The sequence below is a fragment of the Cupriavidus gilardii genome (assembly GCF_013314895.1).
Classification (GTDB): domain Bacteria; phylum Pseudomonadota; class Gammaproteobacteria; order Burkholderiales; family Burkholderiaceae; genus Cupriavidus; species Cupriavidus gilardii_C.
In genome coordinates, this window is sequence record NZ_JABTYE010000004.1 from 172,622 (window position 1) to 228,626 (window position 56,005).

Below are 56,005 nucleotides of genomic sequence, written 5' to 3' on the forward strand. Positions count from 1 at the left end.
GGTTGTAGATGTTCGAAGGCACGCCAGGCGTCTGGTTCGCCGAATAGAAATTCCCGGCCTCCTGCTCCAGCCGCGTGGCGCTGAACGTGACGGTATGACCGACATCCCAGGTCGCGAAGCTGGCCCGCGCCCCGACCTCGGCCGTCCGCGTCTTGCTGTAGGCGTCGTACCAGGCGTTGTTGACGTCGAAATTGCCCTGCGCGTTGAGACGGCCCGAAGGGAAGTCCTGATAGGTCGATCCCTCGTGATAGCCGGCCGCGCCCCATACCATCAGGTTCGGCGCCAGGTCGTATTCGACCCGGCTCATCACCGCGGTGTCGTGCAGGTTCAGCTTGGTGCCGGGGTAGAAATTCCGGTGACCCGACGGCGCCTCCGGAATCGACGTGACGCCGGCCTGAAAGCCGATCTGCGGCCGGAAGTTGTCGATGCCCTCGTGCTGCGTATAGGCATCGAGCGACCAGCGCAGCTTGCGGCCGCGATAGTCGAGCCCGATCGCGCCGACCGTCTGTTCGGCGCGGCCGTCGTCAAGCGTGGTCTTGCCATTCTGGTAGGCGCCGTTGACGCGCACGCCCCATTCCTTGTTCTCGCCGAAACGGCGGCCGACATCCGCCTGCACGCCGAGCTGCGATTTGCTCTGGAACGTGCCGGTCAGCCGGGTCAGCGGTTCGTCGCCGGCACGCTTGGTCACGATATTGATGGCGCCGCCGATGCTGCCGTTCGGGCCAATGCCGTACATCAGCGTGCCCGGCCCCTTGAGGACCTCGACGCGTTCCATCATCACGGTCGGCATCCGATTGGCCGAGGCCATGCCGTAGAGGCCGTTCAAGCCCACGTCGCCGCTCGCCACGGTATAGCCGCGGATCTGGAAGTCTTCGCCGAAGCCGCCGCTCGAGGTCAGCGTACGCACCGATGCTTCATTGACGACCACGTCGGCCAGCGTGCGCGCCTGCGTGTCCTGCAGCATCTCGGCCGTGTAATTGGTGGTGCTGAACGGCACGTCCATCACGTCGGCCGTGCCCAGCACGCCCAGGCCACCGCCACGGGCGACCTGGCCGCCGGCATAGGAAGCCGGCAGACCGCCGTCATTGGCGGCCGCCACCACGGTGGCGGTGGGCAGCGTCGTGACGCCGTCTGCGGCATCCGGGGATCTTGGCGCGGCATTGACGACGTAGGTGCCGTTCGGCTGCTCGACGGCCGCCAGCCCGGAGCCGGCCAGCAGCGTATCGAGCCCGCGGCGTACCGTGTAGCTGCCCTTCAGGCCGCCGCTGCTGCGGCCGGCGGTCAGTTCCGGCTTGAACGACAGCATGATGCCGGCCTCGCGGCCGAAGCGGCTGAGCGCATCTTCCAGCGTACCGGCAGGGATGTCGTAGGTGCGTGTCGCCGCCGGCTGCGCGTGGGCGACGGGGACAAGCAGCGCAGGCGCGGCGAGGGCGGCGCCGAACGCAATATGCCGCGCCGCCCGCGCCAGCAGCTTGCGTCGAAATCGGTAAGTTGGCTGGCGCTCGGGCGCCGCGACGTGGCCAAGAGGGTGACCCATGATCTGACCTTTCTGTAGGAGGGAAGTTGGTGTGCTCACCTCCCATGACCCGCGAAAAATCAAAACGGATCAGCTTTCGGCGATTATTTTTTCCGGCATCCGGAAATGGAGCTCCAGGATCGGAGCCCCGGGATCGCGGCTCCGAGGTGCGGGCTCAGGACTGCGGCGGATCGCGGGTAATACGAATCTCCCTTCGCCCCCACAACCGCGTCACCACTTCGGTGCGCACTTCCAGCGTCGTGCTCAACGCGCTCAACACCTTGCCGATGTCGTCGAGCGGGAAGGAGCCGGACACGCGTACGCCGCCAAGCGCCGGGTCGCACGACAGCGAGTCCTGGCTGTAGCGCCCGAGTTCGGCGATGAAATCGTCCAGCCGCATGCTGCGGGCGACGATGAAGCCTTCTGCCCAGGCCGCGCCGGCTGTTCCGGCCGGGGCGGGGGCGGTGATGCTGTGCGCGGTATAGCTGGCGCGGTAGCCGGCGGGCAGCACGATCGAGCGGCCGGCATTGCCATGGGGGCGGATTTCGACCTTCCCTTCGAGCACGCTGACGTCGGTATCGTCGCCGCGCTGACGCACGACATACCGCGTCCCCAGCGCCTGCGCGGTGCCCTGCGCCGTTTCGACCAGAAAGGGCCGCGGCGTCGGCGCATCGTCCTTCGCAGTGGCAATCAGGATCTCGCCGGCGAGCAGCTTCACGCGCCGTTCGGTCGGGCCGAAGTCGATGTCGACCGCGCTGGCAGTGTTCAACCAGAGCTGCGTGCCGTCCGCCAGCACCAGCGAGCGGCGCTCGCCCACCGCGGTGCGATAGTCCGCGGCCCATTGGCGCCACGGCGAATGGTCGCGCGCGGTCCACGCCAATCCTCCGGCGAACAGCGACACCGCCAGCACCTTGATTGCCCGCCGGCGTTTGGGGGAACGGGGCGGGGCGAGGGCGGCCCGCGCAATTTCGGAGGTCAGCGGCGACGCCAGCGGCTGCAGCCTGCCCCTGACCGATTCGATCCGCTGCCAGGCCCGCTCGTGGTCGGGATGCTCGGCACGCCAGCGCCGCCATGCGTCGACGACCTCGGGCGCGGCGCCTCCTCCCTGCAAGCCCTGCAGTTCCAGCAGCCATTCGAGCGCGCGCTCGGCCACGTCCGGCGGAATGACGGCGGCATCGGCGGTGGCTTGGTACCAGTGGGAGGCCAAGGCGATGTCAACCTGCAAAGGACAGGTCGGCGAAGAAGCATCGCTGCAGCGCCTTGACGATATAGCGCTTGACCGTCGGGACCGAAATGCCCAGCGTGCCGGCCACCTGGGCATGGGTCAGGCCATCGAGCTGCGACAGCAGGAAGGCCTCCTTGACGATCGTCGGCAAACCATCGAGCAGGCAGTCGAGTTCGAACAGCGTCTCGAGCAGGATCGCCCGCTCCTCCGGCGACAGTTCGACCGGGCAGGGCGTCTGCGCGAGGGCTTCCAGATAGGCGCGTTCGAGCTTTTCCCGGCGCCAGTGGTTGGACACCAGCCGCTGTGCGACGGTGGTCAGGTACGCGCGCGGCTCGTCCAGCCGGTTCGGCACGCGCTCGCTGTTGAGCAGCCGGACGAAGGTGTCGTGGGCCAGGTCGCCCGCCTGCTCTGCGCTGCCCAGGCGCCGATGCAGCCATCCCTTGAGCCATAGATGGTGGTCGCAATACAGCGACTCGATGCTCGAAGGGTGAAGGCAGCCCGGCGTACTCATGTTCCAGCAGGTGGATCCGCTCGACTGCCGCTCCGGTGGGGCGTAGGCGGCATGCCTGAGCAGAATGCGAAAAGATGTAAATAGTAATCATTATTAATAACAGAGTTAAACAAAATCTGTCAAGGCGGCTGGATAGCGAAGGGGCGCCAATCGGACGGCAACGGAACGGAATCGACCGCGCGCACGCCCGCACACTGGCTGCCACATTTCTGCCATGCCGCCGCCATAGTCGGCCGCGACAATGTTCGGCTTCTCCCCCAGCAAAGGAGCAGACCCGTGTCCCCACTCCGATTCACGTTGACCAGGCTGGCGGCCCTGGCGACGGTTGCCGTGCTGGCTGCCTGCGGTTCCGATGACGACGGCGGCGGCGGCAACCCGGGCCCGGGCGGGCCATCGGGTGCGGTCACGCCCGGCACCAGGGCCACGCTCGCCTTGCTGGAAACCGCCGATCTGCACAGCAACGTGCGCAGCTACGACTATTTCAAGCTGGCCGAAGACCAGACCATGGGCTTCGAGCGCGTATCCACGCTGATCAAGCAGGCGCGCGCGGAATTCCCCAACACGCTGCTGCTGGACAACGGCGACACCATCCAGGGCACCGCACTGGCCGACTATCAGGCCCAGGTCAATCCGCTGCCCTGCAGCGACACGCTGGCGATGTACAAGGTGATGAACGCCGCGAAGTTCGATGGCGGCGGCATCGGCAATCACGAGTTCAATTACGGCCTGCCGTTTCTGAACCAGGTTACCGGCAGCCGCTTCGATGTCGACGGTCTGCCCGAGCCGGCCGCGCAGACCGCCTGCGCCGGGCCGACGTTCCCGCAGGTGCTGGCCAATGTCTACAGCGTCAAGACCAAGGCCCCGCTGTTCCAGCCTTATACGATCATCACCAAACAGCTGACCGCCGCCACGCCCGACGGCAAGACCGTCACCGCGCCGGTCAAGGTCGGCATCATCGGCTTCGCGCCGCCGGCCATCATGACCTGGGACAAGCGCTGGCTCGACGGCAAGGTCTACACGGTGGGCGCCAGGGAAGCCGCCGAGCAGTACATCCCTGAAATGCGCGCGAAAGGCGCCGACCTGGTGGTGGTGATTTCGCACGGCGGGCTGGATGGCTCGCCTTACTCGCCGACCATGGAGAATGCGAGCTGGCATCTGTCCCGGGTACCGGGCGTCGACGCCATGCTGATCGGGCATTCGCACCAGATCTTTCCCGACGCCAACAGCACCGCGGCGCAGTTCAATCTGCCCGGCGTCGACAAGGCCAAGGGCCTGGTCAACGGCGTGCCGACGGTGATGGCCAATTACTGGGGCAAGCACCTGGGCGTCATCAAGCTGGAGCTGGCCCATGACGGCACCCGCTGGACGGTCGACAAGAATGCGACCACCGTGCAGGCGCGCTCGATCCAGAAGGCGGACAAGACCTATGTCGAGGCCGACCCCAGCGTCGCCGCCGCGATCGAGGCCGAGCATCAGGCCACCATCGCCTACGTCAAGACGCCGATCGGCACCACCGATTACCGCATGAGCAGCTACTTCGCCGACGTGGGCGATCCCGGCGCGATCCAGATCGTCAATCAGGCGCAGGCCGCCTACGTCAAGGACTACATCGCCGCCAACCTGCCGGATCTGGCCGCGCTGCCGGTGCTGTCCGTGTCGGCGCCGTTCAAGAGCGGCTTTGGCGGGGGCAGCGACTACACCGACGTGCAGGCCGGCAATGTCGCGATCAACAACGCGGCCGATCTCTATCTGTATCCGAACACGGTCTACGCGGTGAAGGTCAACGGCGACGAACTGAAGGCCTGGCTCGAAACGGCGGCCCGGCGCTTCAACCAGATCAGCACCACGGACACCACGGAACAGCAGCTGATCGGCAGCTTCCCGGGCTACAACTTCGACATGTTCACCACCCCGGACCTGCGCTACGAAATCGACGTGACGCAGCCCGTCGGCAGCCGCATCAAGAACCTGACCTATCTCGGCGCGCCAGTGACCGCGAGCCAGCAGTTCATCGTCGCGACCAACAACTACCGGGCCAGCGGCGGCGGCAACTTCCCGGGGCTCGACGGCAGCAAGACGGTCTATGCCTCGCCCGATGCCAACCGCGACGTGCTGATCTCCTACATCAAGAAGATCGGCACCATCACGCGCGCCGCCAACGGTTCGGCGCGCAGCTGGCGCTTCACCAGGGTGGCGACCGCCGGCAAGGTGGTGTTCAGTTCCGCGCCGGGGCAGTTGCCGCAGGCGCAGGCGGCCGGGCTGACCAATATCACGCTGGAGAGCGCCGACGACGGCTCCGGCAAGAACCTGTCCAAATATGCGATCGATCTCAACAGCTGATTCGCTCGCGACGGGCAAGCCGTTCGCCTGGCGCCGCCTGCATCCGATGCCGGCGATCGCGACGGCGGCGGTCCTGCTGGCCGCGGCCTGCGTCGGCGGTGCAGCGGTCTGGCGCCATCAGCTTGCCCATCAGGACCAAGCCCGCCGCACGCAGCTCGTCCAATGGCAGACGCTGGCCACGGCGGCTGGCGACCCTGCCGCGCTCGCCGCGTTGCACGCCGCGGCAGAGCGCGGCGAGGTAGCCGCGCAGACCGCGTTGGGGGAAACGCTGTGGTCGCGCCCTGACGCGGCCCAGCGTGAACAGGCCCGCGCGTGGCTGCATCGGGCGGCGGGGAAGGGCGACGCGCGTGCTCATTTCGTGCTCGGCAAGGCCGCTTTCCTCGGCAGTACGGGAGAGATCGGCAGGGCGCACCTCGCCCGCGCGGCCGTGCTGGAGAAGCCCGACTACGCCGCGGCATGGCGGCATCTGCCGGTTGCCGCGCAGGCCGGCCATGTCGGTGCCGCCTACTACCTCGGCCTGCTGCATCGCGGCGGTTACGGCGCCGAACCGAACCCGGTCGAAGCGGCGCGCTGGTTCACGGTGGCGGCCGAGGGCGGGGTGCCGCAGGCCATGTTCATGCTGGCCAATGCCTATCGCGAAGGCAGTGGTGTGGCGCGCGACGAAGCAAAGGCGGTGGCATGGTACGAAGCGGCCGCCGAGCGCGAGCATCCCGAATCGATCCAGGCGCTGGCGATGGCCTACCGCGACGGCGAACTAGGGCTGGATCGGGACGAGCGCAACTTCCGCTTCCATCTGGTCGAGACGGCGCACGCACTCAAGCATCCGGCGCTGAAGCCCTGACCGGCAGGCGCCGGGCTCCGGGCCGGGATCGCGGCGGCGCTATCCCCGGCCCACCGCCGGCATCGCCTTGCATTTGAGCAGCACACGCGTCAGCGCCTGGATATTCGCCTCGGCGGCATCCTTGCGCCAGATCAGCCGCGTGACCATGCGGCCCGATTTGGCGGGCAGCGGATGAAGGCTCAGGCGGGCCCGCTCGCTGTAGATGCCGACGATGCTGCGCGGCACCAGTGCGACGCCCATGCCGACCACCACGCAGCCGAGGATCAGGTGGTAGGAGCCGACTTCGACGACGCGCCGCGGCGTGGTCCGCGCGCGGGCGAACCAGTCCTCCAGACACCGGCGATGCGGACAGCCGCGCGGAAACGCCAGGATGGTCTTCGAGGGAATGTCCCGGGGCGAGGCAATGAGCGGATGGTCCGCCGCGGCAACGATGACCAGCTCCTCCTCGTAGATCGGCATCGCGTTCAAGCGCTTGTCCGACACCGGATCGGTGGTCAACGCCGCGTCGAGCCTGCCGCGTATGACGAGTTCGGCCAGCTCCGCCGGGTCGCCGGAGGACAGTTCCAGCGCCACGTCCGGATACATCTCGTGGAACAGGCCGAGCGGCTGGGGCAGGCGCACCGCCGCCGTGCTTTCCATTGCCCCGAGCCGCAGCGCGCCGCTGGGCCGATCGTTGCGGGTCGCCTCGGCCGCTTCGTCGGCCAGATCGAGCAGCCGCTCCGCATAGTCCATCAGCACCTTGCCCGCCGGCGACAGTTCCAGCTTGCGTCCATCGCGGCGGAACAGCGTCACGCCGAGCTTCTCCTCCAGCTGCTGGATGCGGACGGTGATGCTCGACTGCGCCCGATGCAGCGATTCCGCCGCCTTGTTGATCCCGCCCGCCTGCACGACGGCGGCGAACGTCTTCAGGTCGGACAATTCCAGCATATCGATTTCTCCGAATGATCCGTTCTGGACAATTCATTTTACGCGATGGAATGACAGCCCTACAGTGTCGGTAACGGTCTTGCGCTCGCGGCGGGTGCAAGACGCTTCCAACCGATCGACGAGGCTCGCCTGCATGACCCTATCGCGTCCCGGAATCCCGAACGGCATGGCCGCGGCGGTGGCCGGCGTTTCCGCCAATGTCATTTTTGGCGCATCGTCGCTGTACTGGCGCCTGCTGGCCAGCATCGCGCCGACCACCCTGGTCAGTTATCGCATCCTGATTTCGCTGGCGACGCTGCTTGCCATCCTGTGGCTGACGGGGCGGCTGCGTGCACTGCGCACCAGGCTCGCGCCGCGCGTCCTCGCCTTGCATGTCGCCGCGTCGTCCCTGGTGGTGGTGAACTGGGGCATCTTCATCTGGAGTTCGATTCACGGCCATGTCGTCGAAACCGGTCTGGGTTATCTGACAGCGCCATGCATCTCGATCGCGGCCGGGCTGATCGTCTTTCGCGAGAAGGTCGACAAGGTCGTCGCAGCGGCGCTGCTGGTGATTGCGGCGGCGATCGCGTTGCTGTTATTGCGCAGCGGCGAACTGCATCACGGGCTGTATCTGACGGCTGCGTTCAGTTGGGGCGGCTATGCGTGCCTGAAGAAGTTCACGCCGCTGGACGCGGTCAGCGGCCTGCTGATGGAGACGGTGTTCCTGTCGATCGGCTGCGGCCTGGCCCTGATGTTCTCGGACATGACGCTGGCCTTGCCGGCCGACATGTCGACGCTGCATGTGGCCGCGCTGGCCATGGCCGGGCTGGTGTCCGCGATCCCGCTGATGTTGTTCTCGTATGCGGCCAACCATCTGTCGCTGTCGATGAGCGGCCTGCTGCAGTTCGTTCTGCCTACCACCCAGTTCGTCGTGGCGACGTTGGTCTACCGGCAGCCGGTGTCTGCCAATACCGTGACCGCGCTCGCGCTGATCTGGCTGGCACTGATGGCGATCGCGGTGCGGCCACTGGTGTCGCCACGCGGCGGCGCGAGCGCGGGGCGCCTGCGATAGCCGTTGCCGGGTGGGCGCCCCGGTTGTCGACTTCCGACTTCTACTTCTGATACGCCGGCACGACGAAGCCCGCAAAACGCTGCTGCGTCACGGCCTTGAACGAGGCCGAACGGTAGGCGTCCCGGATATCGGCAACGAAGGGCTTGTTCAGGTCGCTCGTCTTGACGGCGACAAGGTTCATGTAATAGTCGGGGATCTTTTCCAGCGCCAGCGCCGACGTCAGCTTCAGGCCGGAGGCCAGCGCGAAATTGCCATTGACGAAGGCATAGTCGACATCGTCGAGCGAGCGGGGCAGCTGGGCGGCTTCGAGCTGCACCAGCTTCAGCTTGTGCGGATTGCCGGCAATGTCGCGCTCCGAAGCGCGGACGGCGTCCGTGCCGGGTTTGAGCGTGACCCAGCCGATCTGCTGCAGGATCGCGATGGCCCGCGCCAGATTGGTCGGGTCGTTCGGCAGCGAGACGGTGGCACCCGGTTTCACGTCGCTCAGCGCCTTGTGCTTGCGGCTGTAAATGCCGATCGGCGCCGTCGGCACCTGCACCACCTCCGACAACTGCAGCTTGCGATCGGACGAGAACGTCTTCAGGTAGACCGAATGCTGGAAGGCATTGGCATCGAGCGCGCCATCGGCGAGCGCCAGGTTGGGCTGCACGTAATCGCTGAATTCGACGATCGTCACCTTGTAACCCTGCTTTTCCAGGACGGGCTTGATGCCGTAGCGGATCTGGTCGGCATAGGGGCCGGCGGTCGCACCGAAGCGGATTTCCTTCTTGTCAGGGTCCGCCGCGCCGACGGATTGCATGGCGCCGAAGGCCAGCAGCAAGGTGGTCAGTATCCGGACTCGGCTTGCGACTCGCATCGAATTCTCCCGTTGGTTCTCGTTTCTGTTCTGGCGCGGCGCCAATGCGCCGCGCAACTTGCCGGCCCATTGTAGGGACGGACGAGACGGGAGCGAAGCTGCAAATTGTCATGCGCATATGCGGCAAAGGCATATGCGCCGGGACGGGTTGGATGCCGGGCTCGGCTTACCGCGCCATCACCTTGTCCGGCGTCATCGGCGTCGTCCGCAGCCGCCTTCCGGTGGCATGGAAGATCGCGTTGCTGATCGCGGCCGCCACGCCGACGATGCCGATCTCGCCGACGCCCTTGGCGCCGATGCGGCTGACGATGCGATCGTCCTCTTCGATGAAGACGACGTCGATATCACGGATGTCGGCGTTGGCCGCGACGTGGTATTCGGCGATGTCATGGTTCATGAAGCGGCCCAGCGCATGGTCGGCATGGGTTTCCTCGTGCAGCGCCTGGCTGAGGCCCCACACCACGCCGCCGATCACCTGGCTGCGCGCGGTCAGCGGATTGACGATGCGGCCGGCCGCCACCGCGCTGACCACGCGCATCACGCGCACCAGGCCCAGCGCCTCGTCGACGCGCACCTCGCAGAACACCGCAGAATGCACCGCGCGCACCGTTTTCTTCTGTTCGGCCAGGTTGGGCACCAGCAAATAGCGCACGCCCAGTTGCGCCTTGCCTTGGGACGACAGAAGCGCCGTCAGCGGCAGCGCCACGGCGGGATCGGCGCGCAGGCAAATCATGCCGTCCCGAAACGCCACCTGTTCGAATGTGCAGCCCTGGAAGCCGCTGTTGCGCAGGCCCCGGGCCAGGCGCCACAGCTGGCGCTGCAGGCGCTCGCAGGCGCCATCGACCGCAGAGCCGACCGTTGCCACATGCGAGGAGCCGCCCTCGATCGGGGCGAACGGCAACTCCGAATCGCCCAGCCGGAACACCACGCGGTCGAGCGGCAGGCCCATCGCCGACGCCGCGATCTGCGTCATCACGGTATAGGTGCCGGTGCCGATGTCGCTGGCCGCGCTGGCGACTTCGAGCATGCCGTCGGCATGGAGCGTGGCGCTGGCCCGTGCGGCCATCTGCATCGCGTCCCAGGTGCCGGTGGCCATGCCCCAGCCGATCAGTTCATGGCCGTCCCGCATCGAACGCGGCTCCGGCGGACGCTGGTCCCAGCCAAAGCGCCGGGCCCCTTCGTCATAGCATTCGCGCAGCGACTTGGTGGAGAAGGCCAGGCCCTTGTTGCCGTCGCGCTCGGCGTAATTGGCGAGCCGCAGCGCCAGCGGGTCCATGCCGACCGCGTACGACAGTTCATCCATCGCCACTTCCAGCGCATGCACGCCGTGGGCGGCACCGGGCGCGCGCATGTCCATCGGCGTGTAGTGGTCCAGGTCGACGAGCCGGTATTCGAGGCGGACGTTTTCGCTGGCGTAGAGCTGTCCGGACCAGTTCGCAACCACCTCGACGTAGTCTTCGTTGCGCGATGTCTCCGCCGCGACCTCGTGGATCACGGCCTTCAACCGGCCGTCGGTATCGGCTGCCAGCCGGACGCGTTGCCACGTTTCCGGGCGATGCCCGAAGGTGAACATCTGCTGGCGCGTCAACATCACGCGCACCGAGCGCTGCAGCTTCAGCGCCGCCATCACGGCAATCAGCAGCTGATATTGGGGACGCAGGCCCGACCCGAAGGCGCCGCCGACGAACTGGTTGCGTACCACCACCTTGCGCCTGGGCAGGCCGAACACGCGCGACACCATCCATCGGCAGTTCTGCGAGCCCTGGGTCTTGTCGTGGATCAGCAGATGACCGCGGCTGTCCCGGATCACGGTGCTGGCGTGCATCTCCATCGGGTTGTGGTGCTCGACCCCGGCGTAGTACTCGGCATCGATCCTGAACGGTGCGGCGTCGAAGGCCGCATCGGCGTCGCCCTTCGGCTTGGGCGGCGGCGAATAGCCGGCTTTCAGCGATGAGGGCTCGTGGCTGTGCTGCCGATTCGCCAGCAGATCGGTCTCGTGCGGCGCGGCTTCGTACTGGACCTGCACCAGCATCGCGGCGTAGCGCGCCAGCTCGAAGGTCTCGGCGACGACCAGCGCCACCGGCTGGCCGCTGTAGTGGATTTCGTCGTCATACAGCGGCCGGAACGGCGAGCCGGCCGGGGCCGTCATGTCCTTGTAGAACAGGCGCAGCGATCTGACCTTGGGACGGTTTTGATGCGTGATCACATCGAGCACGCCGGGCACCGCCAAGGCCCGGCTTGCATCGATCGACACGATGCGGCCTCGCGCTACGGTGCTGTTGACCACCACGCCATAGGCCAGGTCCGGTGCCGGATGCTCGGCCGCATAGCGGGCGTGGCCGGTCACCTTGGCGACGCCGTCGACGCGGGGCGTCGGCGTGCCGATCGCGCACTGGCCGGAGCCGGGCACCGCCACCGGCTGCTGATTCTCGTCGATCGGTTCGAGCACGGTCTTGGTCATGCCAGCGTCTCCTCGCGGTAGGCGTCCTGACCGGTGTTGGTCAGGATGCCGGCCGCGGCCATTTCGAGGGCCCGCACGATGGCGCGCTCGGCCAGCGGGATCTTGAAGCCGTTGTTGGCGCCTGTGTCCGCCAGGCTTTCCGGCAGCGCCGGACCGCCCCAGGCGCGCGCTTCGCGCAGCACGAAGCGGGCCGCTTCGGCGAAGGCCTCGACGCCTACGGGCTTGCCCACCAGCAGGGCTTCAGCCTCCGTGTCGCGCCAAGGCTTGTGGGCGACGCCGCCCAGCGCGAGCCGCGCGGCACGAATACGTCCGTCGGCCTCGAGATCCAGCGCCGCTGCGACCGACACCAGCGCAAACGCGTAAGAGGCGCGCTCGCGCACCTTCAGATAGCAGCTGTGGGCGGCAAAGGCGTCCGCCGGCGGCAGCGACAGATGCGTGATGATCTCGTCCCGCGCCAGCGTGGTATCGACATCCGGCCGGTCTCCGGGCAGGCGATGAAATTCGCCGAACGGAATTTCCCGCGTGCCGTTCACCGATTCGACATGGACCGTCGCATCCAGCGCGGCCAGCGCCACGCACATGTCGGAAGGGTGGGTGGCAATGCAGTGCTCGCTGGCCCCCAGGATGGCGTGCTGGCGGGCCAGCCCCGTTGCGGCCGGGCACCCTGTGCCCGGCGCGCGCTTGTTGCACGGCACACCGGCATCGTAAAAGTAGTAGCAGCGCGTGCGCTGCAGCAGATTGCCGCCGTTGGTCGCCATATTGCGGATCTGCGGCGAGGCGCCGGCAAGGATGGCGGCGCGCAGCAGAGGATAGCGCTCGCGCACCAGCGGGTGCTCGGCGGTGTCGGCATTGCGCGCCATTGCGCCCAGATGGAGGCTACCGTCGGGCTGGGCCTCGATCTCGGCCAGCGGCAGCAGCCCGAGATCGACCAGCGCAACGGGCCGCATCACATTGACTTTCATCAGGTCGACCAGATTGGTGCCGCCGGCCAGGCACCGTCCGGTGGCATTGCCGGATGCGCCCTCGGCGGCCTGATGCAGCAGCGCAAGCGCCGCGGGCACGGTATCGGCGCGTTCATAGCGGAACGGGTTCATGGCGTCGGCTCCGATAGCTGCGATGGTTGCGATGGTTGCGATGGTTGCGATGGTTGCGATGGCTGCGATGGCTGCGATGAGGGCGTTGCGGCGGGGGTCGCCCCGTTGCGTTCGCCTCTGCCTGCCGCTTCGCCTTGCTGCGCGCCTCGGCCATCCAGCACGACGCGCGACACGGCCTCGACGATCTGCGGATACGCGCCGCAGCGGCACAGATTGCCGCTCATCCGTTCGCGGATCTCCAGCACGTTGCGCGGCGGCGTTTCGTTCATCAGCCCGGCGGCCGAGCACAGTTGGCCGGGCGTGCAATAGCCGCACTGGAAGGCATCGCATTGGATGAACGCCTGCTGCAGCGGATGCAGGCCGCGCTCGTCGCCGGACAGCCGGGCCAGTCCTTCCACGGTCGTGATGTCGGCCTGGTCGTAGGCCACGGCAAGCGCTAGGCAGGCGTTGATGCGGCGGCCGTCCGCAAGAATCGTGCAGGCGCCGCACTGGCCATGGTCGCAACCCTTCTTGGTACCGGTCAGGTCCAGCTGCTCGCGCAGCAGGTCAAGCAGCGTGACCCACGGCTCGACGCTCAGCGTGTAGTCGGCTCCGTTGATGCGAAGCCGCACCGGCAGGCGCGGGGGCAGGGCGCGGGGCGCCGTCGGTTCCGGGGAGGCGGTGATCGGTTTTGGCTCGGGTGCCAGCATGTCGGTCCTCCGTGGTTCGCCATCAGGGCCCCGACCGAAGCGGAGCGCTCTGGGCGCCCACGCAAAGGCTGCGCCAATGTGGCGGAAGCGGTTGGAAGCCGCCGGGGCGGCACCGGATCGGAGAAAACGTGCGTCGTGCTACATCCGCGAGCGGCATGCAGGCCCGAGCGTACGGCGCGGCGATGCAATCTTGACCGTAGCGGCTGGTAAAAAGCGCCAAAGGCAAGAACGTGGCGCTACGCGCCAGTCGCATATCGACATGCGAACTGGTTCGTTCCGCCGCACGCGTGGCCCCATTACCCTTGACGTCCATTCAGGATGGCGATGCCACGCCCGGCCCCAACCACCATGCAGCAGACAGACCGGATCATTCATTGGGTGCTCGACAGCCTCGAACTCGAGACGACGGTATTCCACGTCGGCCAGTATTGCGGCAGCTGGCGGGCATCCATCGCGGGGCGCTCGCGCGCCGGCTATCACCTGGTTCTGCATGGCGATTGCTGGCTGCACGTGCAGGGCACGGACTCGCCGGTGCACCTGCGTGCCGGCGATGCGGTGTTCTTTCTGCGCGACGTGCCGCATCATCTCGGCTCCGCGGCGCATGCCGATGCCTGCCGGCCTGGCTCTGCCATGCAGCGGCTCGGCGACCCGGAGCCCGGCGCCACCGGGCTCGCATGCGGCTTCTTCGATTTCCGCAGTGGCCTGGCCGAAACCCTGCTCGCCCCGCTGCCCGACTATGTCGTGCTGCCGGCCGCGGACAGCGCTTGTCATGCCGCGCATCGGCTGTTCGACCTGATCCATGCGGAAGCTCGCCTGAGCGAGGCGGCGCCTTCGCCGTTGCTGGTACGGCTGGTGGAACTGCTGTTCTTCTACGTGATCCGCGACATGGCGAAGTCGGACAGCGTGGCGACGGGTCTGTGGCCGGTGCTGCGCAGCGCCGAGTTCTCGTCGCTGGTGCTGGCCCTGATCGCACATCCGGAAAGACCGTGGTCGCTCGAACGAATGGCGAGCCAGGTTCACATGTCGCGGGCGACCTTCTGCAAGCGCTTTGCCGCGGCTTGCGGGCAATCGCCGGCCGCCTTCCTGCTGATACTGCGGATGAAGATCGCCTGCCGGCTGCTCGATGAGCGCGCGAGCATCGCCCAGGCGGCGGAGCGCGTGGGCTATCGCTCCGAAACGGCGTTCGCCAAGGCGTTCAGGAAGGCAACCGGCATGCAGCCCGGGGCATGGCGGCGCCGTGCGGAAGCACCCGCGCATGCCGCTTGAGGGCCGACCGGCTCGGATCGAGACGAAACAGCAGCAAATATCGACGGACGCGCATGGCGCGCCAAGGTCTCGCACCGCAGACTTGCCGCATGTTCGATTGATGCCTGTCCTGCCATGAGCCGACTTCCCCTGCAGACCCTGGACACCGCACCGGCGGCGAGCCGTTCCTTCGTCGCGCGTGCGATCGCCAGCAACGGCTATCTGCCGAATCTGATCGCCGCGCTGTCGAATGCGCCGGCCGCGCTCGAGACCTATCTGACCGTATCGGAGATCAACAGCCGCAGCTCGCTGACCCTGGCCGAGCGCGAGGTAGTCCAGCTCACCGCGGCATCCACGCATGGCTGCGCATTCTGCGTGGCCGGGCATACGGCGGTCGCGCTCAGAAAGGCGAAGCTTTCCCCCGAGCAGGTCGAAGCGCTGCGCAGTCGGTCGCAGGTGGGCGACGGCCGGCTCGATGCACTGGCGGCATTCACACGGGCCGTGATCCGCGAGCGTGGCGCGGTTGCCGACTCGGCGCTGCAGGAATTCGTGGCGGCGGGGTTCGACCCCGCCCAGGCGCTGGACGTGGTGTTGGGCGTCAGTTTGGCGACGCTCTGCAACTTCGCCAACAACCTGGCGCAGTCTCCGTTGAATCCCGAGCTCGAGCCGTACCGCTGGTCGCCCGCCGCGGCCTGACCGGTAAAGAGGCTTTGCCCATGACCATTTCCAGCGCGCATTCCTGCCGCCCTCCATCCACGCCCGGCTCCGCACTTGCGCCCGCCGTCGCCGCCTGGCTGGACGCACACGCCGCCGCGCTCGATGAGGGCGGGGCGCAAGGCGCCATTGCCGGCGGCCAGCTGCTCTCCCGATTGGCCGCCTCCGGTTTGTTCCGCACCGGCGTGCCGCTCGAGCAGGGCGGCAATGGCGGTCCCACGTCGGACGCCATTCGCGCCGTCGCCGACGTGGCGGCGCATTCGCAGGCGGCGGCCTTCGTGCTGTGGGCACAGCGCGTATTCATCGACTATCTGCTGGTGTCGCCCAACCGCGCACTGCGCGCGGCCTGGCTGCCGGCGCTGCTGGAGGGAACCGTGGCCGGCGCCACTGGGCTGTCCAATGCGATGAAGTTCCTGGGCGGCATCGAGTCGCTGCAGGTGCGCATCGCCAGCGTGGGCGGCGGCTATGCCGTCGATGGCGTCGTGCCATGGGCGACCAATCTCGTGCCGGGCAATTTCATCGTCGCGGTTGCGGTCGAGCATGCCGAAGCCGGGCGGCCGGCCGTGCTGGCGATGCCGGCCAATGCGACCGGCGTGCAGCGCAGCGGCGATCTGGATCTGATCGGCCTGCGCGGCACCCATACGGCCTCTGTGTACTTCGAACGCGCGGCGTCGGGACCAGGGTGGCTGCTGCACGAGGACGCGCACGACTATTTGCCGCGCGTGCGGCCGGCGTTTCTTGGCATGCAGTGCGGGCTGTCGCTGGGGCTGGCACGCGCCAGCCTGCTGGCGGCACGGTCTCGTGAGGGCGCCGCGCGTTCGGTGCTGGCCGAGGATATCGACGACCTCGATACGCGGCTGCGGCAGGCGTCGGAGGCGTTGCTGGCCGGCGTCGACCATGGTTCGTTTCTGGTGGCACCGCGCCGGCTGTTTGCGCTGCGCATCGAACTGGTCGAGATCGCGACACAGGCCGTGCAGCTCGAAGTGCAGGCGCGCGGGGGCGCCGGCTATCTGAATGGCCGGCACGACGGCCTGCCGCGCCGCTGGCGTGAGGCGGCCTTTCTGCCGATCGTGACACCGAGCCTGGTGCAGCTGCGCACCGAACTGGCTCGGGCCGGGCGGAACGCGGCATGACGGCTCCGGTGCTGCGTGCGAACGATGTGGCGCTGAGCTATGGCGATCGCGCCGGTCGCGCGGTGTTCGAGCACGTCGATCTGGAGCTGCGCGCCGGCGAGGTCGTGTCCGTGGTCGGCCCGAGCGGTGCCGGCAAGTCCAGTCTGCTGAGGGTGCTGGCCGGGCTCCAGCCGGCCACCGCAGGCGTGGTGGAGATGAACGGGCGGCCATTGCGCGGCGTCGATCCTGGCATCGCCGTGGCGTTCCAGGATCCGTGTCTGCTGCCGTGGCTGTCGGTCGAGCAGAACGCTGCCTTCGGACTCGATTTCCGGCGGCAACCCGCACGCAGCCGGGCAGAACGGCGGGCGCTCGTTCGGAGAACGCTCGAAGCGGTGGGGCTCGCCCACGTGCGTCACCTGTACCCCGCGCAGTTGTCCGGCGGCATGGCGCAGCGCGTGGCCCTGGCGCGCTGCATGGCCCGGCAGCCCAAGGTGCTGTTGCTCGATGAACCATTCGGCGCGCTCGATGAGGTGACCCGCGCCGACATGCAGGCGTTGTTGCGCGGCATCGTGCGGACGCACCGGCCGGCGACGCTGCTGATCACGCACGATCTTGACGAGGCCCTGCTGTTGTCGGACCGCATCGTGCTGTTGGGAGGCCGGGCGGGCACGACGGCGACGATCGCACACATGTGGCAACCGGACCGGTCATTGGGGCCGGAGCCGGACCTCGACGCCGTTGACCGCATGCGCGTCGACATCGTCCGGCACCTTCGCCAGCTTTCCGGTCGCCGTGCGGGCCGCACGGCGACTGCTCTCCATCCCGATACCGACGAGGAATTCCATGTGCCAGTTACCGATGTCGCGGCGTGAATGGCTCAAGCTGTCCGCGCTGTTCACGGCGGGCGGTGCGCTGCCGCTGCTGAACGGGCTGAACGCACGCGCGGCCCAGGAGCCCGATGCGCCGGTGCGGATCGGCTATCTGCCGATCACCGATGCCACGCCGCTGCTGGTGGCGCACCGCAATGGCTACTTCGAACAGCAGGGCATTCGCGCGGAAAAGCCCACGATGCTCCGAAGCTGGGCGCAACTGGTCGAGGCGTTCATATCCGGCCAGGTCAACGTGGTGCATCTTCTGTCGCCGATGACCGTCTGGGCGCGCTTCGGCAGCCAGGTGCCGGCCAAGGTCGTGGCCTGGAATCATGTGGGAGGATCGGGCCTGACGGTGGCGCCGCAGGTCAATACGCTGCACGACCTCGGCGGCAAGACCGTCGCCATCCCGTTCTGGTACTCGATTCATAACGTCGTGCTGCAGGCCATGCTGAAGCAGGCGGGGCTGACGCCGGTCGCGCGCAAGAGCGCGGCCATTGCGGCGCAGGAGGTCAACCTGGTAGTCATGGCGCCATCCGATATGCCGCCCGCGCTGGCATCGCGGCAGATCGAGGGCTACATCGTCGCCGAGCCGTTCAACGCGGCCGCCGAAACGCTGGGTATCGGCAAGATCCTGCGCTTTACCGGCGACGTCTGGCGCAACCATGCCTGCTGCGTGGTGTTCATGCACCAGCATGATCTGGATCGGCGGCCCGAATGGTCGCAGAAGGTCGTCAATGCCGTGGTCAAGGCGCAGCGTTGGACGCAGGACCATCGTGCCGAAGCGGCGCAACTGCTGTCCAAGGATGGACCGAACCGCTATACGCCGCATTCGCTGGAGGCGCTGCGCAAGGTGCTGGCGCCCGATCCGTCCGAGCGCGGACGCTATCTCGCCAGCGGTGCCATTCTCCATGCTGCCTGGAACGACAGGCGCATCGATTTCCAGCCGTATCCTTACCCGAGCTACACCGAGGAGCTGGTGCGCCGGCTGAAGGGCACGCTGATCGAAGGCAACAGCGGCTTCCTGGCATCGCTCGATCCGCAGCGTGCGGCGCGCGAGCTCGTCGACGACCGCTTCGTGCGCAACAGCATCGCGGCGGTCGGCGGCCTGAAGGCGTTCGGTATCGCCGATGGATTTACCCGGCAGGAAGAGATTGTCGCGTGACCGCCCGGGGAATGACACAACGCGCGGCCGCCGTGCCGCTGGCCCTGACCGGTCTCGCGGTGCTCGGGGCGGTGTGGTGGGCGGCCACGGCAGAGGGCGGCGTTCTGGCCCAGCGATTCGCCCCGCAGGCGACGCTCGCCAGTCTGGCGCTGCTGCTGCAGCAGCCCGACTTCCTGCTTCATCTGTGGGTCAGCCTGCGCCGCGTGCTTGCGGGGCTCGGCATGGCGCTGATCGTCGGCGTACCGGTGGGCTTGCTGGTGGGCGCGGCCCGGTCGGTCGATACCGCCTTGTCGCCGGCATTCCAGTTCCTGCGGATGATTTCGCCACTGTCGTGGATGCCCGTGGTGGTGATGGTCTTTGGCGTGGGCGATCGCTCGGTGCTGTTCCTGCTGGCCTTTGCCGGGGTCTGGCCGATCGTGCTGAACACTGCCGCGGGCGTGCGCTCGCTCGATGCGCGCTGGCTGATGCTGGCGCGCAGCCTCGCTGCCACGCCCACGGAAATGCTGACGCGCGTGATCGTGCCCGGCGTGGTCGGCCACGCCCTGACCGGGCTGCGCCTGGCCATCGGCGTCGTCTGGATTGTGCTGGTACCCGCGGAGATGCTCGGCGTCAATGCGGGCCTGGGCTATTTCATCCTCGACACGCGCGACCGTCTGGCGTACTCGGAACTGCTGGCCACCGTGATCGTGATCGGCGCCGTGGGCATGCTGCTCGACAGTGCAGCACGGCGCCTTCTTCGCTGGTGGAGGCCCGGTTAGAAAGCCGGCAGAATCGCTCCCTTGAACTGCCTGGCGAGGAAATCGCGGACTTCCTGCGACTGGTACGAGGCGACCAGATCCTTGACCCATGGCTTGCCGCGGTCCTGCTCGCGGACGGCAATCAGGTTGGCGTAGGGGCCCTTGAGGTCTTCGATCGCGATCGCATCGCGCGTCGGCGTGAGACCGGCCTTGACCGCGTAATCGGTATTGATGGCCGCGGCCGCCAGATCGTCGAGCGAGCGCGGCAGAATCGCCGAATCGAGCTCGACGATCTTCAGCTTCTTCGGATTCGATGCGATGTCGAGCGGCGTGGCGTTCTTGCCGTTCTCGCCGGCGCCCGGCTTCAGCGTCAGCACGCCTTGCGACTGCAGCAGCTTCAGCGCGCGATTGCCGTTCGACGGGTCGTTCTGGATGCCGACCTTCGCGCCTTCCGGCAGGTCCTTCAGCGACTTGAACTTGCGCGAGTAGAAGCCCATCGGGGCCACGTAGGTGAGGCCGACATTGACGATCTTGTAGCGGCGCGCCTGGATCTGGCTGTCCAGGAACGGCTGGTGCTGGAAGCCATTGGCGTCGAGGTCGCCGGCGTCCAGCGCGGCGTTCGGCTGCGCATAGTCGTTGAATTCGACGATCCTGATGTCCAGACCCTTGCGCTTGGCGACGGTGCGCACCACTTCCCAGATCTGCGCGTCCGGGCCGCTCATGGTGCCGAGCCGGATGGTCTGGTCGGCAGCAAAGGCGGGGACGGTGGTCCCGGTGCCGATGGCGGCGATGGCGGTGGCGGCGATCAGCCTGAACAGATGACGGCGTTGCATGACGAATCCTTGTTCCAGTTCCTCTTATCGTTGATGGGCATGTCGCGGCCGGAAACGATGCGGGACGGTAGCCTGTGCAACGTCGGCCGCGGCCCTATGCCGCATGGACAGCCGGCTCATTGTATGGAGCGCGGCTTGAGGAACGAAGTAGAGAATTGTCATGCGCATATGCGGGCAAGGCATATGGAAAGCGCGGCGCAGATCAGCGATGGATCTGCACGCTACGCCCTCATTTCAATTGCTGAACCCGGATCATGTTCCCGGCGGGATCGCGCACGCCGAAATCGCGCACGCCATACGGCTGGTCGGTCGGCTCCTGGACGATCTCGACGTCCAGTGCCTGCAGACGCCGAAAGACGCCATCCAGATCCCTGGCTCCCAACAGCAGCATCGCGAAGGTCCCCTTGGCCATCATCTCGGCGATGGTGCGCTTCTCCTCGTCGGTGACGCCCGGCGTGGCGTTGGGCGGGTACAGCACGATGGAGGTCTCCGGCTTGTCCTTCGGGCCGACCGTGATCCAGCGATGGTCGCCGAAGGCGACGTCCTTGCGGACCTCGAAGTCGAGCGCGTCGCGATAGAACGCCAGCGAAACCTCCGGATCGGAATGGGGCAGAAAGGTCGAGTGAATGGTGATGTCCAAGTTCAGTCTCCGTGGTGGGTCGACAGGCGCCGGCCGCCGCCCTCGCGGCGTGGTCCGAAGCCATGGCGCGCAGTCTAGACGGGCTCCTTCGCCGGCGCTTCTCGATTCCTGATCGGTCGCGTCACCTGCCTGGCGACGCAGGACGGGATGCCGTCCGCCTCGCCGGCGCAATCGCGCCGGTAAATGCTCGGCGGCACGCCGACCAGTTCGGCGAACCGCGTGCTGAAGGTGCCCAGCGACGAGCAGCCGACCGCGAAGCAGACTTCGGTCACGCTCAGGTCGCCGCGGCGCAGCAACGCCATCGCCCGCTCGATGCGGCGGGTCATCAGGTAGGAATAGACGGACTCCCCGTACGCCAGTCGGAACTGTCGACTCAGGTGGCCTGCCGACATGTGGACGCCCCGGGCGAGCGCCTCGACGTCGAGCGGCTCGGCGTAGTCGCGATCGATGCGGTCGCGCACGCGACGCAGGCGGGCGAGGTCACGGAGGGTGGGGTCGGGTGTGGCCGCGGGCATCCGGCTATCGTGCCATGCTCGGCTCGCATGCTCAACCCGGCGTCGGCCGGATGCTCGCGCGCCCGAATTGGCGCGCAAGCGCCGATCGCCCACACTTCAGGGATCAACGCGACCGGAGTCGGGACATGGCCAAGTCAGCTGCCGTCGGATCGTTGCACCGCCGATTGAGCCTTTCTCTGGGCGGTCTTGCGCTCCTTGTGGGCTTTCTTGGGGCGTTCGGCGCGTGGATCGTCGTCCATCAGGTGGCCAGCGAGTTCAACGAGGACTTGCGGCAGGCTGCCGCCGCCATTCGCGCGGCACCGCCCGGCATGCCGGCGCCGTCCCACGGCAAGGCTGCGCCGGCGCCTCCGCCTGTGCTGGTGCAGACCTGGGGGCCCGAAGACGGCGTCCGCCCGGGACACACCAACGCGCCGTGGGTCATGCTTCCACGGGCTCCGCTGGGCTTTTCCGACGTGGAAGCGCACGGCACCGTCTGGGACGTGTTTGCGCTGCAGGCCGGCGATGCCTACGTGCAGATCGCGCAGCCGCGATCGGTTCGCCAGGCCAATGCGTGGCGGGTGGCGACATGGGCGGCGATACCGGTCATCGTGCTGTTGCCGGTGCTGGTGTGGGCGATCCGAGTCGGCGTCAGGGAGGCGCTGCGGCCATTGAGCGTCATTGGCGAGCGCGTGGCCCAGGCCGACCTCAATCATCTGGAGCCGGTGGATACCAGCACCGCGCCCGAGGAACTGCGACCCTTTCTCGAATCGGTCAACCGGATGATGGTCCGGCTGTCCGGATTGATCGATACGGAGCGCACCTTTATCGCGAACGCCGCGCATGAACTGCGTTCGCCGCTGACCGCCCTTCAACTGCAGGTGGAGAATCTGGTCCATGCGCCGCGCGACAATGTCGACGAGCAGCTGGAAGAGCTGCGCCGCGGCATCCGGCGCACCGGGGCTCTGATCACCAGGTTGCTCGAACTGGCCCGCGCGGAAATCGGCACGCCCGGCGCCCCGGACAATGTGGCGGTGGGCGATGTCGTCACCGATGTCGTGACCGACTTGCTGCCGCTCGCCGTCGATCGAGGCGTCGACCTGGGTGTGGAGAGGCTCGACAACGTGCAGCTCGCCGCTGCCGAGACGGATCTGCGCATGCTGATCAAGAACCTGGTGGACAATGCCATCCGCTATGGAGGCCGGGGAGGGCGGGTGGACCTGAGCGTGCGCCGCGACGGCGGCGATGTCGTGATCGAAGTGGCCGACACCGGGCCGGGCATTCCCGAGGCCGCCCGGGCGCGGGTGTTCGAGCGCTTCTATCGCGGCGGCGCGACCGACGAAGAGGGCAGCGGCCTGGGGCTCGCCATCGTGCAGACGATTGCGGGCAACCTTGGCGGTCGCATCGATTTGAAGGGACGCGCAGATGGCCGAACGGGGCTCGTGGCGAAGGTGGTATTGCCGCTGCGGACCCGCACTGCCGCATGACGATGCGCGGCCGCTTCCACCTGAGCTCGTTCGTACCGGAAGGCCAGCCTTTCTCGGAACGGCTGTGCGATAAGGTGCGGCACGCCGGAATGGCGCGGAGAAGATCGCCGCGCTATGCCGGCAGAAGGCCAGCGTTTCGATAGCCTTCGATCAACGCGTCATAGACCAAGATATCGGCGCGGCTTCTCGCAATCAGCTGAGCGCCCGCGATGGCCGCGAAGATCGCACGAGCTCGCAGTTCGCTTTCTTCGGAAGTCACCACGCCGGCGTCGACGAGAACCTTGCTCAGCCACGCGATATTGACGTCGGCAAAGGCTTTGACCTCCGTCTTCACCACGTCGGGAAGATCGTCCGATTCGGCGGCCATGAAGCTGCACAGGCAAATGCGATTGCCACGCTCGAGCGCCTTGCGAAACAGTTGGGGATAGCGATGCAGGCATTGAAACGGATCCTGCGAATCGGCTAGCAAGGCATCCAGAACGGTCGCTGTGTCCTGCCAATAACGCCTCGCTACCGCCGCGCCAAGATCCGCCTTGCTATCGAAGTGGTGGTAAATGCTGGCGGCCTTGATGCCGACCGCTGCCGCCAGATCGCGGAAATTCAGGCCGCTGTAGCCGTGCGCCTGCGCAATGCCGGTGGCGGCCGCCAGGATTCGCTCCCTGGAGCCGGGCGTCTGGCTTTCGCTCTCGTCTTTTGTCATGGCTTCGGCCTCTATCCACGGAACCCACGGAAATCGCGTCTTGACGCTCCCGATTATACGCTCTATGGTTAACCTAACGATTGTTAGGTAGACAGATGCGCCAATGTGGTTCGACCCTCCGATCGGACCGTCCAATCCACCGTGGAGATATGAAATAGTGCCTTCCCATATCGGCAGTCCCGACGCCGTCGACATGCCCGCGATGAAGATCCATGACTTTCCGACAGGGCCGTATCCGACGCGGGTCCGAATCGCCCTGGCTGAAAAAAGCCTTCAATCGCGCGTGGAATTCGTGATGGTGGATCTATATAAGGGCGAGCACAAAAAGCCCGAATTCATTGCCAGCAAGAACTACTCGGGCACGTTGCCGGTGCTCGAACTCGACGACGGCACCTGCATTGCCGAATGCACCGCCATCACCGAATACCTGGACGCCCTCGATGGCGACCCCATACTGACGGGCAGGACCCCGCGTGAAAAGGGCGTAATCCACATGATGAACAAGCGCGCCGAATTGGAACTGCTCGACGCGATCAGTCTCTATTTCCATCACGGCACGCCCGGCCTGGGAGCGGATGTCGAAATCTATCAAAACGCGGAATGGGGCTTGCGCCAGCGCGACAAAGCACTGAAGGGCATGCATTACTTCGACTCGGTGTTGAAGGGACAGCCCTATGTTGCCGGCGAGGCATTCTCGATGGCCGATATCGCGGTGATCGGCGGTTTGATCTTTGCCGCGATCGTCAAGCTGCCGGTGCCTGGCGAGTGCGAGGCCCTTCGGGCCTGGTACGCAAGAATGCTGCAGCGCCCGAGTGTAAGAAACCAGCCGGCGTTCGCCGCCCTGTCCCCCGCGTCGGCTTGAATATCGCCTCCATGGCGGCGGGGGCGTTGCGCTCGCACCTGCCGCGAGAGTGTGCGACAGTGGCGGAGCCCGACAACGGCATCCGTTTCATCCGATAGATCCGGTTCTGCAATGTGGACGGCTGGCGTTGTATGCGCGGCATTGAATGGCAGATTCCAACGCTCCAGGAGACACGACATGCTGAGCAAGAACACGATCTGTTTGTGGTACGACAAGGACGCGCTCGACGCCGCCACCTTCTATGCGGAAACATTTCCCGACAGCGCGGTCGGCGCCATCCATCACGCCCCCGGCGACTATCCGACCGGCAAGCAGGGCGATGTCCTGATGGTCGAGTTCACCGTCATCGGCATTCCTTGCCTCGGGCTGAACGGCGGCCCGGACGTCAAACACAACGAGGCATTCTCGTTTCTGATCTCCACGGACGACCAGGCGGAAACCGACCGCTTGTGGAATGCGATCGTCGGCAATGGCGGACAGGAAGTCGAATGCGGCTGGTGCCGGGACCGATGGGGAGTGTCATGGCAGATCAGCCCGCGTGCGCTGACCGACGCGGTAACCGGGCCCGACCGCGCGGCGGCCAAGCGCGTATTCGACGCGATGATGTCCATGAAGAAGATCGACATCGCGGCGATCGAAGCGGCACGGCTCGGCGGCCACAACGCTTGATGTTGACGGTGCCGCCCTCCGGCTGCAATTCCGCCTGTACTGACCTTGTGACGATGCCGAACCCAGCCGCTGCCCCGCACGCCGAATCCGTTGCCCCCCTGTCCGGCAACGAACCGCTCTTCATCGTGTTCAACGGCGGCTCCGGCAATGACGACGCGGCCGAGACCCGTAACAGGATGGAGGCACGACTGAGCGAGGCAGGGCGCGCCTATACCATCTTCGCGGTGGACCGGCCCGGACAATTGCCGCAGATCGCCGAGATGGCCGTCGAACGCGCAAGACAGGCCAATGGCGTCGTGGTGGCAGCGGGCGGCGACGGTACCTTGAACGCCGTTGCCGCTGCCGTTTTGCCGACGGGGCTGCCTTTCGGCATTCTGCCGCGCGGCACCTTCAATTACTTCGGCCGGACCTACGGCATCTCGCGGGAAACCGAAGAGGCGGTGGCGAGCCTGCTCGATGCCCGCATCGAACCGGTGCAAGTGGGCCTGCTGGATGGGCGGCCATTTCTGGTCAATGCCAGCCTGGGGCTGTACCCACAACTGCTGGAAGACCGCGAGGTTTACAAAAAGATGCTCGGCCGGCGGCGCTGGGTGGCGCTGCTGTCGGCGCTGATCACGCTGGCTCGCGCACCGGCGCAGCTGACGCTCGAGCTGCTGTCCCACGGCCAACAGCAGGTACTCCGTACACCGACGCTCGTGGTGGGCAATAACAGCTTGCAGCTGGAGCAGATCGGCATACCCGAAGTCGCCCATCTGGAAGACAACCGTCTGGTCGCAATGATCGCGAAGCCGGTCGGCACGCTCGCGCTGTATGGTTTGCTGTTGATGGGGGCGATCGGCCGGCTTGGCGATACCTCCCGAGTCATCAGCTTCAGCTTCGAAACGCTGACGGTGCGCGTTCGCGGACGCCGGCGCATCAAGGTGGCGATGGATGGCGAGATTCACTGGGCCCGCACGCCTCTGCACTTTGCTGTCTCGCCAAAGCGTTTGCAGCTGCTGATTCCACGAGACAAGAGCCGGTTGGACCGTTCATGAGAGTAAGCCGCGTCTTGCACCTGTCCGATACGCATTTTGGTACCGAGGTAGAGCCAGTCGTCGATGCCGTCCTGGAGTTGGCGCGCAGCTTGATGCCGGATGTCGTCGTTCTCTCGGGCGATATTACCCAGCGAGCGAGAAGCGGACAATTTGCCGCGGCACGAGCGTTTCTCTCGAGGCTTGGGCTGCCGACGCTGGCGATACCGGGCAATCACGATATTCCGCTGTTCAATGTCGCGGCCCGGATCTTGAATCCGTATGGCGGCTATCGTCGCGCGATCGGTATGGCGCTCGAGCCGGTCTTCAGCAATGACCGTGTCCTTGCCATCGGCGTGAACACCACCAGGCCGTCGCGGCACAAGAACGGGGAAGTGTCGCGCGAGCAGATCGATCGCGTCTGCGCGCAGCTGCGTCAGGCCCATCCGCACCAGCTGCGTATCGTCGTGGTGCATCAACCGGTGCGCGCCGTCGTCGAGTCGGATACGAGGAATCTGTTGATCGGGCGTGAATCGGCCGTCCCGGCGTGGGTCGATGCCGGCATGGATATCGTGCTGGGCGGACATATCCACCTTCCGTATGTCGCGCCGCTGCCGACCCGCTCGGCGCGTCGCGCCTGGGCGGTGCAGGCCGGCACCGCGGTCTCGCACCGGGTGCGCGGCTCCATTCCGAATTCCGTCAATGTCATCGAACACCACGCCGAAGACGGGCACGTCAGCTGTCGCGTTCAGCGCTGGGATTACGACGCGGGCGGCAAGGCCTTCGCCGTCGTGGACAACGCGGTTCTCGAACTGAGCCGATAGCGAGCCGGCGTCGGCGTCGGCAAAAAGAGCGGGGCAGCCTTTCGCCGTTCCTTGCGGTCAATCCGCCTGAATTCCGGCTTCTTTCACAACCTTTCCCCACTTGGCGAGGTCGGATTTGATCAGCGCCGCATACTGCTGCGGCGTGCCGCCTTGAATCTCGATCCCGGCCGCCTCCAGTTTGGCGCGCACCTCCGGCTGTTTCAGGATGGCGTTGATCTCGGTGTTCAACTTGACAACGACTTCCTTCGGCGTGCCGGCCGGCGCCAGAAAACCCCCGTTGGTGTTCGCGTCATAGCCATTCAGCCCTTGCTCCTGCGCGGTTGGCACCTGGGGCAGGGCCTTGGAGCGGGTCTTTGACGATACAGCCACGGCGCGCACATTGCCCGACGCGGCCTGTTCCTTGATGGCGCTGACCGTATCGATGTAGAGCGCGGTGCGGCCGGCAATCAGGTCGGGATGCGCGGCGGAAGACCCCTTGTAAGGCACCAGCATCATCGGCGCTCCGCTGACCATGCGGAACATCTCCGCGGCCATTTCCTGCGCGCTGCCGCGGCCCGAGGTTGCAACCTTCGCCTCGTCCGGATGGCTCTTCATCCAGCCGACCAGCTCGGGCAGGGTCTTGACCGGCAGCTTCGGGTAGATCGCAAACACCAGCGGAATCTCGTGCGTATAGACGATCGGCTCGAAGCTCTTTTCCGGATCCCAACCGAGATTCTTGAACAGGTATTTGTTGATGTTGTGGCTGCCGCCGACAATGCCGATCGTATAGCCGTCGGGCTTGGCATTCGCCAGCACCGCGGTGCCCAGGTTGTTGGATGCGCCGGGGCGGTTCTCGACGATAAACGGCTGCCCGAGCCTGACGGACAGCTTCTCGCCAACAACACGGGCGATCAGGTCGATGCCGCCGCCGGCTGGCGCGGGAACGATGATCGTGACCGGCCGGGCAGGGTAGTTTTGCGCGGCGGCCGGGCCCGTGCCGATCAGCAGGGCAGCGGGGACGGCAAGGGTGGCGTTGAGCAGCGTGGCGAATCGCATCGTTGTCTCCTTCGTGTTTCTGGTTTTCCGGTTTTCCGGTTTTCTGGTCTTCCAACCGACTGGCGCCGACCCTGGCCGGCGTCCGGCAAGGCGCCGACGGGACAAGGCCGTCAGCCGCGCCCCACGAACGGCATGTTGGTCGCCATCACGGTCATGTTCAGCACGTTGGTGTCCAGCGGCAGCGATGCCATGTGGCGGACGGCGTCGGCCACATGGCGCGCCTCCATCATCGGTTCGGGCGCGACGGTACCGTTGGCCTGCAGTACACCGCGGGTCATCCGTTCCGAGAGCTCTGTCAATGCATTGCCGATGTCGATCTGGCCGGCGGCGATGTGGAAGGCGCGGCCATCGAGCGCCAGCGCCTTGGTCAGCCCGGTGATGGCGTGCTTGCTGGCGGTGTAGGGCGCGGTAAAAGGGCGCGGCGTGTGGGCCGAAATGGAGCCGTTGTTGATGATGCGGCCGCCCTGCGGCGACTGGCGGCGCATCAGGCCAAACGCCGCCCGCGCGCACAGGTAGGCGCCGTTGAGGTTCGTATTGATGACGTCGAACCAGGCTTGCAGCGGCAGTTCGTCCATCGGCACCGCCGGCGCATTGATGCCGGCATTGTTGAACAGCAGATCAAGCCGGCCAAACTCGCGCTCGATCGCGTCGAACAGCGCCTGCACGCTGTGGGGATCCGTCACGTCGGCGGGCATCGCGACGGCGTGACGGTCGCACGCCGCGGCTTCGGCCGCCAGCGCCTGCAGGGGTTCCGCGCGGCGCCCGGCCAGCACCACGGTCCAGCCGTCTTCGAGCAGCGCGAGCGCGGACAAGCGGCCGACGCCGCTGCCCGCGCCGGTGACAAGCGCGATTTTCGATATGGGGTTCAAGTTGGTCTCCTCCAGCGTGTCGTTGTGAAAGGGGAAGTGTCGAGCGGCGGATGACCGCACAGTCAGGTGGTCAGACTCATCTCAGGCCGCTTGCCCGCCAGCGCCTGCGCCACGCTGTCGAGCACCATCCGCGCCATCGCCGCGCGGGTTTCCCAGGTCGCGCTGGCGCGGTGAGCCTGAAGCGTCGTGCGGTCCGACTGCCGCAGCGTCACAGGCACGCGCGGCTCGTCGACGAACACGTCCAGTCCCGCGCCCGCGATGCTGCCATTGGCAATCGCCGCCTCGAGATCGGGCTCATTGACCAGCCGGCCGCGCGCGACATTGACCAGAAAGCCACGCGGCCCGAGGGCGTCCAGCACCGCCGCATCGACGATGCCTTCGGCCTTGTCCGCCGCCGCGCACAGCACCAGCGCATCGCTGACGCGCGCCAGGTCGACCAGATTCGGGATGAACTCGTAGGGCAGGTCGCTCATCGGCGCGAGGTCGATATAGCGGATCGGGCAGCCGAACGCCGCCGCCCGAATCGCCACGGCACGACCGACGCGGCCCATGCCCACGATACCGACCCGCATTCCGCTGAAGCGGCGCGCCAGCGGAATGGCGCTCGGTTGCGGGTGCAATTCCCACTGGCCGTCGCGCACGAAGCGATCGCCCGCGCAGATATTCCGGCACGAAGCGATCAGCAGACCGATCGCCAGATCGGCGACGTCTTCGGTCAGCGCACCGAGCGTGGCGGTGACCGGCAGGCCGCGACTGCGGCAATAGGCGAGATCGACCGCATCGGTTCCCACGCCGTTGATCGCCACGACTTTCAACGCCGGCAATTGCTCCAGCATCGCCCGGGAAATGCCCGTATGGCCGCCGGTGATCACCGCCTCGATGGACGATCCGCGTTCGCGCAGCCATGCGGCCGGGTCCTCGATCTCGAACAACTTGTGGACCTCGTAGAGCGCGGCGAGCTCTTCGTTGGCGGCCGGAATCAGGATGGGGTTGAGTTGCAGAATGTTGGGCTTCATGGCTTTCCGAGGGAACGTTGCACAGGCTGTTGCACAGGCGCTTGCATCGTATAAAGTGTTGATTCGCTATGCAATATTGATATATAAAATCAACATAAAGTCAGCCAAACGGCAGCCATGGGAACCTGGATATCGATGAACGAAGCGTGCAGCCGTCTTGGTGTGCGGCCGCAGACGATCTATGCCTACGTCAGCCGCGGCAAGGTCGAGGTGATGTCCGACCCGGCGGACACCCGGCGCAGCCTCTATCGGGCCGAAGACATCGCCGCGCTGGCCAGGCGCAAGCAGGCAGGCCGCAAGCACGAGACGCTGGCCGCGAACACGCTGTTCGGCGCCGAACCGAGCATTCCGACTGCGATTTCGACCTTCGTGCGCGAGCGGCTGTACTACCGCGGACAGGACGCGGTCGCGTTGGCCGCCACGGCGACGATCGAAGAGGTGGCGCGGCTGTTGTGGGATGCCGAACAGCCGGTGGACTTCTCGTCGACGGCGCGCGCGGGCAAGCCGGGGCGCGTCGCAGCATTCAGGACGCTGGCCACGCTCGCGGCTACCGGGCACTCGACCCACGGCCGGATGACACACGTGCTGCATCTCGAAGCCCAAAGCCTGGTCGGCAAGCTGGCCAACGCATTCGGCGCACAACCGGGACAACATCCGCTGCACCTGCGCTTTGCGCAAGGCTGGAAGCAACCGCCGAAGGCCGGGGAGCTGCTGCGTACCGCGATGGTGCTGCTGGTCGACCACGAGCTGACCAGCAGCGCCTTTGCCGCGCGCATTGCCGCGTCCACCGGTGCATCCTTGCCGGCCTGCCTGCTTGCCGGCCTCACGACCTTGTCAGGCCCCTTGCACGGCGACGCGTCTGGCCGTGTACGCGCACTGTTCAACGAAGCCGAGCGGCAGGGCGAGGATCAGGTGATCGCGCATTACCTGTCCACCGGCATGCCGTTGCCCGGGTTCGGGCACCACCTCTATCCCGAAGGCGACCCGCGCGCTGCCGCGCTGCTTGCCATGTTCGAACCGCCGAAGACGATCGCGCGGCTGATCGGCAAGGCCTCCGGCCTGACCGGACTGCAGCCGAATCTCGACGTCGCGCTTGCCGCGTTGGTGGCACATTGCGGGCTCCCTGACGACGCGGCGTTCGCGATGTTCGCCACGGCGCGCAGCATCGGCCTGCTGGCCCACAGCCTCGAACAGTTGGGTGTGGGGCAGGTGATCCGTCCGCGTGGGCGCTATGTCGGCGTGATGCCGGCTGGCGCGAGCGCCCGTTGAGGAGCCGGCGCCCGCGCGCCGGGCATGCGCTCAGTCGATCAGCTTGCCGTTCGCATCGAAGAAGGGATACGCCGGCCCATGGTCGCCGATCGCAGCGGCATGCGTGACCAAGCCATGGGTGGGATGCCACCAGTGCAGCAGATAGCCCGGCGGTTCCATCCGAAAGCGCGACGGCGCCTGCGGGTCAAGGTCCAGCGCCACCTGATGCGCCGGGCCGGGCGCGGTGATGGCGATGGTGCCGCCGAAGCGCCGGGTGATATGCCGATGCAGATGGCCGCACAGCACGCGCTCCACCTGCGGATGGCGCCGCACCACGGCCTCCAGCAGCGCCGCGTCCTGCAGGCCCTGCTGGTCCATGTGGCCGATGCCGGTGTGGAAGGGCGGGTGGTGCAGCATCAGCAGGGTGGGGCGTTCGGGCGCCGAAGCCAGCGCGGCCTCCAGCCAGGGCAGCGCATCGGGATCCACGCGTCCGCCGCTTTGGCCGGGAACGGTGCAGTCGAAGGCGATCAGCGTCAGCGGCCCCGCATCGATACGGTAGTGGATCGGCGCGTCGCCATCGCCCGCATCGAACAGATAGGTATGATCGGCGAACACGCGGCGCAGCGCGGCCCGGCTGTCGTGATTGCCCGGCAGCAGCCGCACCGGTATGGGCAAGGCCTCCAGTATGCCGCGCAGGAAGCGATATTCCTCCTCGCTGCCGAAGTCGACCAGATCGCCCGTCACCACCGCGATGTCGGGACGCTGCGGCAGCGCAAGCAGCGTGTCGATGCAACGGCGCAGCGCCTCGGCGGTATCGACGCGCCGATAGGAGAGTTTGCCGCCGGCCTTGATATGCAGGTCGGTCAACTGGGCGACGAGATAAGGATTCGGCATCAGGCAGCGCTCCCGGCCGGAACCGTCAGCAGATGGCTGGTGTCGATGCGCAGCCCGACACGGTCGCCGGCCACCCAGCGATCGCGCCGCGCGGTATCCAGCACGATCGGCGCGGGCGCGCCCACATCGACCAGCAGGCGGGTCGCATGGCCGAGGAACAGTGCGGTGACGACGCTGCCGGTGACATGGACGTCGGACGCATTCGGTGCCTCCGTCAGCGAGACGTCCTCGGGCCGGAACATCAGCTCGGCCCGCGACACCTCGATGTGTTCGGACTGACGCGGCAGCGCGCCGCCCGGCACGCGCCACACCGTGCGATCGGCGTCTGCCGGCAGGCGGTTCATCGTGCCGATGAAGTCCGCGACGAACGCATTGGCCGGATGCCGGTAAATGTCCTGCGGCGTACCGCTTTGCGCGATGCGCCCCTTGTCCATCACGATGATGCGATCCCCCAGTGCCATCGCCTCCGCCTGGTCATGCGTGACATAGACCGTGGTAATGCGCAGACCGCGCAGCAGTCGATTGATGTCGGCGCGCAGCGCGTCGCGCAGCTTCGCATCCAGCGCCGTCAGCGGTTCGTCCAGCAGCAGCACGCGCGGCTGCACCGCGATGGCGCGCGCCAGTGCCACACGCTGGCGCTGGCCGCCGGATAGCTGATCGACGCGCCGATTGGCGAAGGCACCGAGCTGCATCATCGCCAGCATGTCGTCCACGCGCCGCTGTCGGGTCGGTGCATCGACCTTGCGCACGCGCAGGCCATAGCCGATGTTCTCGGCCACCGTCATGTTCGGGAACAACGCATAGTTCTGGAACACCATGCCGACGCCCCGCTGCTCGATCGGCAAGTGCGTAACCGTGGCGCCGCCGAACAGCACCTCGCCGCCGTCATCGGGAAATTCCAGGCCGGCAATCATGCGCAGCGTGGTGGTTTTGCCGCAGCCGGACGGGCCGAGCAGCACGACGGTTTCGCCGGCGCCGATGTCCAGGTCCAGCGGTTCGAGCGCACGCGTGCCGTCCGGGAACGTTTTGCCGCAGTGGCGCAGCGCGATGGGGGTGGGCTCATGCATGGCGAGGGGCCTCGGTCTGGGTCTGGGTCTGGGTCTGTGGCGCGATGTCGGCGCCAACCGGCGCGCTGGGAGATGCAATGAAGGACCCGGCATGCGGTACGGGCGTGTCCTGCACCGGATGCCGTTGGGCGCGGGCGCCCAGTGCGGACACCATCTGCATCACCACCAGCAGCGGAATGATCATCAGGAAAAACACGATGGTGTAGGCGGAGCCGATTTCCAGCCGCATCGAGGCATAGCTGTCGGCCAGGCCCACCGGCAGCGTCTGCGTGGTCGGCGTATGCAGCATCCACGTCAGGTTGAACTCGCCCACCGACAGCGTGACGACCATCAACGCGCCGGCCAGGATGCCCTGCCGGCAATTGGGCAGCACCACGGTGAAGAAGCGTTGCATGCGGGTGGCACCCAGGCTGGCGGCGGCATCTTCCAGCGTGCGGATATCGATCGCGGACATGATGGCCAGCACGGAACGCACCATGAAGGGCAGGGTGAACAGGACATGGCCGATCAGGATGAAGACCCAGCTGGTGCGCAGCCAGGACAGGCTGCCATACAGCAGGATCAGGCCAAGCGCAGTCGCCAGTCCGGGGATCGCCACCGGCAGCATCAGCAGCTCCTCGATGACGCGCGTCCAGCGGCTGCGGCGCAGCGCCATGTAGTAGGCTGCCGGAACGCCGAGCACCAGGGTGCAGGCCAGGCAGGCCAGCGCAATCCATAGCGAAAGGAAGATGGTATTGCGGTACAGCCCCCACACTTCCTCGACCCAGCGCGTGGTGAGTCCGCTCTGCAGGCCGACGAAGATATTGTTGGTGAGGCCGGCCAGCACAGACAGCGCCACCGGCACCGTCATGAACGCGCAGACAGCGAGCGTCAGGGCCAGTTGCGCCCAGTAGGCCTCGCCTCGTCGGGTGGTCTTCATGCTTGCGCTCCTAGGCGGTGGCCGCCACCGCGTTGCCGGACAGATGGCGCGCCAACGCGAGCAGGGCCCATGTCACGGCGCCGAGCAGAATGGACAGCGCCGCAGCCATGCCGAAGTTGGCGTAGTTGGTGAACTCGTTGTAGATGGTCAGCGGCAGCACGTCGAGCTGCGTGGCCAGCGTGAACGCCGTGCCGAACGCACCCATGCTGGTGGCAAAGCAGATCGCGCCGCTCGAGATCATGGCCGGCATCAGCGCCGGCAGCATGACGTCGCGCACCACGCGCCAGCGACTGGCGCCCAGCGAGCGGGCCGCTTCCTCCAGCGAGGTGTCGAGCTTTTCCACCGCCGCCATCACGGTCAGGATCACGCGCGGAATCGAGAAGTACAGATAGCCGACGAACAATCCCGTCATGCCATAAGCGAAGGTCCAGCGCTCGCCGGCGAGTACATCGCCGATCGACGCCAGCAGGCCGTTGCGCCCGCCCAGCATGATCACCATGAAGCCGATCACCACACCGGGAAACGCCAGCGGAAAGGTCAGCATGGCGACCAGGATCGATTTGCCCGGCACGGCATGGCGCTGCAGGAAGGTCCCCGCCACGCCGGCAATCGCCAGCGTGGCCAGGGTCACCGAGGCCGACAGCAGTACCGTCGACAGCAGGCTGTGCAGATAACGCGGACTGGACAGCACCGTCCAGTACACCCCCGCGCCTTCGTCGCCGGCCACGCTGACCGCCAGCAGCTTGGCCATCGGCAGGCAGAAGAAGGCCAGGAAGACGATCAGCGCCGGCAGCGCAAAGACGATCAGCGCGCGGGCGCTTGGGGCGGTGGTGCGGCGGCTCATGATGGGGTTTCTCCAGCTGGGAAGAGGCGGGCCGGCGGGCCGGCGGGCCGGGACGGTGATCGACGTCCCGGCACCGCATCGGCCCATTTCCTGTCAGCGAACTTCCTTCAGATACTGGTCGCTGAACGCCTTCTGCACCTCGGCCATCTTGCCGTAGTCGACGGTCTTGGCGCGCGCATAGTCGGCGGCCGGCAGGAAGCGCGATTCCACGTCTTTGGACACTGCCTTGGCCCGGACCGGCCGCAGATAGGCATTCGCCCACAGCGCCTGGCCGGCATCGGACAACACGAAGTCAAGCACCTTGCGGGCTTCCGCCGGGTGCGGCGCCTTGTTGACCATGCTCATTACGTAAGGCACCACCACCGAGCCTTCCTTCGGAATCACGAAGGCGACGTTGGCGCGGTCCTTGTAGCGGGCGCGATAGGCATTGAAGTCGTAGTCGAGCAGGATCGGAATCTCACCGGACAGCACGCGCGCATACGCCGTCTGCTTCGGCACGATCGGCTGATTCTTCTGCAGGTCCTTGAAGAACTTCAGCGCCGGGCCGAAGTTGTCGAGCGAACCGCCGAGCGCCTGGTTGATCGCCACCGCGCCGACGTACCCGACAAAGGCGCTCGCGGGGTCGAGATAGCCGATCATGCCCTTGTACTCGGGCTTTTGCAGATCGGCCCACGATTGCGGCACCGGCTTGCCGCGCAGCGCGTCGACATTGACCATCAGGCCCAGCGTGCCCGAATGGATTGCGAACCAGTGGCCCTGCGGATCCTTCAGGCCATCGGGGATCTCGTTCCAGTTGGCCGGCTTGTAGGGGGCCGTGACACCTTCCTTCTGCGCCTGGATGCCGAAGGTCACGCCGTAGTACACCACGTCGGCCACCGGACTGGCCTTTTCCGCAACGATCTGAGCCAGCGACTGGCCCGAGTTCTTGTTGTCGTGCGGCACCGTGACGCCGGTCTTTTCCTTGATCGCGCGAATCTGTGCCGCCCAGTCGGCCCATTCGGGCGGGCAGTTGTAGCAGATGGCGGTCTGTGCGGCCGCCGCGTGGCTGAACACGACCGCGCCAACCGTGGGCAGCAGCCAGCGCAGGCGGCGCAGCCAGGACGAAGTCGATTGCATGGTGAACTCCTTGTTTTGGTACGACGGTGGTGGAAGACGATGTGGGCAGCGCAGCCGTGCGCTCGCGCGCGGCGCTATGCCGGCGGCGCCACGGTTGCGCCGGCGCGAATCACGTGGGGCAGCAGCGTGGCGCGCGCCGGGCCCGGGCGCTGCGTGCCGGACATGCTGCCGGCATCGAGCCGTGCGAGCAGGCATGCCAGCGCGCGCGCGCCGATCTCGCTGTTGGGCTGCACGACCGTGCTGAGCGGCGGCTCCAGCAGGCCGCCAAGCGCGATGCCGTCGTAGCCGAGCACCGAGATATCGCGCGGCACGGCGAGGCCCAGCCGCTTGAGAATCGAGATCACGCCGATCGCCAGCATGTCGTTGGTGCAGAACAGCGCCGTGGGCCCACGCGGCGCCGTAACGACCCGCCGTACGTGTTCGATCTCCGCCGGCGTGTGGGTCGGTGTATGGGCCGGCAGCGACAGCGGGGGCAGGGCGGCGAGGCCATGCGCCCGCATCGCGTCCTGATAGCCCGCGTGCCGCTGCCGGGCGCGATCCGACGCGACGAAGGCGCCCGAGACCACGGCAATGCGCCGATGGCCGGCCGCGATCAGCGTCTCCACGCCGGCGCGCGCACTGGCGCGGTTGTCGACCGATACCGAATAGCGTTTGCCGCGGCTGCTCGCCTGGTTATAGGCCAGCACGTAGGGCACGCCTTCGGCATCGAGCTGGTCCAGCAGCGCGCTGCGCGCCGCATCGGCAACGGTCAGCACCATGCCGTCGACGCGGTGACGCAGCAGATATTCGATTCGCTCACGTTCGCGCGCCGCGTCGTAGCGACTGGTCACCAGCATCAGCGAATAGCCTTGCGCCAGCGCCGCCTCTTCGATGCCACGCCAGCACTCGGCGAACACGGCGTTCTCCAGCGTCGGCAGCATGACGCCGACGATGCGCGTACGCTGCGCCCGCAGCTTGGCGCCGAGCAGATTCGGCCGAAAGCCAAGCTCACCCGCGGCGCGCAACACCCGCTCGGCCGTGTCCTGCCGGACCAGCTCCGGACTGCTGAACACGCGCGACGCGGTCGCCAGCGACACGCTTGCCGCCTTCGCGACCATCAACAGCGTCGCGCCATTCGATGGCGCGATCTCGGCGGTGAGCGGGGCGGCTTTGCGATGCATCGGAGCGGATATCAGGGCCAATCGGGACAGTGTGGAACGACGACGTAGCGGGAAATGAAAACGTTTTCATTCAAGCCGCAAAAAAACGGGTGTCAAGGACAGCCCGTGGTGCAGCGCGCTACCGAAAGCGGGGCGGCGCGATGGCGACCGGTGTGCAAAGCCGGATTGGCGGCGATTGTGCGAGGCGCAAATGACAGGGGAATGACATGCGGCGCACGAGGGACGAGACGCGAGGGAACGCGAGGGAGCGCGAGGGGAACGGTGGCAGGGTTGGCGCGGTCGGTCAGTCCTCCCATCCCGCCGCTTGAATGGACGCGACGATCGCACTCGCCGTGTTCATCAGCGCAGGTGCGAAGTCCTCGTGCAGCAGACGGCCATGCAGGCGGGAGGAGGGCCCGCCAACGGTGAGCGCCAGGGGTTCCCGGCCGTCCCCGAGGTCGATGGCAACCCCGACTGCAGCGATCTCCCGTTCCCACTCGGATTCCGAACTGGTATATCCACGCTCGGTGACCTGGCGTTCCGCGCGTTTCAGGCCATCGAGCAACCTGGGCCATTCGGCGGGCTGAGCGGTGCGAAGCCGCTGGCTGATCAACTCCCGCATGCCTGCCGTCGACGCACACCACATCGCGCGGCCCATCGCGGTAACGGCCAACGGGATACGAGTGCCAACGTCGAGCCCCAGAATCAGCCTCGCCGTGCCACGGCAATGCGCGACATAGACCATCGATTCGTCATGTCTGACCCCGAGAGAGATCGCTGACTGTGTGTGTTCCGCGAGCGCTTCCATGTGGGGGCGAGCGAAACGGCCGATGTCGAAGTTGGTCAGCATGCTGAAGCCCAACGACAGGACACCGGGCGCCAGCGCGTACTCCCCCGTGCCTTGGCGATGTCTCAGGTATCCGGCAGCAGCCAGGGTGAAGGTCAGACGCGAGACCGTGGCGGACGGCAGCCCGGTTCGACGAGCCAGTTCCTGGTGAGCCAGCCAGCGATCCGTCGGTCGGAAGCAGCGCAGAAGCTCAAGCCCGCGGGCCAGCGCAGTGACAAAGCGCGGGTCCGCGGCGGCATCCATTTCGGTCGATGGATCGATTCGTCTGCGGCCCATCATTTCCCCCCAGCTGAGGCAGCGTGTTTGGCGACCATCTCAGTGACGCGGCGGCGGTTTGCTGCCGCCGCGCCTCGCCACATTACGGCGCGAGCGCATGCCCAATCACCATCCCGTTGTCCTGCGTGATCCGGATCCATGTGCCTGCCAGCGGCTGTTCTTGCTCGCCCGGCTTGGTGTAGTCACAGACCCCGCCGGGGAACACGTCGCGCAGCGCCGCAAGATCCGCCTCTCGCTGCGAACCTGTCCATGACGGATTGCGTTCTGCGTAGCCGGCATAGTCGCTGACCGCCACCGGCTTGAGCTGACATTGCATGGTCCGGGCATGGATCGGCTCGCCAGCCTCGAAGCGAGGATACGAAGAGGCCGGGAACATCGAATTGCACCGCGACGGTGTCTCGCTGACCTCGACGACGCCTTCCGGCGAATTGCTGCCATTGCCCTTGCGGAATACGGTGCTGAATCCGCCGAATCGTTGCGGCTCCGGAATAAAGTCATCCGCCGCGCCGGCCGTGGTGGCGCCGAAACAGCCATCGACGATGTCCGCCGGCTTGTTCCGCACGACCTTTGCCGCGCGCGAATCTGCGGCGCGGTCATTGACCACCGCCGACAGCCATCGATCCATGCCGAAAAACGCCTTCTGCATGGCTGGCAGCGACCGCCCGGTGTGAGCGGGACGGGGCGCCTGAACGGGCATCGTATGGTGTGCGTTCGGATCGTGCGCGAAGCCGCCTACATTGGCCGTTCCGGTCCACATGACATGGTTGGCGAACTGGCCTGTCGCCGCCGCTAGGCGAGCACGGACAATGAAGTGGAAGAACTTCAGATGCATATCCCCGGCGCCCGTGAACTCGTTGTTCAGGCCATCGAGATTCAGGATGGCGGTACTGCGAAGCCCAGCCCCGCCATACATGATCATTCCCGTTTGATAGGCCCGCTTCAGCGCCTCGGAGTCCGCGCGCATGCGCTCCGTGCGCAGGTTGCCGTCGATGTCCTGGCCACCGATCTTGCGATTGAGATCGATGAACTGCGCCATCGTGATCAGACCGGTGTTCAGCGCATTGAGTCCGTACTGAATGCCAACATTGCCCGTGAACGAACGCGCGAATCCGGTAGAGGGATCCACGCCAAGAATGTTCTTGTTGTGGTCGTTTACGTTGGGTCGCAGCCCGGTGGGGTTGGCCGGCAGCAGACTGACGGGCGGTGCGGGCAGGACGCCCATCGGCGCGCTGGTCACCACGTTGGCGGGGCTGTACTTCTCGGCATTGCCGATCACGGCATTAAACACGGAGCTGTTGCCGGGGCCACCCATCACGTTATCGCGGTCGCCCTGGTTGGCCGGCCGCAGAACCGAGTCCGTCCGCGCGGCCCAGAAGCTGGCTTGCTGGCGAACGCTGTGATAGGTGCCATAACCGGACGCAGCGGCAATCTCCGAGTTGGTCCAGTTCAGCAGCGTCGGATCCGCGGCCCGCTTGGCGGCCGTCGCATTGTCGTAAGTCGGATCGTACGGACTGTTGGGAACAGGGGAGTAGGTGCCGTTCTGCGTCGTTCCGCCCTTCGTGTGATTGAGCTGGAAGTTGTAGAACAGACGGCCCTCCATGCTTTGCGGGCCGCCGTTATCGGGAAAGCCAGCGAGCATGACGATGCCGTCGAGCAGTCCCGGATAGGTATCCGCAATCATGCTCTGTTGCATGGCCGATCCCGAGGAACCCCAGCCCATCGTGTAAAGGACCGGCCCGTTGGCCTTGATGAACCGCTCCTTGACCATCATCATGGTTTCGGCCGAGATGATGTGATTGCAGTTCTGACCGAAGTAATTCAGCGTGGAATTGGCGACTGCGAAACCCTTGCTGAGCGGCAAGTCATTCAAGGCATTGAAGTCGCCGGCAGCGCCGTTGGCGGAGTTGTTCGACCCTCCGACCGGGCCCATCGAACGACCCTGTACATACCAGCCGCCGCCACAGCTCTGTCCGAACGGGTAGACCAGTCGCCCGTTGAAATTGCCGGGCGGATTCAACGGGCTGGGATTCGGGTTCTTCACCGGATCCCCCAGCACCGCGATCTGGTAGATGCCGCGATTGATGACGCCGGTCTCCAGCCGAACGATGTAGGGAACGGTTCGGCCGTCGAGCAGGGTGGTTGTCTCGACATTGGCGGGCGGGTTCGCCGGGTCGTACGGCTGCCAGACCGCGGTGCCCGACTTTGTCGCATCGTGATAGACCCAATCGACCCGGGTTGGGGCAGCGCAATCGGGATCGGTATTTGGCCCTGCGGTGAGCGTCGGGCCGCCCGGATAGACAGCGAACGCGTCGGTCTGGCAGTGGAAACTGCCTTCCTGGGGCGCGTAGAGGATCGGCCCTTGTATCGGGTATGCGGTCAGCGTCAACGATCCGCGCACTTTCGAATGGGCGCCTGGCTCGACCACTTCGATCTTGTTCTCGCCCTGCGTCAGCCCTGACACAAGGCCCAGCATCGATTTTCTCGAGGCATCGCGCTTGAAATTGGCGGTGACATCGACGCCGTTCAATTTGACCTTCGCGTCGGAAATATTGCCGCCATCGGCCTGGGTCAGCTCAATCAGCGTGTCGTTGCCACTGACCATGCCCTCGGGCGAAGACAAGCTCTTCACCGTGACCGCCGGTTTCGCCGGTTCGTTACGGTCGTCGCCTCCACATCCGGAAACGGCAAGCACCAGCGGCGTCAACGCGAGGACAGCCAATGGCCCGGCCGTCAGGGTTCCGCGCCGGCCTTGCCGCCGGACGGATCGATTGCCCGCTCTCCGCAGGCCGCTTTGCCAATCCATGGTTGTCTCCTAATGTTTTATGTGAAAGCCGACGCCGATGGTCCAAAATATTCCGCTGACCGGAATATCGATTAAACATCGTTTTTATCAGCTGCCTCAGTCTAGAAGCCATGGGGAAGTTCTCAATGCGGGAACACCCGAACCGTTGCCTGTATTTAGAATTGACATATATTCCATGCAACGGAGTAATGTCACGTCGGGGCCGCTCAATGGCCCTTTGGAACGACGCAGGATGCGTGCGGTGTCTTGCATCGGTTGGGCCTGGAATACGATGGAATCAACCAGCCGTAGCGCGGTGAGATGCGGGCAGGAACACCACTGAGGCCTATACAAATTCGGTTGTTCCATTAATTCGCCGACATAACTCCTTATTTCGGCCGAAATAATATTGGAAGCCGGCAACGCGAGAACGCGGGGCGGGGATAATTCCTCCTAATGATCCAAAATGCAGGCGCGTCTCAACCCTGGGTCGCCAGGGAAAGAAGCTTCAAGTTTTTCTCGATCTGCGCTCACGAAATCCGGCACATATACCAGGCGCCAGCACGAATGCGACCGGGACATTTACGGCATGCGGACGAGCTCGCTGACTCGGGATGCCGCCGAGGCGGCGGTCTGGGTCTGTGTTACTTTTGAGGCACTTTTGATTTGTGACCGATAATACTTCTTATGTTAAATATGGTCTGGGGCCCGGCTCCACCTCTGGTGGCCCCCGTTAATTTGCAGAAGTTTGTTACCCGTTTTTGCATAAATTTGTTACCCGCCCCCTAGGCGCTCACCTTTCGGATGCTGGCAGTTCCGATGACGCCTTGTTCGTCCGTACAGCCCGCTGTGGACGCCCTTGCGGGTGTCATTTGGCCCCAAATGCCTCTCCGATCTGCCGGGCCCGTTTGACTTCATCGCTATGCAGATAGACCGACGTCGTCGACACGGACGCATGCCGCAGGTTGTCTCGAACGATGGTCAGTTCCGCGCCGCTTCCTAGCGCGTGTGTGGCGTGCGTATGGCGCATCCAGTGTGGACTGGCGCGGCGCAGCTTGTCCGCGGCCGCGGGATGGTCCGCACCAATGACATCCGCAGCCAGCTTGAAGAACCGCTTCACCACATGCCATAGCCGCGTGCTCGAGATGCCGATCTCGGGCTCGCCGCCCAGATCACCGACCAGGCGAACCTCGGGACGCCACAAACGCCGACTGATGGGCAGTCCGCGTTCCGTCAGGTAGCGCTCCACCGCCCGTCGCGCCAACGGGGGCATTGCCACGTTGCCGCTGCGGCCGCCCTTGCCGGTCAGCTTGAGCCATTCGTCGCCTTGCGCGTCGGTCCAGACATCCCCGAGCGTGGCTCCTACCAGCTCGCTGGGGCGTAGCCCGGTCGCATAGGCAAAATCCAGCACGAAGCGCAGGCGCTGCGCCGCGGCGGCCTCCCAGCCGTGGGACCATTCGAGCCCGTCAGCAATGGTCCGCACTAACTTCCATTCACCGTCGGTAAAGGCGCGCGAATTGTCCAGCGCCGCGGTGCGGCCGCCGCCGCGCACCTTGATGCCGGCGAAGGGATTGGCCAGCACGTAGCGTTGCTCGACCAGCCAGCGGAACATCGCCCCAAGGATCGACAGCGCATGGGCGACCGAGCGTGCGGCCAGCGCACCGGTGAACGGCCGCCAGTCCGGCGACGAGCGCGGGCGTGGCGGCCCGACCCACCGCTCTCGCGGCATGGGCCGCCGCAGGAAGGTGCGGTAGGCCACGGCGTCTTCGGTGGTCAACGACGACAGCGGCCGCTGACGCTCGACGATGGCCCACAGCATCAGCCGTTCCGCTTCCTTGCGGTAGGTGCGATGAGTGGCCGGCGACTCGTGCAGTGCCAGCCAGGCCTGCACCGCCTCGTAGTCGTTGTCCGCGGTCAAGGTGCACGTCGCGCGCGGGGCGCGAAAGCGCCCTTCGGAGCCGTCGACCTGATGGGGCAAGCGTAGTTGCTCCCACGGCACGACGCTGCTGCGCCGCTCCTGCACGATCAGCGCGCGGGCCCGCTCGGTCAGCTCAGGATGCGCGGCGAAGAACGCCTCGATCTGTCTGGCACCGGTAGCGCCCAGCCCGGGGATGGTTGCCCACCAGCGTCGACGCCTGGGCACGCGCACCGTCAGCGCCGCCAGCGTCTCGATGCCGTGGGCGCGCAAGGCAGCGACGGCGCGAGCCGGCAGCCAGCGACTGATGTCGTCGGTGATCGCTGGCTGTGGCGTGGGCAGCGTGCGCAAGACCTCAATAGCACGGTCGGCCGCCCTGCCCTGCGCCACCCGCGCCGACGCCGGTATCTCGAACAACGCGGCCAGATCGTCGCGGCCGCGCTCGCGTGCCAGCGAGGCGAGCCGGCGGCGAATGCGGCCCAGCACGGCGCGCGAGGATTGGCCGCGCGCCCTCTCCTCTCCCAGGTATTGCGCCACGGCTTGCCGGGAGCTGAGGCCGGCATGCCAGGCACGCAGCGCGGCCAGGGAGGCGGCATCGGGGAATGCCGTGGAAGCATCGGCGGAGGCCGTATCCATACCCGTGCTGGCGGCAGATGCGGAGTTCGGTAGGGTCAGGCGCGATTTCATGGGCGCCAGTTTAGCGCACCGAAATGGCTATTATGATAAGCATACTGTGCCGTTCGTATTTTGGCGAGAATGGCTCGGAGCCCCGCTAGGCTCTACAAACCTTGACCGTCTTGTAGAACATTGATGACGCCCACCGGGGAACGTCTATCGAACTCGGCCATCGCAATGCGGCATTGGTAACGCCTGTAATGATCTCTACACAGTTGTAGAACACGCTACGAAGGCCTACGCTTGCAGCGATGACATACCTCGCTGCTCCCTGGCTCCTCCTTCTCGTTACGCTGCCCGCTGGCAGCACCACCGCTCGCATGCGGTTATGGCGCGCCGTGAATGCGCTTGGCTGCGCCACGCTGCGCGATGGCGCCTACTTGCTTCCTGCGTCCCCCGAACGCGCCGAGCGGCTGAACCTGTTGGCCACGGATGTGCGTCGTCACCAGGGAGAGGCTTGGCTCTTGGCTGTCAGCGCCGATGGGGAGCAGGAGCGCGCCTTTGCACTGTTGTTCGACCGCTCGCCGGACTACGCCCAGTTGCAGGCGGACATCGATCAAAGCGGCGCCGCTCTTGCGCAAAGCAATGCCGCCGAAGTCCGGCGCTTGCTTGACCGTTACCAACGCGCCATCAACGCCATTCGTGCCGTCGACTTTTTTCCCAACGACGCGTCCAACCGAGTGTCCGCGAGCTGGGACGCATTTCAGCGCGGGGCCGGTCGGGTTCTCTCGCCAGGTGAGCCGCACGCGGCGGACATGGGCATCGTTCCCAGGGATCCCGCCCAGTACCAGGGACGCCGCTGGGCAACACGGCGACATATTTGGATTGACCGCATCGCCTGCGCCTGGCTGATTCAGCGCTTCATTGATCCGCACGCGACATTCCTCTGGCTTGCTGATCCGCAGGCGTGTCCCGATGACGCGCTTGGATTCGATTTCGACGGTGCCGCTTTCACGCACGTGGGCCAGCGCGTCAGTTTCGAGGTGTTGTTGGCCAGCTTTGGGCTGGAGGAAGACCGCGCCCTTGCCCGCATCGCCGCGATCGTCCATGCCCTGGATGTCGGCGGGGACCCGCCCGCGGAGGCCGCCGGTCTCGAAGCGATGCTGTCAGGGCTGCGGCAGACCGCTCGGGACGACGACCAATTGCTCGCCGAAGGCATACCGGTTCTGAGCGCGTTGCATCGTCATTTCAGCACCCGGCCCAAGCGCTGATCTCTCACTTACCTATGCACCAATGAAAGCCGATCGCACTACCGTTCCGTCCCCCTCAGGGGGGTCTTACACCCTGTGGCAACTGGTGGCGTACATGCTGCGCCTGGGCACCCTGGGCTTTGGCGGCCCCGTGGCGTTGGCTGGCTATATGCATCGCGACCTTGTCGAGTCGCGCAACTGGTTCACCGAGGCCGACTACAAGGAAGGACTGGCCCTGGCCCAATTGGCGCCCGGCCCGCTGGCAGCACAGCTTGCCATCTATCTCGGTTTTGTCCACTACCGTATTGCCGGCGCGACCCTGGTCGGCATCGCCTTTGTGCTTCCGTCCTTCCTCATGGTGTTGGCGCTGGGTTGGGCATACGTGCGCTTTGGCGGCCTGACGTGGATGCAGTCGGTCTTCTACGGCGTGGGTGCCGCGGTGATCGGAATTATCGCGATCAGTGCGTACAAGCTGACGCGCAAGAGTGTTGGCGGTGACCCCTTGCTCTGGACCATCTATGCCGTCCTGGTCGCGGTCACCATCATCACGGAATCAGAGATCGCGTGGCTGTTCATTGCCGCCGGCGTCCTCGTGTGGTTCTGGCGCGCGCCGCCGAAGTGGTTCAAACAAGGTGGCATGCCGATCGCTGCTGCGTGGCAAATTGCGCCGGGCTCGGGAATTTTGACCAACTTCGATTTGCCGTTGCTGACGCAGATTGGGTTGTTCTTTGCCAAGGCTGGCGCCTTCGTCTTCGGCTCGGGCCTTGCCATCGTTCCGTTCCTGTACGGCGGCGTCGTGACCGAGCATCAATGGCTCAACGAAAAGCAGTTCGTCGATGCGGTAGCGGTGGCGATGATTACGCCGGGTCCCGTCGTCATCACGGTGGGCTTTATCGGCTATCTGGTGGCTGGGCTTCCCGGGGCCATCGTCGCTTCGTTGGCCACCTTCCTGCCGTGCTATCTGTTCACCGTGATTCCGGCGCCCTACTTCAAGAAGTACGGGAAGCTGCCTGCCATTGTCGCCTTCGTGGACGGCGTGACAGCCGCCGCAGTCGGGGCCATCACGGGCGCCGTCGTTGTGCTGGCTAAACGTTCCATTATCGATGCACCCACACTGGTGTTGGCGATCGTGACCGTGCTGCTGCTTTGGCGATTCAAGAAGTTGCCGGAACCGGCGATTGTCGCTGGCGCCGCGGCAGTGGGTCTCCTGGTGTATCCGCTGCTGCGGTCCTGAAACCCTGATGCGGGCGGCCAGGCACCCGTACCCATGAGGAGACGACCATGAAATGGGTCACCCGCGAAAGGCCAAAGATCGACCGCATTGCCTGTCCTTGGCTGATCGCCCGCTATATCGATGAGACGCCTGAGTTTTTGTATGTGCCGCCGGCCGACGTATTGGCTGTTGCACAAAGCACTGGCGCCGTTCCATATGATGTGCCCGATGTGGAGTTGTCGCATGTCGGCGACCATTGCAGCTTCGATGCCTTTCTCGATAAGTACGGATTAGCCGAGCCGGCCCTGCAGCAGCTTGCCGCCATCGTGCGTGGCGCGGACACATCGAGGCTGGACCTCACGCCACAGTCGGCGGGACTTTATGCCATCTCGCTCGGTTTATCGCGGCGCTTTGCCGACGATCACGAGATGCTTCGCCATGGCATGGTTCTCTACGATGCGCTGTACGCCTGGTGCAGGGATTGCCAATCGGAGACGCACAACTGGCCACCAGCGCAACGCATCTGAACGCAGCAGCTGGCAGCCTGCTGCGAGATCAATGGCAATGTCGAATGCCAGTCTTGTGGTCCATATGGCAGCCATTTCGATCGGTGCCGCCGCTATGCGACCACGCCGCAGTAGACGCGAAACCGAGGACCGCAAAGATAAGAACAATGGCGCTGCGCAGCATGATGTCTCCGTCCGTCTAGTGTTGATTTGACGGTAAGGTAGCACCGAAGACGCATTTGGCCATCCCTTCGCAAGGAGGGATGGCCACCTCCTCAAGCGCGGAGGCTTACTTCACCGCGAACCTGACGGTTACGGTTTTGCCATCGGCAAAGGCGACATTTGCCACCACCTTCGCACCGGGAGCCACGGCGATTTGTTCGGCGCCCACCAGCACATTTCCTTCCGCGGGCTTGAGCGCCGTCTCGCTCTTCTTGCTGCCATTGAGCACCGTCAGCTTGCCGCTCGCGCCCGCGACCGACTTCTTCTGGTCATGGTCGTCCACGTACAGGCTGACGTTGCCGTCCTTTGCCACCAGTTCGAACTGCATATCGCTCGCCGTCTGCACGACGCCGCCGTACTGCGCCGGCTTAGCGCCGTGCGCCATCGCCGTGCCCGAGATCGAGATGCAGATTGCGGCCAGCGCCGCGGCAATGCGTTGGTTCATAGTCCACTCCAAAAAACAGTGGGCGGCTCGAGGGCGCCGCCCTGACCCATTTCAATAGGCGTGCGTGCCGGCTTGGCCGGCGAGTTCTTCGATGGATTCACGCCCGAACAGCCATACCGCCAGCGGCGTCAGCACGGTGTCCAGCAAGGTCGAGCTGACCAGCCCCCCGAAGATCACGACGGCCACCGGATGCAAGATCTCCTTGCCGGGCGCATCGGCCGCCACCAATAGCGGCGTCAGAGCGAATGCCGCCACGAGAGCGGTCATGAGCACCGGGGTCAGACGCTCCAGCGAGCCTCTGACGATCATCGGCATGCCGAACGACTCCCCTTCGAGCCGGCAAAGATTGATGTAATGGCTGACCTTGAGAATGCCATTGCGCGTCGCGATGCCGGTCAGCGTGATGAAACCGACCATCGATGCGACGGACAACGTCAGGCCCGCGGCCCACATCGCAATGACGCTGCCAATCAGCGCGAAAGGTATGTTGGCCATGATGATCAGCGTCAGCCGATGCGCGCGATATCGGGAATACAACACCAGGTAGATCAACGCCAATGACATGACGGCCAGGAGAGCAATCAGCTGCGTAGCCAGCTCCTGCGCCTGGAATTGCCCCTCGATGCTGACGAAGTACCCGCCCGGCAGACTGGACTGCGCGACCGCGCCCCGTACTCCGGCGATGATGCGGCCCATGTCGGAGCCGTCGGTATTGGCGTAGACGACGATTCGTCGCCGGCCATTTTCCCGGCCGATCTGATTGGGGCCATCGCCCTCTTCCACCGATGCGATGGCGGCCAGCGGCACGGGCCCGCGTGGCGACTGGATCATGATGCGCGCCAGATCCTGTGGCGTGCGCTGCGTTTCGGCCAGCCGCACAACGAGATCATGACGTCTCACGCCCTCGATAACCTGGGATGCCCGTGCGCCTTCGGAGAGCGTCTGCATGGCGCCCAGCGCATCGCCGGGCGTGATGCCATACTGCGCGGCCTTTCGATAATCCAGGCGCACGTTCACCTGTGGAATCAATACCTGTCTCTCGACCGTGATGTCGACCAGGCCGGGCACCTGCGCCAGGCGACCGCGGACGGATTCCGCCAAGCCCCGCAGGGTATCGAGGTCGTCGCCGTAGATCTTCAGGGCGATCTGCGCCCGCACGCCCGACAGCAGATGGTCCAGGCGATGAGAGATCGGCTGCCCGATGGCGACGGATGCAGGCAGCGAGGAGAGTTGTGCGCGGATGGCGGCCATGACTTCCTCGCGGCTGCGATCGGAACGCTTCAGGTCGACATCGATCTCGGACGAATGCACCCCTTCGGCATGCTCGTCGAGCTCCGCGCGGCCAGTACGGCGGCCCACCTGCGTGACTTCCGGTACCTGGCGAATCAGCGATTCGGCCAAGGCGCCCATGCGGTTCGCCTCCGTCAGCGATGTGCCCGGATTGAACATCAGGGACATGACCAGCGAGCCCTCGTTGAAAGCCGGCAGGAAGGCCCGCGGAAGCCACGGTATCGATGCCGCCGCGATAAGCGCGGCGATCCCGGCGCCAGCGAGAATGACCCGGGCACGCGGAAACGACCAGTTCAGCACGCGCGTATCGACCCGCTTGAGCCATCGCACCAAGGGACTATCGGGATGGTCCAGGCGCTTCATGCCGGGAAGCAGGTAGTAGGACAGCACCGGTGTGACGGTCATCGACACCAGCATCGACGCAAGGATGGACACGATATAGGCCACGCCCAATGGCGCGAACAACCGGCCCTCGATGCCTGGTAGCGCAAACAGCGGCACGAACACCAGGACGACGATCAACGTGGCATAGACGATGCCCGAGCGCACCTCCACGGACGCGCGCCAGATCGTCTCCAGTACCGCAGGCGCCTCCGTCATGGTCTTGCGCTGCTTGAGCCGGCGCAGGATGTTCTCCACATCGACCACCGCATCGTCGACCAATTCGCCAATGGCGATGGCCAAGCCCCCCAGCGTCATCACGTTGATCGACTGGCCCAACACGTGAAAGGCCAGCGCCGTCACGGCCAGGGACAGCGGAATGGCGATCAGAGAAATGGCGGTCGTGCGAGCACTGAGCAGGAAGGCAAAGAGGATGATCGCGACCATGATGGCGCCGTCGCGCAGTGCCTCAACCACATTACCGATGGAAGCCTCGATGAAATCCGCTTGCCGGAACAGCACGCGCGGCGCTTCCAGGCCCTTGGGCATGCCCTGCTTGAGCTCGGCCAGCGCCGCTTCCAGTTCGCGTGTCAGCTTGACGGTATCGGCGTCCGGTTGCTTTTGCACACTGACAATAACGGCCGGCTTGCCGTTGAACCCGGCGTCGCCGCGTTTGACCGCGGGGGCATGGCGCACACTGGCGACCTGCTGGAGCAGCACCGGGGCACCATCGCGATATGCGACGGCCAGCCCGCCGAGATCATCCAGGCGCGTCGTACGGCCCAGGTTGCGAATCAGATATTCCCGGCCGTTCAGGTCGATGAAGCCGCCACTGCTGTTGCTGGCGAAGTCCCGCAGCGCGTCGGACAACTGGCCGAGCGAGATACCGAACTGCGCCATCCGTGCAGTGTCCGGTTCAACCCGAAGCTGACGGACTTCGCCGCCAATGGGAATCACCTGTGATACGCCCGGCACCGACAGCAGCCGCGGGCGCAGAACGAAATCGGCGTACTCGCGTGCCACCATCGGGCTGACGCTCTGAGCGTCGATCGGCAAGGCGATGAGCATGATCTCGCCCATGATGGACGAAACCGGCCCCATGATGGGCGTCAGTCCACCGGGCAATTGCTCCCGCACCAGCGCCAGGCGCTCCGACACCAATTGCCGGTTGCGATAGACGTCGCTCCCCCAATCGAATTCGGCATAGACAATCGACAGTCCCACGCCGGAGACCGAACGCACTCGCGTCACGCCAGGCATGCCATTGAGCGCGGTTTCGATGGGAAAGGACACCAGCAACTCGACCTCCTGGGGCGCCATGCCGCCTGCCTCCGTGATCACCGTCACCAGGGGCTTGTTGAGGTCCGGAAACACATCCACGGGCGTACGCCAGGCCGTCATGGCCCCGAACGCCATCAAAATCGTAGCCAGGGCCAGCACCACCAGCCGGTTGCCGAGGCTGGCACGAACTATCCAGTTGAACATGCCCGCCCCTACCGAATCTGGTTGATCAACGAGGCACCGCTGACCACCACGCGGTTCTCGGGGGACAGACCGTCAACCACGACGACATTGCGCGCATCCAGGACACGTACCTGGACGGGCTGTGCGATAAAGCGCTGGGTCCCGGACTTGATCCAGACACTGGTCTCATTGTTCTGCCCGCGGACCACCGCTTCGCTTGGCAGCACAATTCCCTTCACCGTGTCGGTCAGGTGCGCAACGACGGTCACGGGTTGCCCGACCGCAAGAGGGAGCGACGTCTGGCCGGCAAGCCGGAACGTCAGCGGTACCGCGCCGTTGCGCAAGCTGCGGCCCGCGCCGACAAACTGCAACGCCCCGCCCTGCACGTTTGCCAGGGCTCCATCCCGGATCCGGCCAGCGAGCGAGGCGTCGGCGCTCTGGGCCTCCACCATCAAGCGGGTCGGGTCGACGATTTCATACAAGACGTCATCACTTGCGGCGACTTGACCTGCGACGACGTTGGCCGAGGCGACAATGCCGCTCGCCGGCGCGCGCAGCGCATCGGTCTGATGCAGGCTGGTTCCCACGGCGGCGCGCTGACCGGACAGGCTCTGGACTTCGGCGCGTGCAGCTTCGATGTCCTTGCGGGGGATGCTGTCCTGCAGCGACTCCAGCCGCTGCAGGCGCTGTTGCGCGAGCTTCAAATTCGCGCTCAGGTTTGCCAGTTGAGCTTGCTGATTGCCGATGTCGAAAGGTTCGTTCTTGTGCCGCAACACCGCCATGACGTCGCCCTTTCGCACACGCTGGCCCAGCACAGGGAATCCGCCCGGCGGCGCCTCAAGCCAGCCGGGGTGTCCGGCCTGCAAGCGGCCACCCGCGTTCGGGTCCATCACCACAGTCGCATTGAGCTCCAGCGACACAGGATGCTCGCCAGCTTGCGGCATGATGGTACGAATGGCCATCCGGCGCTGCGCCAGCTTGGGCACCTGCACGCTGCCATCAGGAAGCCGCGCGAGCCCGGCCGCTGCAGTTGGCGCGGGTCCGTCAAGATGCTCGCCGTCGGGACCATGGGCGCCCGGAGCGGCCCAGGCGGGAACGATGGCGCTGAATTGGGCCGCGGCGGCGGCCACCAGCAGCGCCCGGCAGAATGTCGTGTTTTTCATGTGATGTCGGCCTATCGGTTCATCGCGCCAGTCCGACGGCGATACCGGCGGATCATGACGAACAGCCCCAGTGCGAGGACCACTGCGATCGCAGCGCCGGCCCAGGGCTTCCAGGCAACGTGGTCGTGGCCGTGTTCGTCGCCACCAACGGTGATACGCCCCTCGATCAGATCGGATTCGGCGCCGGCAACCAGCGTAAAGACGAGCGCATGCTGCCCCGGTGCCTGCAGCGCCTTCAGCAGTGCCGCATCGGTGAAGGAAAAGTCCCCCAAATCGGCATGCAGCTTGGCCTGCGCCTTGATTTCCCCTAGCTCGACCTCTAGCGTGCCTGCTGTCACTGGCTCGTTGGTCGCATAGCGATCGACGAGTATGGATAACTCATCGTCGTAGAGCGTCCCGACTAGCTCGAACGCTTCGGTGTTTGCTTCGATGGTCGGCCTTGTGGTCCCGGCCGAAGTTGCGGCCGGGGCGTCAAGATGTTCGCCACTTGGGCCGTGCGCGCCGGGGGCTGCGTATCCAAGGCCGCATCCGAACAGCAGCACAAGCGCGATGAGGCAACGATTCATGGCAATACTCCCAGAGCCTGATTGAGATTGGCGATGGCAGCGCCGCGCCGCGCGCGCTGTCGCGCTGCGTCGGCTTCGGCTTCCAGCGCCTGGTTTTGTGCGCGCAATACCTCGGTCAGGCCGATTTCGCCTGCATCGAAGGTCTTGCGCAGGAGGACCGCGCGCTCGGCGAGCATCGCGCTGCGCTGCTCACTGAGCTTGAGCTGCTGCTCCACCAGCGTGAGAGCCTGTCGCGATGCCTCCGCTTCGGACTGCACCACGCGCTCCATGCGCTCCCGCTCCGCGCGTGCGGTCATGACTTCGGTCTGAGCGGCAGTTTCCCTTGGCAGATTGCGGGCGTCCGTCGCAAACGGAATCCGAATGAACACGCCCACGGTCTGGTCGGACGGCGCGCCGCCACCGGCCGCATCACGGCGATAGGAGACCCCTACCTCCGGAGCGTCCCGGCGGGACTTCTGCAGATACCCGAGTTGTCGTTGCGCGCGGAGCAGGCCTCCGGCGGCGGCTTCCAGCGATGGGTGGGCCGAGACGGCCTCGGGCATGGCAGGTCGCTCCTCGTAGCGCAGCGGCAGCGCGGAGGCACCGGTCAATTGGAACAGCCGTGTTGACAGTTCGGTCATCCGTGCCTGGCTGTCGGTCAACAACGCGCGCGTGGCGAGAAGATCCTGATCCGCTAGCAGCAGATCGGTCCGGGCAAGATCGCCGGCGGAAACCCGTCGTGCCACATCGTCGCGCAAAGATGTGGCGTTTAGCACGCGTCGGCGCAACACTTCCTGCTCGGCCGCAGCCGCCGCAAGCTGCCAGACCCGATCCCGCAATTCGCCGGCAACGGCCAGCCTGGCAAGTCTCGCTCTGGCATCCGCCTCCGCCAGCTGGGCGTCAGCGAGCTCGCCCCTCGCCGCTCGCTGACCCGGCAGCCAGATAGGCACGCCAAGCGCGACTTCGCTTTCTCGAACGCCCCGCCCGTCCGTGAACCGGTCCCCACGATGACGCAGGTCGGCGACGGGAGGTCCGGCGATCAGCGAATCCGCCTGAATACGACTTGCAGCGGCCTCCTGTCGCCGCCCCTCGGCCGTCTGGAGCGCGACCGAACGCTCCCATGCGACCTCGAACAGGGACTGCAGGTCCGCTGGCGCGGATCGCTCAGCGGGCGCTTGGGCGTATGTAAGGGGCGACAGCACGAGCGCTGCCACCAGAAGTAGAAATGATCTCTGCATGAAAAACCCCAACGCGAATGGCTTGAAGAAGCAATGCGACGGGGCGCGACCCGTAAAAAGGCGTCGCAGCAGACGAACAAACGAACGCTACCCCGTCGTCAGACAGGAGCGTGAGGTGGGCGTAATGGTGGTGTGCCGGTAGGATCCGGTATCACAGCGCCGTCAAACAGGGGCGTCTGGTAACGCGGCGGCAGGACGGGAAGCGAGTAAGCCAGGCTTACCGTTCCCAAGAGGTTCGAGGCGAGCTCGAAGTCCAACTGGTGTGACGCCGAGGCGCTGGAGTCGTCCTCGTGGATATCGCCATCGTCGTCATGATGATGCGGCACGTGCTCGGCGTGGACAACCATATGGTCCAGCACCGGGCCGGACGCATGCGCGAATTGCCGCTCCACTGCAGCGAGAGCCTGCAGCGGGAGCATCAGCATCAAAAGGATGGCAACAATTCGCGACATGCGCCGGATTCTACAGGAATATGCCGGCGTCATTGGCGCACCCCTGCCGCGTAAAGGGCCGCCCAATCACCTGGTCGCCTCAATTGTCGGATGCGCGCGACAATGCCATTCCGCTATGCCAACCGCAATACGCCATGTCACTACGCTTAGCATCCCCGGCGCTCGCTGCCGCGATACTTTTTGGAGCCAGCACTCCGCTGGCCAAGGCTTTGACCGGGGGAATATCGCCGCTGATGTTGGCGGGACTGCTTTACTTGGGCAGCGGAATCGGCCTGCTCATCGCAATTGGTGCCCGCCGACTCTTTGGTGCGCGTCAAAGCGCCGAAGGCGGCACGCTTGCCATTCCCCCCGCAGAGTGGCCGTGGCTGCTTGCCGCGATTATTGCCGGGGGCGTCGCCGGCCCGGCCCTATTGATGACGGGCCTGAACGAGACAAGCGCCGCGACCGCGTCGCTGCTGCTGAACGTTGAAGGAGTGTTGACCGCCGTGATTGCCTGGGTGGTCTTCAAGGAAAACGCCGATCGTCAGATCGTTCTAGGGATGGTCGCGATCGTGGCGGGCGGGCTCCTGCTCTCGTGGCAGCCGGGCGAAGTCAGATTCGCATCGGGGGCGATTCTGGTCGTGGCAGCGTGCCTTTGCTGGGCCGTCGACAACAACCTCACACGCAAGGTTTCCAACAACGACGCGCTGGTCATTGCCTGCCTGAAGGGACTGGTAGCCGGCGTCTGCAATACAAGCTTGGCATTTGCCACCGGCGCGGATCTGCCGCCGTTTGCGAGCACACTGGCTGCCATGGTCGTGGGCTTCGCGGGATACGGCGTCAGTCTCGCCCTGTTCGTCATAGCCTTGCGCTGGCTGGGCACTGCGCGGACCGGCGCCTATTTTTCGATTGCGCCGGTATTTGGCGTCGTCATATCGCTGGCGATATGGCCCGACGTGCCAGGCGTCACGTTCTGGCTTGCCGCAGCTTTGATGGCACTCGGCATCTGGTTGCACCTCCGGGAACGGCACGAGCATGAGCATACCCATGACCCGCTCGAGCACAGCCATGCCCACCGGCACGACGCGCACCATCAACATGAGCATGACTTTCCGTGGGAAGGGGCCGAACCGCACCGCCATTGGCATCGGCATGAGGTGCTGATCCATCGGCATCCGCATTATCCGGACACGCACCATAGGCACAGCCATTAGGACACGTTCGAACCCGCCGAAAAGTCGCTATGCGGCGCTGCGTGGATCAACGCCATATTGGCGCACGTGTGTGCGCCACCCCACAGAAGCGAACCGGCGCGGCTACATCGCGCCTGGGCCGCCTCGCCCAACCCGCACAGCCCCACTGTATGGGCGGATTCGGAACCAAGGTACCAGCCCACGGGGAACGGTGGGTGCAGCGTGACGGACCTGTAATACTATGGCTACCCTCACCGCTTAACTGGCATGACTAACTTCGTTTTCGCGCTGACGCCGGCGCAACAGGCTGCGGTGACGGCGCGCCGGATGGCGCTGCAGCTGTCCGCACGCCAAGCGAGGTTCTTGGCCGTGGCTGCTGACCCCGATGACCCGCTCGGCATTGTGCGCGTGTTAGGACTCGACATCTCGACGCTGCAACCCTTGGCACCGCGCCCCTGGCTCGACATGGCTGCCCGCACAGCTAGCGTCAGCTACCGCGGTTCTTTGCCGTCGGACGTGCTGGCCTCCATGCTGGCCGAAGGCCGCGTGGTGTCCGAGTGGTTCCCTCATCTCGGGCACCTGCTGGATGAGACGCCGCTTTCACTGCTGATTCTCGCCATCGAGCAGCTCGCTAACCAGCAACACCTCCCCTTCACAACGCTCTGGCGGAATCTCGGGCAACTAGCGCAGGCGTGTCAGTCCCATCGGCTCGCGGGCTGGCTGGAACTGTTCGCCGAGCATGACACCTGATCGCTGACGGCCTCGTCCAGTCAGCGCCGAAGTCGCTGTCGCACGGTAATTTGCAGCGGACCATCTTTGCCGCGCAATCGTTCGGGTAGCGCCCGTGCCACGACACCATGCGACAAATCGCCAGGCCGTATGTGCGCAGACCACTGACCCAGGTCACGCTCATTGAGGGTGAGAGACGCGTTAAACGCGGACATGGCCCGCCACACCAGTTGCCGAAGGCCACGCGCGCTATAGTGTGATGGTTGCGTAGCAGTCGCGACCATGTTGGTTCGTGGCGCGCGAACGCCCCGCAGATAACCCAACGCATAGCAGAGCGGGTCATCGCGATCGCGCCAGTGAGCGTGCAGCGCCGCAGATAGCCGCCGGCTCACCGGCACCGCCCGCTCGATTTCTGCACAGATTTGTTACAATTTTTAACTCGATGAGCCAGCCCTCTTTTCATTGTGAGCGGCAATGGGAAACC

The 56,005-nt window shown here is 65.7% G+C and carries 52 protein-coding genes (2 of these 52 cut by a window edge); 21 read left to right on the forward strand and 31 right to left on the reverse strand.

Going from position 1 to position 56,005, the window contains the following annotated elements; all coding sequences use genetic code 11:
• From HTY53_RS05550 to HTY53_RS05560, 3 genes are all read right to left on the reverse strand, one after another.
• A protein-coding gene (locus tag HTY53_RS05550) for a TonB-dependent receptor (protein ID WP_174105470.1) crosses the window boundary here: on the reverse strand, window positions 1-1,537 show its 5' portion. 914 nt of this gene lie to the left of the window's left edge; only the first 1,537 of its 2,451 coding nucleotides appear in the window; the start codon lies at window positions 1,535-1,537; its stop codon lies off the left edge, out of view.
• 154 nt (window positions 1,538-1,691) lie between these two features.
• The gene (locus tag HTY53_RS05555) at window positions 1,692-2,723 is read right to left on the reverse strand and encodes a FecR family protein (RefSeq protein ID WP_174105471.1); all 1,032 of its coding nucleotides are present in this window, start codon (window positions 2,721-2,723) and stop codon (window positions 1,692-1,694) included.
• A gap of 7 nt (window positions 2,724-2,730) precedes the next feature.
• Window positions 2,731-3,252, reverse strand: a complete 522-nt coding sequence (locus HTY53_RS05560; RefSeq protein ID WP_174105472.1) for a sigma-70 family RNA polymerase sigma factor — start codon at window positions 3,250-3,252, stop codon at window positions 2,731-2,733.
• 276 nt (window positions 3,253-3,528) lie between these two features.
• On the opposite strand from HTY53_RS05560, the gene HTY53_RS05565 reads away from it, so the two are divergent.
• Together HTY53_RS05565 and HTY53_RS05570 are read left to right on the forward strand one after the other, a co-directional pair.
• Window positions 3,529-5,592 carry a bifunctional 2',3'-cyclic-nucleotide 2'-phosphodiesterase/3'-nucleotidase gene (locus HTY53_RS05565; RefSeq protein ID WP_174105473.1) on the forward strand — a complete coding sequence of 688 codons (2,064 nt, stop codon included), beginning with the start codon at window positions 3,529-3,531 and terminating at the stop codon, window positions 5,590-5,592.
• Window positions 5,570-6,433 (forward strand): tetratricopeptide repeat protein, encoded by an 864-nt coding sequence (locus tag HTY53_RS05570; RefSeq protein WP_174105474.1) that lies wholly within the window; start codon window positions 5,570-5,572, stop codon window positions 6,431-6,433. Before HTY53_RS05565 ends, HTY53_RS05570 begins: the two co-directional genes overlap by 23 nt.
• 39 nt (window positions 6,434-6,472) lie before the next feature.
• Here HTY53_RS05570 and HTY53_RS05575 read toward each other — a convergent pair whose 3' ends face one another.
• On the reverse strand, window positions 6,473-7,360 hold the full coding sequence (locus HTY53_RS05575; RefSeq protein ID WP_174105475.1) for a LysR family transcriptional regulator: 888 nt from the start codon (window positions 7,358-7,360) through the stop codon (window positions 6,473-6,475).
• A 133-nt stretch (window positions 7,361-7,493) separates the two neighbouring features.
• On the opposite strand from HTY53_RS05575, the gene HTY53_RS05580 reads away from it, so the two are divergent.
• The gene (locus tag HTY53_RS05580; RefSeq protein WP_174105476.1) at window positions 7,494-8,411 is read left to right on the forward strand and encodes an EamA family transporter; all 918 of its coding nucleotides are present in this window, start codon (window positions 7,494-7,496) and stop codon (window positions 8,409-8,411) included.
• Between the two features lie 40 nt (window positions 8,412-8,451).
• Here the strand turns inward: HTY53_RS05580 and HTY53_RS05585 are convergent, their stop codons facing one another.
• The 4 genes from HTY53_RS05585 to HTY53_RS05600 all read right to left on the reverse strand — a co-directional run bounded on the left by HTY53_RS05585 (window position 8,452) and on the right by HTY53_RS05600 (window position 13,511).
• Complete coding sequence (locus HTY53_RS05585) at window positions 8,452-9,210, reverse strand: MetQ/NlpA family ABC transporter substrate-binding protein (protein WP_254599839.1); 759 nt, start codon at window positions 9,208-9,210, stop codon at window positions 8,452-8,454.
• 223 nt (window positions 9,211-9,433) lie between these two features.
• Window positions 9,434-11,728 (reverse strand): xanthine dehydrogenase family protein molybdopterin-binding subunit, encoded by a 2,295-nt coding sequence (locus HTY53_RS05590; protein ID WP_174105478.1) that lies wholly within the window; start codon window positions 11,726-11,728, stop codon window positions 9,434-9,436.
• Entirely contained in the window at window positions 11,725-12,822 is a 1,098-nt protein-coding gene (locus HTY53_RS05595; RefSeq protein ID WP_174105479.1) for an FAD binding domain-containing protein, read from the reverse strand. The genes HTY53_RS05590 and HTY53_RS05595 overlap by 4 nt, the downstream gene beginning before the upstream one ends.
• Window positions 12,819-13,511 carry a (2Fe-2S)-binding protein gene (locus HTY53_RS05600; protein WP_174105480.1) on the reverse strand — a complete coding sequence of 231 codons (693 nt, stop codon included), beginning with the start codon at window positions 13,509-13,511 and terminating at the stop codon, window positions 12,819-12,821. Before HTY53_RS05600 ends, HTY53_RS05595 begins: the two co-directional genes overlap by 4 nt.
• Window positions 13,512-13,859: 348 nt before the next feature.
• Here HTY53_RS05600 and HTY53_RS05605 point away from each other — a divergent pair, with 348 nt between their 5' ends.
• The 6 genes from HTY53_RS05605 to HTY53_RS05630 all read left to right on the forward strand — a co-directional run bounded on the left by HTY53_RS05605 (window position 13,860) and on the right by HTY53_RS05630 (window position 19,374).
• Window positions 13,860-14,777: an AraC family transcriptional regulator gene (locus tag HTY53_RS05605; RefSeq protein ID WP_174105481.1), complete on the forward strand. Its 918-nt coding sequence runs from the start codon at window positions 13,860-13,862 to the stop codon at window positions 14,775-14,777.
• Between the two features lie 114 nt (window positions 14,778-14,891).
• A complete protein-coding gene (locus tag HTY53_RS05610; RefSeq protein WP_174105482.1) occupies window positions 14,892-15,452 on the forward strand; it encodes a carboxymuconolactone decarboxylase family protein in 561 nt (186 codons plus the stop codon).
• A gap of 20 nt (window positions 15,453-15,472) precedes the next feature.
• Window positions 15,473-16,603, forward strand: coding sequence for an acyl-CoA dehydrogenase family protein (locus HTY53_RS05615; RefSeq protein ID WP_174105483.1), 1,131 nt, complete (start codon window positions 15,473-15,475; stop codon window positions 16,601-16,603).
• Entirely contained in the window at window positions 16,600-17,454 is an 855-nt protein-coding gene (locus HTY53_RS05620; protein WP_174105484.1) for an ABC transporter ATP-binding protein, read from the forward strand. The genes HTY53_RS05615 and HTY53_RS05620 overlap by 4 nt, the downstream gene beginning before the upstream one ends.
• On the forward strand, window positions 17,426-18,616 hold the full coding sequence (locus tag HTY53_RS05625) for an ABC transporter substrate-binding protein (RefSeq protein ID WP_174105485.1): 1,191 nt from the start codon (window positions 17,426-17,428) through the stop codon (window positions 18,614-18,616). Before HTY53_RS05620 ends, HTY53_RS05625 begins: the two co-directional genes overlap by 29 nt.
• A gap of 11 nt (window positions 18,617-18,627) precedes the next feature.
• Window positions 18,628-19,374 (forward strand): ABC transporter permease, encoded by a 747-nt coding sequence (locus tag HTY53_RS05630; RefSeq protein WP_174105581.1) that lies wholly within the window; start codon window positions 18,628-18,630, stop codon window positions 19,372-19,374.
• Here the strand turns inward: HTY53_RS05630 and HTY53_RS05635 are convergent.
• The 3 genes from HTY53_RS05635 to HTY53_RS05645 all read right to left on the reverse strand — a co-directional run bounded on the left by HTY53_RS05635 (window position 19,371) and on the right by HTY53_RS05645 (window position 21,341).
• The gene (locus tag HTY53_RS05635) at window positions 19,371-20,186 is read right to left on the reverse strand and encodes a MetQ/NlpA family ABC transporter substrate-binding protein (RefSeq protein ID WP_174105486.1); all 816 of its coding nucleotides are present in this window, start codon (window positions 20,184-20,186) and stop codon (window positions 19,371-19,373) included. The two genes, HTY53_RS05630 and HTY53_RS05635, sit on opposite strands and share 4 nt — an antisense overlap.
• Window positions 20,187-20,415: 229 nt before the next feature.
• A complete protein-coding gene (locus tag HTY53_RS05640) occupies window positions 20,416-20,826 on the reverse strand; it encodes a VOC family protein (RefSeq protein ID WP_174105487.1) in 411 nt (136 codons plus the stop codon).
• A 74-nt stretch (window positions 20,827-20,900) separates the two neighbouring features.
• Window positions 20,901-21,341: a helix-turn-helix transcriptional regulator gene (locus HTY53_RS05645; RefSeq protein ID WP_174105488.1), complete on the reverse strand. Its 441-nt coding sequence runs from the start codon at window positions 21,339-21,341 to the stop codon at window positions 20,901-20,903.
• Window positions 21,342-21,466: 125 nt separating this feature from the next.
• Between HTY53_RS05645 and HTY53_RS05650 the strand changes: the two genes are divergently transcribed.
• On the forward strand, window positions 21,467-22,804 hold the full coding sequence (locus tag HTY53_RS05650; protein WP_174105489.1) for a sensor histidine kinase: 1,338 nt from the start codon (window positions 21,467-21,469) through the stop codon (window positions 22,802-22,804).
• Window positions 22,805-22,916: 112 nt separating this feature from the next.
• On the opposite strand, the gene HTY53_RS05655 is transcribed toward HTY53_RS05650, so the two are convergent.
• Complete coding sequence (locus tag HTY53_RS05655) at window positions 22,917-23,504, reverse strand: TetR/AcrR family transcriptional regulator (protein WP_174105490.1); 588 nt, start codon at window positions 23,502-23,504, stop codon at window positions 22,917-22,919.
• A 202-nt stretch (window positions 23,505-23,706) separates the two neighbouring features.
• Here HTY53_RS05655 and HTY53_RS05660 point away from each other — a divergent pair, with 202 nt between their 5' ends.
• From HTY53_RS05660 to HTY53_RS05675, 4 genes are all read left to right on the forward strand, one after another.
• Complete coding sequence (locus tag HTY53_RS05660) at window positions 23,707-24,366, forward strand: glutathione S-transferase (protein WP_174105582.1); 660 nt, start codon at window positions 23,707-23,709, stop codon at window positions 24,364-24,366.
• A 177-nt stretch (window positions 24,367-24,543) separates the two neighbouring features.
• Window positions 24,544-25,035: a VOC family protein gene (locus HTY53_RS05665; protein WP_174105491.1), complete on the forward strand. Its 492-nt coding sequence runs from the start codon at window positions 24,544-24,546 to the stop codon at window positions 25,033-25,035.
• A 53-nt stretch (window positions 25,036-25,088) separates the two neighbouring features.
• Window positions 25,089-26,069 carry a diacylglycerol/lipid kinase family protein gene (locus tag HTY53_RS05670; RefSeq protein WP_174105583.1) on the forward strand — a complete coding sequence of 327 codons (981 nt, stop codon included), beginning with the start codon at window positions 25,089-25,091 and terminating at the stop codon, window positions 26,067-26,069.
• The gene (locus HTY53_RS05675) at window positions 26,066-26,869 is read left to right on the forward strand and encodes a metallophosphoesterase family protein (protein WP_174105492.1); all 804 of its coding nucleotides are present in this window, start codon (window positions 26,066-26,068) and stop codon (window positions 26,867-26,869) included. Before HTY53_RS05670 ends, HTY53_RS05675 begins: the two co-directional genes overlap by 4 nt.
• 57 nt (window positions 26,870-26,926) lie before the next feature.
• On the opposite strand, the gene HTY53_RS05680 is transcribed toward HTY53_RS05675, so the two are convergent.
• From HTY53_RS05680 to HTY53_RS05690, 3 genes are all read right to left on the reverse strand, one after another.
• The gene (locus HTY53_RS05680) at window positions 26,927-27,904 is read right to left on the reverse strand and encodes a Bug family tripartite tricarboxylate transporter substrate binding protein (protein WP_174105493.1); all 978 of its coding nucleotides are present in this window, start codon (window positions 27,902-27,904) and stop codon (window positions 26,927-26,929) included.
• A 110-nt stretch (window positions 27,905-28,014) separates the two neighbouring features.
• Entirely contained in the window at window positions 28,015-28,773 is a 759-nt protein-coding gene (locus tag HTY53_RS05685) for an SDR family oxidoreductase (RefSeq protein ID WP_174105494.1), read from the reverse strand.
• Window positions 28,774-28,835: 62 nt separating this feature from the next.
• Window positions 28,836-29,789 (reverse strand): 2-hydroxyacid dehydrogenase, encoded by a 954-nt coding sequence (locus HTY53_RS05690; protein WP_174105495.1) that lies wholly within the window; start codon window positions 29,787-29,789, stop codon window positions 28,836-28,838.
• A 135-nt stretch (window positions 29,790-29,924) separates the two neighbouring features.
• On the opposite strand from HTY53_RS05690, the gene HTY53_RS05695 reads away from it, so the two are divergent.
• A complete protein-coding gene (locus tag HTY53_RS05695; protein ID WP_174105496.1) occupies window positions 29,925-31,058 on the forward strand; it encodes a citrate synthase in 1,134 nt (377 codons plus the stop codon).
• A 30-nt stretch (window positions 31,059-31,088) separates the two neighbouring features.
• Here the strand turns inward: HTY53_RS05695 and HTY53_RS05700 are convergent, their stop codons facing one another.
• The 9 genes from HTY53_RS05700 to HTY53_RS05740 all read right to left on the reverse strand — a co-directional run bounded on the left by HTY53_RS05700 (window position 31,089) and on the right by HTY53_RS05740 (window position 43,523).
• Complete coding sequence (locus tag HTY53_RS05700; protein ID WP_174105497.1) at window positions 31,089-31,931, reverse strand: phosphodiesterase; 843 nt, start codon at window positions 31,929-31,931, stop codon at window positions 31,089-31,091.
• A complete protein-coding gene (locus HTY53_RS05705) occupies window positions 31,931-32,998 on the reverse strand; it encodes an ABC transporter ATP-binding protein (RefSeq protein WP_174105498.1) in 1,068 nt (355 codons plus the stop codon). The genes HTY53_RS05700 and HTY53_RS05705 overlap by 1 nt, the downstream gene beginning before the upstream one ends.
• Window positions 32,991-33,917: an ABC transporter permease gene (locus HTY53_RS05710; RefSeq protein WP_174105499.1), complete on the reverse strand. Its 927-nt coding sequence runs from the start codon at window positions 33,915-33,917 to the stop codon at window positions 32,991-32,993. The genes HTY53_RS05705 and HTY53_RS05710 overlap by 8 nt, the downstream gene beginning before the upstream one ends.
• Before the next feature lie 10 nt (window positions 33,918-33,927).
• Window positions 33,928-34,761, reverse strand: a complete 834-nt coding sequence (locus HTY53_RS05715; RefSeq protein WP_174105500.1) for an ABC transporter permease — start codon at window positions 34,759-34,761, stop codon at window positions 33,928-33,930.
• 93 nt (window positions 34,762-34,854) lie between these two features.
• The gene (locus HTY53_RS05720) at window positions 34,855-35,877 is read right to left on the reverse strand and encodes an ABC transporter substrate-binding protein (RefSeq protein WP_174105501.1); all 1,023 of its coding nucleotides are present in this window, start codon (window positions 35,875-35,877) and stop codon (window positions 34,855-34,857) included.
• 74 nt (window positions 35,878-35,951) lie between these two features.
• Window positions 35,952-37,037, reverse strand: coding sequence for a substrate-binding domain-containing protein (locus HTY53_RS05725; RefSeq protein WP_174105502.1), 1,086 nt, complete (start codon window positions 37,035-37,037; stop codon window positions 35,952-35,954).
• Between the two features lie 283 nt (window positions 37,038-37,320).
• The gene (locus HTY53_RS05730) at window positions 37,321-38,142 is read right to left on the reverse strand and encodes an IclR family transcriptional regulator (protein ID WP_174105503.1); all 822 of its coding nucleotides are present in this window, start codon (window positions 38,140-38,142) and stop codon (window positions 37,321-37,323) included.
• A 79-nt stretch (window positions 38,143-38,221) separates the two neighbouring features.
• Window positions 38,222-40,942, reverse strand: a complete 2,721-nt coding sequence (locus HTY53_RS05735) for a DUF6351 family protein (RefSeq protein WP_174105504.1) — start codon at window positions 40,940-40,942, stop codon at window positions 38,222-38,224.
• A gap of 847 nt (window positions 40,943-41,789) precedes the next feature.
• Window positions 41,790-43,523, reverse strand: a complete 1,734-nt coding sequence (locus HTY53_RS05740) for a phage integrase family protein (RefSeq protein ID WP_081311600.1) — start codon at window positions 43,521-43,523, stop codon at window positions 41,790-41,792.
• 239 nt (window positions 43,524-43,762) lie between these two features.
• On the opposite strand from HTY53_RS05740, the gene HTY53_RS05745 reads away from it, so the two are divergent.
• The 3 genes from HTY53_RS05745 to HTY53_RS05755 are packed head-to-tail and all read left to right on the forward strand — an operon-like array spanning window position 43,763 to window position 46,441.
• Window positions 43,763-44,722, forward strand: coding sequence for a chromate resistance protein ChrB domain-containing protein (locus HTY53_RS05745; RefSeq protein ID WP_053821819.1), 960 nt, complete (start codon window positions 43,763-43,765; stop codon window positions 44,720-44,722).
• 22 nt (window positions 44,723-44,744) lie between these two features.
• The gene (locus HTY53_RS05750) at window positions 44,745-45,935 is read left to right on the forward strand and encodes a chromate transporter (protein ID WP_053821818.1); all 1,191 of its coding nucleotides are present in this window, start codon (window positions 44,745-44,747) and stop codon (window positions 45,933-45,935) included.
• 47 nt (window positions 45,936-45,982) lie between these two features.
• The gene (locus tag HTY53_RS05755) at window positions 45,983-46,441 is read left to right on the forward strand and encodes a chromate resistance protein ChrB domain-containing protein (protein WP_053821817.1); all 459 of its coding nucleotides are present in this window, start codon (window positions 45,983-45,985) and stop codon (window positions 46,439-46,441) included.
• A 28-nt stretch (window positions 46,442-46,469) separates the two neighbouring features.
• Here HTY53_RS05755 and HTY53_RS25015 read toward each other — a convergent pair whose 3' ends face one another.
• From HTY53_RS25015 to HTY53_RS05790, 7 genes are all read right to left on the reverse strand, one after another.
• The gene (locus HTY53_RS25015) at window positions 46,470-46,604 is read right to left on the reverse strand and encodes a YHYH domain-containing protein (RefSeq protein WP_099047658.1); all 135 of its coding nucleotides are present in this window, start codon (window positions 46,602-46,604) and stop codon (window positions 46,470-46,472) included.
• A 105-nt stretch (window positions 46,605-46,709) separates the two neighbouring features.
• Entirely contained in the window at window positions 46,710-47,087 is a 378-nt protein-coding gene (locus HTY53_RS05765) for a hypothetical protein (protein ID WP_053821816.1), read from the reverse strand.
• Between the two features lie 51 nt (window positions 47,088-47,138).
• A complete protein-coding gene (locus tag HTY53_RS05770) occupies window positions 47,139-50,243 on the reverse strand; it encodes an efflux RND transporter permease subunit (protein WP_053821815.1) in 3,105 nt (1,034 codons plus the stop codon).
• A gap of 8 nt (window positions 50,244-50,251) precedes the next feature.
• The gene (locus HTY53_RS05775; protein WP_053821814.1) at window positions 50,252-51,385 is read right to left on the reverse strand and encodes an efflux RND transporter periplasmic adaptor subunit; all 1,134 of its coding nucleotides are present in this window, start codon (window positions 51,383-51,385) and stop codon (window positions 50,252-50,254) included.
• 11 nt (window positions 51,386-51,396) lie between these two features.
• A complete protein-coding gene (locus tag HTY53_RS05780; protein WP_053821813.1) occupies window positions 51,397-51,951 on the reverse strand; it encodes a hypothetical protein in 555 nt (184 codons plus the stop codon).
• Complete coding sequence (locus tag HTY53_RS05785; RefSeq protein WP_061959896.1) at window positions 51,948-53,168, reverse strand: TolC family protein; 1,221 nt, start codon at window positions 53,166-53,168, stop codon at window positions 51,948-51,950. Before HTY53_RS05785 ends, HTY53_RS05780 begins: the two co-directional genes overlap by 4 nt.
• Before the next feature lie 98 nt (window positions 53,169-53,266).
• A complete protein-coding gene (locus HTY53_RS05790; RefSeq protein WP_053821811.1) occupies window positions 53,267-53,620 on the reverse strand; it encodes a hypothetical protein in 354 nt (117 codons plus the stop codon).
• A gap of 134 nt (window positions 53,621-53,754) precedes the next feature.
• On the opposite strand from HTY53_RS05790, the gene HTY53_RS05795 reads away from it, so the two are divergent.
• The 3 genes from HTY53_RS05795 to HTY53_RS05805 all read left to right on the forward strand — a co-directional run.
• Window positions 53,755-54,813, forward strand: coding sequence for a DMT family transporter (locus HTY53_RS05795; protein ID WP_053821810.1), 1,059 nt, complete (start codon window positions 53,755-53,757; stop codon window positions 54,811-54,813).
• Window positions 54,814-55,059: 246 nt separating this feature from the next.
• On the forward strand, window positions 55,060-55,542 hold the full coding sequence (locus HTY53_RS05800) for a hypothetical protein (protein WP_053821809.1): 483 nt from the start codon (window positions 55,060-55,062) through the stop codon (window positions 55,540-55,542).
• Between the two features lie 453 nt (window positions 55,543-55,995).
• Window positions 55,996-56,005 carry the beginning of a hypothetical protein gene (locus HTY53_RS05805; protein ID WP_053821808.1) on the forward strand. It continues 581 nt past the right edge of the window, so only the first 10 of its 591 coding nucleotides appear in the window; the start codon lies at window positions 55,996-55,998; the stop codon falls past the right edge of the window.

What these genes read in the sequence shown, in the direction of transcription:
- HTY53_RS05560 (WP_174105472.1), bottom strand. Translation starts at nt 3,252, where the DNA reads ATGAGTACGCCGGGCTGCCTTCACCCTTCGAGCATCGAGTCGCTGTAT.
- HTY53_RS05570 (WP_174105474.1), top strand. Translation starts at nt 5,570, where the DNA reads ATGCGATCGATCTCAACAGCTGATTCGCTCGCGACGGGCAAGCCGTTC.
- HTY53_RS05575 (WP_174105475.1), bottom strand. Translation starts at nt 7,360, where the DNA reads ATGCTGGAATTGTCCGACCTGAAGACGTTCGCCGCCGTCGTGCAGGCG.
- HTY53_RS05580 (WP_174105476.1), top strand. Translation starts at nt 7,494, where the DNA reads ATGACCCTATCGCGTCCCGGAATCCCGAACGGCATGGCCGCGGCGGTG.
- HTY53_RS05585 (WP_254599839.1), bottom strand. Translation starts at nt 9,210, where the DNA reads ATGCAATCCGTCGGCGCGGCGGACCCTGACAAGAAGGAAATCCGCTTC.
- HTY53_RS05590 (WP_174105478.1), bottom strand. Translation starts at nt 11,728, where the DNA reads ATGACCAAGACCGTGCTCGAACCGATCGACGAGAATCAGCAGCCGGTG.
- HTY53_RS05595 (WP_174105479.1), bottom strand. Translation starts at nt 12,822, where the DNA reads ATGAACCCGTTCCGCTATGAACGCGCCGATACCGTGCCCGCGGCGCTT.
- HTY53_RS05600 (WP_174105480.1), bottom strand. Translation starts at nt 13,511, where the DNA reads ATGCTGGCACCCGAGCCAAAACCGATCACCGCCTCCCCGGAACCGACG.
- HTY53_RS05605 (WP_174105481.1), top strand. Translation starts at nt 13,860, where the DNA reads ATGCAGCAGACAGACCGGATCATTCATTGGGTGCTCGACAGCCTCGAA.
- HTY53_RS05610 (WP_174105482.1), top strand. Translation starts at nt 14,892, where the DNA reads ATGAGCCGACTTCCCCTGCAGACCCTGGACACCGCACCGGCGGCGAGC.
- HTY53_RS05615 (WP_174105483.1), top strand. Translation starts at nt 15,473, where the DNA reads ATGACCATTTCCAGCGCGCATTCCTGCCGCCCTCCATCCACGCCCGGC.
- HTY53_RS05620 (WP_174105484.1), top strand. Translation starts at nt 16,600, where the DNA reads ATGACGGCTCCGGTGCTGCGTGCGAACGATGTGGCGCTGAGCTATGGC.
- HTY53_RS05625 (WP_174105485.1), top strand. Translation starts at nt 17,426, where the DNA reads ATGTGCCAGTTACCGATGTCGCGGCGTGAATGGCTCAAGCTGTCCGCG.
- HTY53_RS05630 (WP_174105581.1), top strand. Translation starts at nt 18,628, where the DNA reads ATGACACAACGCGCGGCCGCCGTGCCGCTGGCCCTGACCGGTCTCGCG.
- HTY53_RS05635 (WP_174105486.1), bottom strand. Translation starts at nt 20,186, where the DNA reads ATGCAACGCCGTCATCTGTTCAGGCTGATCGCCGCCACCGCCATCGCC.
- HTY53_RS05645 (WP_174105488.1), bottom strand. Translation starts at nt 21,341, where the DNA reads ATGCCCGCGGCCACACCCGACCCCACCCTCCGTGACCTCGCCCGCCTG.
- HTY53_RS05650 (WP_174105489.1), top strand. Translation starts at nt 21,467, where the DNA reads ATGGCCAAGTCAGCTGCCGTCGGATCGTTGCACCGCCGATTGAGCCTT.
- HTY53_RS05655 (WP_174105490.1), bottom strand. Translation starts at nt 23,504, where the DNA reads ATGACAAAAGACGAGAGCGAAAGCCAGACGCCCGGCTCCAGGGAGCGA.
- HTY53_RS05660 (WP_174105582.1), top strand. Translation starts at nt 23,707, where the DNA reads ATGAAGATCCATGACTTTCCGACAGGGCCGTATCCGACGCGGGTCCGA.
- HTY53_RS05665 (WP_174105491.1), top strand. Translation starts at nt 24,544, where the DNA reads ATGCTGAGCAAGAACACGATCTGTTTGTGGTACGACAAGGACGCGCTC.
- HTY53_RS05670 (WP_174105583.1), top strand. Translation starts at nt 25,089, where the DNA reads ATGCCGAACCCAGCCGCTGCCCCGCACGCCGAATCCGTTGCCCCCCTG.
- HTY53_RS05675 (WP_174105492.1), top strand. Translation starts at nt 26,066, where the DNA reads ATGAGAGTAAGCCGCGTCTTGCACCTGTCCGATACGCATTTTGGTACC.
- HTY53_RS05680 (WP_174105493.1), bottom strand. Translation starts at nt 27,904, where the DNA reads ATGCGATTCGCCACGCTGCTCAACGCCACCCTTGCCGTCCCCGCTGCC.
- HTY53_RS05690 (WP_174105495.1), bottom strand. Translation starts at nt 29,789, where the DNA reads ATGAAGCCCAACATTCTGCAACTCAACCCCATCCTGATTCCGGCCGCC.
- HTY53_RS05695 (WP_174105496.1), top strand. Translation starts at nt 29,925, where the DNA reads ATGAACGAAGCGTGCAGCCGTCTTGGTGTGCGGCCGCAGACGATCTAT.
- HTY53_RS05700 (WP_174105497.1), bottom strand. Translation starts at nt 31,931, where the DNA reads ATGCCGAATCCTTATCTCGTCGCCCAGTTGACCGACCTGCATATCAAG.
- HTY53_RS05705 (WP_174105498.1), bottom strand. Translation starts at nt 32,998, where the DNA reads ATGCATGAGCCCACCCCCATCGCGCTGCGCCACTGCGGCAAAACGTTC.
- HTY53_RS05710 (WP_174105499.1), bottom strand. Translation starts at nt 33,917, where the DNA reads ATGAAGACCACCCGACGAGGCGAGGCCTACTGGGCGCAACTGGCCCTG.
- HTY53_RS05715 (WP_174105500.1), bottom strand. Translation starts at nt 34,761, where the DNA reads ATGAGCCGCCGCACCACCGCCCCAAGCGCCCGCGCGCTGATCGTCTTT.
- HTY53_RS05720 (WP_174105501.1), bottom strand. Translation starts at nt 35,877, where the DNA reads ATGCAATCGACTTCGTCCTGGCTGCGCCGCCTGCGCTGGCTGCTGCCC.
- HTY53_RS05725 (WP_174105502.1), bottom strand. Translation starts at nt 37,037, where the DNA reads ATGCATCGCAAAGCCGCCCCGCTCACCGCCGAGATCGCGCCATCGAAT.
- HTY53_RS05730 (WP_174105503.1), bottom strand. Translation starts at nt 38,142, where the DNA reads ATGATGGGCCGCAGACGAATCGATCCATCGACCGAAATGGATGCCGCC.
- HTY53_RS05735 (WP_174105504.1), bottom strand. Translation starts at nt 40,942, where the DNA reads ATGGATTGGCAAAGCGGCCTGCGGAGAGCGGGCAATCGATCCGTCCGG.
- HTY53_RS05740 (WP_081311600.1), bottom strand. Translation starts at nt 43,523, where the DNA reads ATGAAATCGCGCCTGACCCTACCGAACTCCGCATCTGCCGCCAGCACG.
- HTY53_RS05745 (WP_053821819.1), top strand. Translation starts at nt 43,763, where the DNA reads ATGACATACCTCGCTGCTCCCTGGCTCCTCCTTCTCGTTACGCTGCCC.
- HTY53_RS05750 (WP_053821818.1), top strand. Translation starts at nt 44,745, where the DNA reads ATGAAAGCCGATCGCACTACCGTTCCGTCCCCCTCAGGGGGGTCTTAC.
- HTY53_RS05755 (WP_053821817.1), top strand. Translation starts at nt 45,983, where the DNA reads ATGAAATGGGTCACCCGCGAAAGGCCAAAGATCGACCGCATTGCCTGT.
- HTY53_RS25015 (WP_099047658.1), bottom strand. Translation starts at nt 46,604, where the DNA reads ATGCTGCGCAGCGCCATTGTTCTTATCTTTGCGGTCCTCGGTTTCGCG.
- HTY53_RS05765 (WP_053821816.1), bottom strand. Translation starts at nt 47,087, where the DNA reads ATGAACCAACGCATTGCCGCGGCGCTGGCCGCAATCTGCATCTCGATC.
- HTY53_RS05770 (WP_053821815.1), bottom strand. Translation starts at nt 50,243, where the DNA reads ATGTTCAACTGGATAGTTCGTGCCAGCCTCGGCAACCGGCTGGTGGTG.
- HTY53_RS05775 (WP_053821814.1), bottom strand. Translation starts at nt 51,385, where the DNA reads ATGAAAAACACGACATTCTGCCGGGCGCTGCTGGTGGCCGCCGCCGCG.
- HTY53_RS05780 (WP_053821813.1), bottom strand. Translation starts at nt 51,951, where the DNA reads ATGAATCGTTGCCTCATCGCGCTTGTGCTGCTGTTCGGATGCGGCCTT.
- HTY53_RS05785 (WP_061959896.1), bottom strand. Translation starts at nt 53,168, where the DNA reads ATGCAGAGATCATTTCTACTTCTGGTGGCAGCGCTCGTGCTGTCGCCC.
- HTY53_RS05790 (WP_053821811.1), bottom strand. Translation starts at nt 53,620, where the DNA reads ATGTCGCGAATTGTTGCCATCCTTTTGATGCTGATGCTCCCGCTGCAG.
- HTY53_RS05795 (WP_053821810.1), top strand. Translation starts at nt 53,755, where the DNA reads ATGTCACTACGCTTAGCATCCCCGGCGCTCGCTGCCGCGATACTTTTT.
- HTY53_RS05800 (WP_053821809.1), top strand. Translation starts at nt 55,060, where the DNA reads ATGACTAACTTCGTTTTCGCGCTGACGCCGGCGCAACAGGCTGCGGTG.